General features: G+C 71.4%; 46 protein-coding genes and 2 pseudogenes (1 of these 48 cut by a window edge). 32 read left to right on the top strand and 16 right to left on the bottom strand.

What is annotated here, in order from left to right:
- Positions 1-471 carry the 3' portion of an LPXTG cell wall anchor domain-containing protein gene (locus ACFYW8_RS07305; RefSeq protein ID WP_389068845.1) on the top strand. The gene continues 249 nt to the left of window position 1, outside the view, so 471 of the gene's 720 nt are visible here — the last part of the coding sequence; its start codon lies off the left edge, out of view; the stop codon is at positions 469-471.
- 187 nt (positions 472-658) lie between these two features.
- Here the strand turns inward: ACFYW8_RS07305 and ACFYW8_RS07300 are convergent, their stop codons facing one another.
- Complete coding sequence (locus tag ACFYW8_RS07300; RefSeq protein ID WP_365880334.1) at positions 659-1,243, bottom strand: biotin transporter BioY; 585 nt, start codon at positions 1,241-1,243, stop codon at positions 659-661.
- A gap of 642 nt (positions 1,244-1,885) precedes the next feature.
- Here ACFYW8_RS07300 and ACFYW8_RS07295 point away from each other — a divergent pair.
- From ACFYW8_RS07295 to ACFYW8_RS07270, 6 genes and pseudogenes are all read left to right on the top strand, one after another.
- Positions 1,886-3,142, top strand: coding sequence for an ROK family protein (locus tag ACFYW8_RS07295; protein WP_389068720.1), 1,257 nt, complete (start codon positions 1,886-1,888; stop codon positions 3,140-3,142).
- Between the two features lie 510 nt (positions 3,143-3,652).
- Positions 3,653-4,762, top strand: coding sequence for an ABC transporter substrate-binding protein (locus ACFYW8_RS07290; RefSeq protein ID WP_389068717.1), 1,110 nt, complete (start codon positions 3,653-3,655; stop codon positions 4,760-4,762).
- Between the two features lie 5 nt (positions 4,763-4,767).
- Complete coding sequence (locus ACFYW8_RS07285; RefSeq protein WP_389068714.1) at positions 4,768-5,757, top strand: ABC transporter permease; 990 nt, start codon at positions 4,768-4,770, stop codon at positions 5,755-5,757.
- Positions 5,733-6,476, top strand: a pseudogene (locus ACFYW8_RS07280) (ABC transporter ATP-binding protein); the annotation flags it as partial. The gene ACFYW8_RS07285 and the pseudogene ACFYW8_RS07280, both read left to right, overlap by 25 nt.
- A gap of 257 nt (positions 6,477-6,733) precedes the next feature.
- Positions 6,734-8,122 carry an LLM class flavin-dependent oxidoreductase gene (locus tag ACFYW8_RS07275; RefSeq protein WP_389068712.1) on the top strand — a complete coding sequence of 463 codons (1,389 nt, stop codon included), beginning with the start codon at positions 6,734-6,736 and terminating at the stop codon, positions 8,120-8,122.
- Between the two features lie 110 nt (positions 8,123-8,232).
- Positions 8,233-9,126 carry a TauD/TfdA family dioxygenase gene (locus ACFYW8_RS07270; protein WP_365880324.1) on the top strand — a complete coding sequence of 298 codons (894 nt, stop codon included), beginning with the start codon at positions 8,233-8,235 and terminating at the stop codon, positions 9,124-9,126.
- Positions 9,127-9,310: 184 nt separating this feature from the next.
- Here the strand turns inward: ACFYW8_RS07270 and ACFYW8_RS07265 are convergent, their stop codons facing one another.
- Positions 9,311-9,937 carry a histidine phosphatase family protein gene (locus ACFYW8_RS07265; protein ID WP_389068708.1) on the bottom strand — a complete coding sequence of 209 codons (627 nt, stop codon included), beginning with the start codon at positions 9,935-9,937 and terminating at the stop codon, positions 9,311-9,313.
- Positions 9,938-10,193: 256 nt separating this feature from the next.
- Positions 10,194-10,862 (bottom strand): DsbA family protein, encoded by a 669-nt coding sequence (locus tag ACFYW8_RS07260; protein ID WP_365880320.1) that lies wholly within the window; start codon positions 10,860-10,862, stop codon positions 10,194-10,196.
- Positions 10,863-11,053: 191 nt separating this feature from the next.
- Between ACFYW8_RS07260 and pepN (ACFYW8_RS07255) the strand changes: the two genes are divergently transcribed.
- From pepN (ACFYW8_RS07255) to ACFYW8_RS07245, 3 genes are all read left to right on the top strand, one after another.
- Positions 11,054-13,657, top strand: coding sequence for an aminopeptidase N (gene pepN, locus ACFYW8_RS07255; protein WP_365880318.1), 2,604 nt, complete (start codon positions 11,054-11,056; stop codon positions 13,655-13,657).
- Positions 13,658-13,911: 254 nt separating this feature from the next.
- Complete coding sequence (locus tag ACFYW8_RS07250) at positions 13,912-14,967, top strand: hypothetical protein (RefSeq protein WP_389068706.1); 1,056 nt, start codon at positions 13,912-13,914, stop codon at positions 14,965-14,967.
- Between the two features lie 169 nt (positions 14,968-15,136).
- Positions 15,137-15,703, top strand: coding sequence for an isochorismatase family protein (locus ACFYW8_RS07245; protein WP_389068705.1), 567 nt, complete (start codon positions 15,137-15,139; stop codon positions 15,701-15,703).
- Between the two features lie 52 nt (positions 15,704-15,755).
- On the opposite strand, the gene ACFYW8_RS07240 is transcribed toward ACFYW8_RS07245, so the two are convergent.
- From ACFYW8_RS07240 to ACFYW8_RS07230, 3 genes and pseudogenes are all read right to left on the bottom strand, one after another.
- Positions 15,756-16,892, bottom strand: a complete 1,137-nt coding sequence (locus tag ACFYW8_RS07240) for a serine hydrolase domain-containing protein (protein ID WP_365880312.1) — start codon at positions 16,890-16,892, stop codon at positions 15,756-15,758.
- A gap of 90 nt (positions 16,893-16,982) precedes the next feature.
- Complete coding sequence (locus ACFYW8_RS07235) at positions 16,983-18,767, bottom strand: TIGR03767 family metallophosphoesterase (RefSeq protein WP_389068704.1); 1,785 nt, start codon at positions 18,765-18,767, stop codon at positions 16,983-16,985.
- A gap of 259 nt (positions 18,768-19,026) precedes the next feature.
- Positions 19,027-19,230: pseudogene (locus ACFYW8_RS07230) on the bottom strand (pyridoxamine 5'-phosphate oxidase family protein); the annotation flags it as partial.
- Positions 19,231-19,421: 191 nt separating this feature from the next.
- Between ACFYW8_RS07230 and ACFYW8_RS07225 the strand changes: the two are divergent.
- Positions 19,422-20,060 (top strand): CGNR zinc finger domain-containing protein, encoded by a 639-nt coding sequence (locus ACFYW8_RS07225; RefSeq protein ID WP_389068703.1) that lies wholly within the window; start codon positions 19,422-19,424, stop codon positions 20,058-20,060.
- A gap of 243 nt (positions 20,061-20,303) precedes the next feature.
- Positions 20,304-23,627, top strand: a complete 3,324-nt coding sequence (locus ACFYW8_RS07220) for a S8 family serine peptidase (RefSeq protein WP_389068702.1) — start codon at positions 20,304-20,306, stop codon at positions 23,625-23,627.
- A gap of 136 nt (positions 23,628-23,763) precedes the next feature.
- Here the strand turns inward: ACFYW8_RS07220 and ACFYW8_RS07215 are convergent, their stop codons facing one another.
- Both ACFYW8_RS07215 and ACFYW8_RS07210 read right to left on the bottom strand, forming a co-directional pair.
- Positions 23,764-24,591, bottom strand: a complete 828-nt coding sequence (locus tag ACFYW8_RS07215) for a hypothetical protein (protein ID WP_389068701.1) — start codon at positions 24,589-24,591, stop codon at positions 23,764-23,766.
- 1 nt (position 24,592) lies between these two features.
- Positions 24,593-25,120 (bottom strand): sigma-70 family RNA polymerase sigma factor, encoded by a 528-nt coding sequence (locus tag ACFYW8_RS07210; RefSeq protein ID WP_365880300.1) that lies wholly within the window; start codon positions 25,118-25,120, stop codon positions 24,593-24,595.
- 309 nt (positions 25,121-25,429) lie between these two features.
- Here ACFYW8_RS07210 and ACFYW8_RS07205 point away from each other — a divergent pair, with 309 nt between their 5' ends.
- A complete protein-coding gene (locus tag ACFYW8_RS07205) occupies positions 25,430-26,446 on the top strand; it encodes an aspartate-semialdehyde dehydrogenase (RefSeq protein WP_389068843.1) in 1,017 nt (338 codons plus the stop codon).
- Between the two features lie 196 nt (positions 26,447-26,642).
- Here the strand turns inward: ACFYW8_RS07205 and pepN (ACFYW8_RS07200) are convergent, their stop codons facing one another.
- On the bottom strand, positions 26,643-29,222 hold the full coding sequence (gene pepN / locus ACFYW8_RS07200; protein WP_389068700.1) for an aminopeptidase N: 2,580 nt from the start codon (positions 29,220-29,222) through the stop codon (positions 26,643-26,645).
- A 112-nt stretch (positions 29,223-29,334) separates the two neighbouring features.
- Between pepN (ACFYW8_RS07200) and ACFYW8_RS07195 the strand changes: the two genes are divergently transcribed.
- Positions 29,335-29,811, top strand: a complete 477-nt coding sequence (locus tag ACFYW8_RS07195) for a DUF1203 domain-containing protein (protein ID WP_365869975.1) — start codon at positions 29,335-29,337, stop codon at positions 29,809-29,811.
- Here the strand turns inward: ACFYW8_RS07195 and ACFYW8_RS07190 are convergent.
- Positions 29,808-30,794: an EamA family transporter gene (locus ACFYW8_RS07190; protein ID WP_389068699.1), complete on the bottom strand. Its 987-nt coding sequence runs from the start codon at positions 30,792-30,794 to the stop codon at positions 29,808-29,810. The genes ACFYW8_RS07195 and ACFYW8_RS07190 overlap by 4 nt on opposite strands.
- Before the next feature lie 179 nt (positions 30,795-30,973).
- On the opposite strand from ACFYW8_RS07190, the gene ACFYW8_RS07185 reads away from it, so the two are divergent.
- Positions 30,974-31,471 (top strand): MarR family winged helix-turn-helix transcriptional regulator, encoded by a 498-nt coding sequence (locus ACFYW8_RS07185; protein WP_389068698.1) that lies wholly within the window; start codon positions 30,974-30,976, stop codon positions 31,469-31,471.
- A 154-nt stretch (positions 31,472-31,625) separates the two neighbouring features.
- Here ACFYW8_RS07185 and ACFYW8_RS07180 read toward each other — a convergent pair whose 3' ends face one another.
- From ACFYW8_RS07180 to ACFYW8_RS07170, 3 genes are read right to left on the bottom strand one after another with little or no spacing between them, the layout of a single operon-like run.
- The gene (locus ACFYW8_RS07180; protein ID WP_355855854.1) at positions 31,626-31,865 is read right to left on the bottom strand and encodes a hypothetical protein; all 240 of its coding nucleotides are present in this window, start codon (positions 31,863-31,865) and stop codon (positions 31,626-31,628) included.
- Between the two features lie 57 nt (positions 31,866-31,922).
- The gene (gene malQ / locus ACFYW8_RS07175; protein ID WP_389068697.1) at positions 31,923-34,079 is read right to left on the bottom strand and encodes a 4-alpha-glucanotransferase; all 2,157 of its coding nucleotides are present in this window, start codon (positions 34,077-34,079) and stop codon (positions 31,923-31,925) included.
- Positions 34,079-34,348 carry a hypothetical protein gene (locus tag ACFYW8_RS07170; RefSeq protein ID WP_389068696.1) on the bottom strand — a complete coding sequence of 90 codons (270 nt, stop codon included), beginning with the start codon at positions 34,346-34,348 and terminating at the stop codon, positions 34,079-34,081. The genes malQ and ACFYW8_RS07170 overlap by 1 nt, the downstream gene beginning before the upstream one ends.
- 296 nt (positions 34,349-34,644) lie before the next feature.
- Here ACFYW8_RS07170 and ACFYW8_RS07165 point away from each other — a divergent pair, with 296 nt between their 5' ends.
- The 4 genes from ACFYW8_RS07165 to ACFYW8_RS07150 all read left to right on the top strand — a co-directional run bounded on the left by ACFYW8_RS07165 (position 34,645) and on the right by ACFYW8_RS07150 (position 40,670).
- A complete protein-coding gene (locus ACFYW8_RS07165) occupies positions 34,645-37,911 on the top strand; it encodes a beta-N-acetylglucosaminidase domain-containing protein (RefSeq protein ID WP_389068695.1) in 3,267 nt (1,088 codons plus the stop codon).
- A gap of 154 nt (positions 37,912-38,065) precedes the next feature.
- On the top strand, positions 38,066-38,599 hold the full coding sequence (locus ACFYW8_RS07160) for a PadR family transcriptional regulator (RefSeq protein WP_365869980.1): 534 nt from the start codon (positions 38,066-38,068) through the stop codon (positions 38,597-38,599).
- Positions 38,596-39,324, top strand: a complete 729-nt coding sequence (locus tag ACFYW8_RS07155) for an ABC transporter ATP-binding protein (RefSeq protein ID WP_389068694.1) — start codon at positions 38,596-38,598, stop codon at positions 39,322-39,324. The genes ACFYW8_RS07160 and ACFYW8_RS07155 overlap by 4 nt, the downstream gene beginning before the upstream one ends.
- Positions 39,321-40,670, top strand: a complete 1,350-nt coding sequence (locus ACFYW8_RS07150; protein WP_389068693.1) for an FtsX-like permease family protein — start codon at positions 39,321-39,323, stop codon at positions 40,668-40,670. Before ACFYW8_RS07155 ends, ACFYW8_RS07150 begins: the two co-directional genes overlap by 4 nt.
- Positions 40,671-40,789: 119 nt before the next feature.
- Here ACFYW8_RS07150 and ACFYW8_RS07145 read toward each other — a convergent pair whose 3' ends face one another.
- Complete coding sequence (locus tag ACFYW8_RS07145) at positions 40,790-41,326, bottom strand: HNH endonuclease (RefSeq protein WP_365869981.1); 537 nt, start codon at positions 41,324-41,326, stop codon at positions 40,790-40,792.
- 272 nt (positions 41,327-41,598) lie between these two features.
- Between ACFYW8_RS07145 and ACFYW8_RS07140 the strand changes: the two genes are divergently transcribed.
- Positions 41,599-42,708, top strand: coding sequence for a mechanosensitive ion channel family protein (locus tag ACFYW8_RS07140; protein WP_389068692.1), 1,110 nt, complete (start codon positions 41,599-41,601; stop codon positions 42,706-42,708).
- A gap of 292 nt (positions 42,709-43,000) precedes the next feature.
- Positions 43,001-43,621, top strand: coding sequence for a Uma2 family endonuclease (locus ACFYW8_RS07135; protein WP_389068691.1), 621 nt, complete (start codon positions 43,001-43,003; stop codon positions 43,619-43,621).
- A 60-nt stretch (positions 43,622-43,681) separates the two neighbouring features.
- Here the strand turns inward: ACFYW8_RS07135 and ACFYW8_RS07130 are convergent, their stop codons facing one another.
- Together ACFYW8_RS07130 and ACFYW8_RS07125 are read right to left on the bottom strand one after the other, a co-directional pair.
- Positions 43,682-44,185: a hypothetical protein gene (locus tag ACFYW8_RS07130; protein ID WP_389068690.1), complete on the bottom strand. Its 504-nt coding sequence runs from the start codon at positions 44,183-44,185 to the stop codon at positions 43,682-43,684.
- A 59-nt stretch (positions 44,186-44,244) separates the two neighbouring features.
- Positions 44,245-44,910: a hypothetical protein gene (locus ACFYW8_RS07125; protein ID WP_389068689.1), complete on the bottom strand. Its 666-nt coding sequence runs from the start codon at positions 44,908-44,910 to the stop codon at positions 44,245-44,247.
- A gap of 351 nt (positions 44,911-45,261) precedes the next feature.
- Between ACFYW8_RS07125 and ACFYW8_RS07120 the strand changes: the two genes are divergently transcribed.
- The 11 genes from ACFYW8_RS07120 to ACFYW8_RS07070 form a co-directional block, all read left to right on the top strand.
- Positions 45,262-46,098: a hypothetical protein gene (locus ACFYW8_RS07120; protein ID WP_365869986.1), complete on the top strand. Its 837-nt coding sequence runs from the start codon at positions 45,262-45,264 to the stop codon at positions 46,096-46,098.
- A 280-nt stretch (positions 46,099-46,378) separates the two neighbouring features.
- The gene (locus ACFYW8_RS07115; protein ID WP_365869987.1) at positions 46,379-47,590 is read left to right on the top strand and encodes an ROK family transcriptional regulator; all 1,212 of its coding nucleotides are present in this window, start codon (positions 46,379-46,381) and stop codon (positions 47,588-47,590) included.
- 59 nt (positions 47,591-47,649) lie between these two features.
- The gene (locus ACFYW8_RS07110) at positions 47,650-48,987 is read left to right on the top strand and encodes an ABC transporter substrate-binding protein (RefSeq protein WP_389068688.1); all 1,338 of its coding nucleotides are present in this window, start codon (positions 47,650-47,652) and stop codon (positions 48,985-48,987) included.
- Positions 48,988-48,997: 10 nt separating this feature from the next.
- Positions 48,998-49,939 (top strand): carbohydrate ABC transporter permease, encoded by a 942-nt coding sequence (locus tag ACFYW8_RS07105; protein WP_389068687.1) that lies wholly within the window; start codon positions 48,998-49,000, stop codon positions 49,937-49,939.
- Positions 49,940-49,942: 3 nt separating this feature from the next.
- Complete coding sequence (locus ACFYW8_RS07100) at positions 49,943-50,836, top strand: carbohydrate ABC transporter permease (protein ID WP_365869990.1); 894 nt, start codon at positions 49,943-49,945, stop codon at positions 50,834-50,836.
- Positions 50,837-50,838: 2 nt separating this feature from the next.
- Positions 50,839-52,104: a 6-phospho-beta-glucosidase gene (locus tag ACFYW8_RS07095; RefSeq protein WP_389068686.1), complete on the top strand. Its 1,266-nt coding sequence runs from the start codon at positions 50,839-50,841 to the stop codon at positions 52,102-52,104.
- Entirely contained in the window at positions 52,101-53,135 is a 1,035-nt protein-coding gene (locus ACFYW8_RS07090; protein ID WP_365869992.1) for a BadF/BadG/BcrA/BcrD ATPase family protein, read from the top strand. The genes ACFYW8_RS07095 and ACFYW8_RS07090 overlap by 4 nt, the downstream gene beginning before the upstream one ends.
- 314 nt (positions 53,136-53,449) lie before the next feature.
- On the top strand, positions 53,450-54,943 hold the full coding sequence (locus tag ACFYW8_RS07085; protein WP_389068685.1) for a hypothetical protein: 1,494 nt from the start codon (positions 53,450-53,452) through the stop codon (positions 54,941-54,943).
- Between the two features lie 14 nt (positions 54,944-54,957).
- Positions 54,958-55,974, top strand: coding sequence for a glutamate ABC transporter substrate-binding protein (locus ACFYW8_RS07080; RefSeq protein ID WP_389068684.1), 1,017 nt, complete (start codon positions 54,958-54,960; stop codon positions 55,972-55,974).
- A 78-nt stretch (positions 55,975-56,052) separates the two neighbouring features.
- Positions 56,053-57,387 carry a hypothetical protein gene (locus ACFYW8_RS07075; RefSeq protein ID WP_389068683.1) on the top strand — a complete coding sequence of 445 codons (1,335 nt, stop codon included), beginning with the start codon at positions 56,053-56,055 and terminating at the stop codon, positions 57,385-57,387.
- A gap of 85 nt (positions 57,388-57,472) precedes the next feature.
- A partial coding sequence (locus ACFYW8_RS07070; RefSeq protein WP_389068840.1) for a hypothetical protein occupies positions 57,473-57,671 on the top strand: 199 nt, incomplete at its 3' end.

Below are 57,671 nucleotides of genomic sequence, written 5' to 3'. Positions count from 1 at the left end.
AGCGGCGATATCAGGCTGTTGGTGGTCGGCTTCGACGGCCTGGAGGTCAAGAACGTCAAAGGCTGCACCGCCATGGCTGAAAAAGATCTCCCCAAGGGGTCGAACAGCGGCTTCGTCTGTTCCACCGGAAATCTCGCGGTGGGGAAGTCGAAATCGTACGCCGTCGACGCGACGTTCGATATGAGCAGGACCGGAAAGATCTGTCTCCCGGTCCAGACGGGCGACGGGAAGAAGACTTACTGGCAGCAGGGCCCGGTTCCGTTCGGTACGACGAACCCGTCGCCGAACGCCCCGGCGACCCCGCTGCTGCTGGGCACCGACAACAAACCGGTGGCACCGGGCGGCGACCGACTGCCGAAGACCGGGGCCGGAACCGACGTCCTGTCGCTCGGCATGGCGGGCGCGGCGCTGATGTCGGCCGGAGCGTCGGGGCTGTGGTGGGTCCGTCGCAGGCCCCGCCAGGAACACTGACCACCGGGCACGGCATCGGGCGTGAACGCGCGGAGGCTCGCCGGGTGCGGTCGGAAAACGACCCGGCGAGCCTCTTGCTCGGAACCACTGCGTCACGGGCGCGAGCGCCGTACGGCCGGTGGCCTTCTCACGTCACCGGCGTGGGCGTCGCGTGACGGCTGACGCCATCACGTCACCGACGCGGGTGTCACTTCTTGTCGATGAGCTTCCATGCCGTGGGCAGGACGCCCATCGCCAGGGCGGCCTTGAGGACATCACCGATCAGGAACGGGGTGAGACCCGCCGCGACGGCCGCGCTCGCCGACATGCCGGTGGCCAGAGCCAGGTAGGGAACGCCGATCGCGTAGACGATCGCCTCGCCGAGCAGCATCGTGCCCGCCATGCGCAGCACGGAGCGGTCGGCGCCGCGGCGGGCCAGCGCACCCACGACGGTGGACGCGAGCAGCATGCCGAGGATGTAGCCGAAGGACGGTGCCGCGGCGCCGGAGCCGCCTTCCGCGAACCACGGGACGCCGACCATGCCGACCAGCGCGTACACCGCGAGCGACAGGAAGCCGCGGCGCGCGCCGAGCGCCGTGCCGACGAGCAGCGCGGCGAAGGTCTGGCCGGTCACCGGTACCGGGGAACCCGGGACGGGCAGCGAGATCTGGGCGGCGATACCGGTGAGCGCGGCACCGCCGAGCACGAGGGCGACGTCGCGGACGCGGGAGGCCGGAAGGAGGTCGGCGAGGACCTCGCCGGGTCGGGAGGGCGTGGCGAAAGCGGTGCTCATGAGGACTCCGGCGAACGGGGATACCCCCTTGGCTCACGGAGAGCCCGGGGGGAGGACAGGTCAGGACACGGTGACGCTATCCCAGGGGCATACGGGCGATCACCGTCAGTGCTCGACAAAGCGCGGATCCGGCACTTGGTGGGCTCCTTACAAAGAGTGCCCGGTATACCTGTGCCAAGGTGATGCTGGTCACTGAGGTGAAGTCGTTTCCGCTACAGGACGGTCAGGGCTCTGGACTGTGGAGACTCACCAAAACGACTTTCGCGGCACCGGCGTCCGCCCCGCCCTCGCCGACCGGTCACCGAGGCTCTCGCGCCGCTGGGTCGGCCGGGCTCTCCCTCTCGGGCCGCAAGCGGGAACAGGCCCCGACTGTCCGCTCCTTGGGCGTACCTGGCAGGCCCCCGGGCCACCCCCTACCCTTCTCCCCATGGTTCCCCAGGCCCTGAACTTCGCGTCGCGTCGCTATGTCGACCTGCGACGCCAGGGCACTGCCACCTGTCGCCGCCCGTCCTGAGGCGGGGCGGAGCGGATCCGGCTCACCGGGACGAGACCACAGCGGACCACACCAGTCGCGCGTCGCACCCGTTGTGACGTGGCGTACGTGACGGCGCAGTGCCGGACCAGCTCCCGAGGAAGAACTCCATGGCCAGTACCGTGGCACCCCCTTCGACGTCCCCGCCCTCCCCCGTGCTCGACCGACGCAGGGCCAGCGCCAGCGTGATCCTGCGGTCCGTGCTGGAGCACGGGCCGGTCGCCCGCAGCACCATCTCCCGGCTGACCGGGCTCTCCCCGGCGTCGGTCACCGACTACTGCGCCCGTTTCACCGAACGGGGCCTGATCCGGGAGGCCGCCGCGCCCCACCGGTCGGGCGGCGTCGGGCGGCCGCATCTCCCTGTCGACCTGGACCGCTCCCGGTTCGTGGTCGGCGGGGTGCATGTGGCCGTGCCGTACACGACCGTCGCGCTGCTGGACCTGCGCGGGCGGGTCGTCGCCGAGAACCGTCTGCGGCACGACCGCACCGAGCCGGGCCTGGTTCTCGCGAACGCCTCGGACGGGATCGCCGCCCTCCTCGCGGCTGTCCCCGGCCGTACCGCCCTGGGCATCGGGGTGGCGGCCGGCGGCTGGGTCGACCCGGACTCCGGCACGATCGTGGAGCACGCGCTGCTGGGCTGGCGCGACGTGGCCGTCCGGGAGGCCGTCGGGGCGCGCACGGGGCTGCCGGTCCATGTGGACGGCCACGCGCGGGCGTTGGTCAACGGCGAGCGGCTGTTCGGGCGGGCCCGGGGCAGCCGGAGCCTGCTGCATCTCTTTGTCGGCAATGTGGTGGACGCCGCCTTCGCCACCCACGACCAGGTGCACTACGGGCCTCGCTCGCAGGCCGGCGCGATCGCCCATCTGCCCTTGACGGGTGGCTCGGAGCGGTGCGACTGCGGGCGGACGGGGTGCCTCCAGGCCGAGCTGAGCGAACGGACCCTGTGCCGGCGGGCCCGGGGGCTGGGTGTCATCGACGGCTCGAACCCGATGCACGTGGTCTCCGCGGCGGCCGCCGGCGACCTGCCGGCCGTACGGCTGCTGCTGGAGCGGTCCCGGATGGTCGGGCGGGCGGCGGGGCTGCTGCTCGACGTGCTCAACCCGGAGGCGGTCGTCGTGACCGAGATCGGTGCCATACACCGGGAGGACTGCCTCCGTGCGCTGCGCGAGGCGGTGGGCCCGGAACGCGCGTCCGCGGTCGTCCCGACCAGCTTCCCGGATTCGGTGCTGGCCGTGGCGGGCGGTTCGGTCGCGCTCGACGTCCTGTACCGCGATCCGCTGGGTTCGCGGGCTCCGTCGCCCGCTGAGAACCTCATGGCCGTCCGGACCGCTCCGGCTGCCCCGGGCTCCCCACCGGGAGCGAATTAATTCAGAGAGTCGGAATGTTGACAGGGCTCGTTCCCGGACAGGAGCATCGTGTCCATGAGCAGCGCGCGGGTGCAGGTTCCGCTCACCAAGTGCCGTGTGGTCGACCTGATGCGGGTCGCACGCACACGTTGTTGCTGACCCCTTGTCGCTGACACCTCGCTGACGCGCTGAAGCGCCGGGGTTCACTCGGCAGCCTTCTCCCTGAGGGCCACTCGGCAGCAGTCGCGCCGAGGACCGGTCGGCCCTCGGCGTCCCGAAGGCCGTCAGGCCGTCGTCCTTCCGAAGGCCGGCCGGCCGTCGTCGCGCCGTGGACCCGTCAGCCGTCGTCTCCGTGGGCCGGTCCGCCGTCGTAGCGCAGCGGACCGTTCGGCTGCCGTCACCCCTGGTCGGCTCGCCCCCATCGGCCCGCCATCGGCGTATGTCCTTCTCGACGCGCGTTCACTCCTCCGGCTTCGCCCTGCCCGGAACTCCGCGCGCCCTCCCGCCACTTGGAATCCCTGGAGCCCTTCCATGCCACCACTGTCCCCGCCCTCCCCCTTGTCCTCCTCGTCCGCCTCGTCCCCCTCCAGGTCCGGTGTCGACCGGCGCGTGTTCCTGTCCTCCCTGCTCGGTGTCGCCGCCGCGGCCGGGCTGAGCGGTTGCGCCGGTGCCAGTGCGGCCGACTCCCGGTCCCGGGGGGACATATCAGCGCCCCTGTCCGGCAAGGTTCCGCGGGGCACCAAGCTCTCCATCGCCTCGTACCAAGGCGTCCAGGAGCTCCAGTTCAAGCTGGCGGGGCTGGCCGATCTGCCGTTCACCGTCTCCGACTGGGTGAACATCGGCGCCGGTCCCGATGTCATCAACGCCTTCCGCGCCAAGTCCCTGGACGTGGGGAACAACGCGGGCATCCCGCCGATCCAGGCGCACTTCCAGGGCTTCGACGCGAAGATCGTCGCGATCAACATCACCCGCAAGCCCAACTACCTGTTCGCCACCAAGCCCGGCAGCGACATCAAGGATGTCCAGGACTTCAAGGGCAAAAAGCTGGCCTTCTCGCAGGGCCAGGCCCAGGGTGTCGTCCTGCTGCGCGCCCTGAAGCAGGCCGGCATCGCCTACGACGACGTGAACCTCGTACCGCTGACCAGCAACCAGTTCCTCACCGCGCTCCAGGCGGGCCAGGTGGACATCGCCCCGCTCGCCAACAACCAGGCGCCGGCCTACCTCAAGCAGTACGGGCCCAAGGGTGCCCACACCATCGACACCGACGTGGTGGACCTGCTCAACCTGCTCTGGGCGCCGACCTCGGTACTGGCCGACCGTGCGAAGGCGGCCGCGGTCGCCGCGTACATCCCGCGCTGGGCGAAGGGCCAGATCTGGGCGTACGAGCACCCCGACGCCTGGAACGAGGAGTTCTACGTCAAGACCCAGAACCTCACTCTCGCGCAGGCACAGTCGATCACCGCACTCGCCAACAAGCCGCTGTTCCCGCCGAGTTGGGACGAGGCGGTCAAGTGGGAGCAGGAGACCGCCGATCTGCTGGCGGCGGGCGGCTTCGTGAAGGGGTTCAAGGTCGAATCGCTCTTCGACCGGCGCTTCGAGGCCATCGCGGCCAAGTCCGTACCCGCGGAATACCAGAGGTGACGGCCATGACGACCAGGACCACGACCACGGCCAGGAGCGCGGCCCCCGCCACGCCGTCGACCGCGATCACAGAGGAACCCGCCACCACCTCCGCCTCCGTCGCCGACTCGATCTCCACCTCGCCCGCCGACGCCGGAAGGGGAACCGGAACCGACACCAGCAACGAGGCGGACGAAACCAAGGCCGCCAGTCGTAGCCGGCGGTCTCCTCGTACCCGGCGCCGCAGCCTCGCGCCCGGCAAACGGCTGCCCGCCTCCCGGCTGATCGGACCGGCGCTGTTCCTCGCCCTGTGGGCTGTCGCCTCGGCCGCCGGACGACTGGATCCCGGCGCGATTCCGGCGCCCTGGACGGTGCTCAGGACCACCGGCCATCTGTGGACCGACGGCACCCTGCCCACCGATGTGCTGACGTCCCTGGAGCGCGCGGGATACGGATTCGGGTTCGGCCTGACCGCCGGAGTCGTCCTCGCCCTCGCATCGGGGCTCAGCCGGGTCGGGGAGGCACTGATCGACGGGACCGTGCAGCTCAACCGGGCGATCCCGACCCTCGGTCTGATCCCGTTGTTCATCCTCTGGCTCGGCATCGGCGAGACCTTCAAGATCGCGATCATCGCCATCGTCGTCTACATCCCGATCTACCTGAACCTGCACTCCGCCCTGTCCGGCATCGACCACCGCTATGTGGAACTCGCCGAGGTCCAGGGGCTGTCGAGGCTCCGTTTCGTCCGGGAGATCGTGATCCCCGGCGCGCTGCCCGGCTTCTTCGTCGGACTGCGGCTCGGGGTTACCGCCTCCTGGCTCTCCCTGGTCGTCCTGGAGCAGATCAACGCCACCAGCGGCCTCGGCTACATGATGTTCCAGGCCCAGAACTACGGCCGGACCGACATCATCCTCGTCGGTCTGCTGATCTACGGCATCTTCGGGCTCGTCTCCGACAGCGCGGTTCGTCTCATCGAACGAAAGGTGCTGTCGTGGCGACGCACACTCAGCAACTGAACCGTCGGCAACCGACCCGCTCCCACACGGTCCAACTGCGCGGTCTCACCAGGTCGTTCGAGGGTCGCACGGTCCTCGACGGGATCGACCTCGACCTTCCGGCGGGCCAGTTCACCGCCCTGCTCGGACACAGCGGGTCCGGCAAGAGCACGCTGCTGCGCGCCATCGCCGGCCTGGATCACGGCGTCGCCGGGAGCGGGCGGCTCACCGCCCCCGACAGGGTGTCCGTCGTCTTCCAGGACTCCCGGCTGCTGCCCTGGCGCCGCGTGCTCGACAACGTCCTGCTCGGCACGGACGGCCGGGAGGCGGCGGAGAAGGGGCGCTCGGCCCTCTCGGAGGTAGGGCTCGCGGGACGCGAACGGGCCTGGCCCAACGAGCTGTCCGGCGGGGAGGCGCAACGCGCAGCCCTGGCCCGTTCGCTCGTACGGGAACCCGAACTGCTGCTGGCCGACGAACCGTTCGGGGCGCTGGACGCGCTCACCCGGATCCGGATGCATGTGCTGCTGCGCGAACTGTGGGAGCGCCACCGGCCGTCGGTTCTGCTCGTCACGCACGACGTGGACGAGGCGATCGTGCTGGCCGACCGGGTGCTCGTGCTCGAACACGGACGCATCGGCCTCGACCTGGCCATCGACCGCCCGCACCCCCGCTCGTACCGCGATCCGCTGCTCGGCGAGTACCGCGAACGCCTGCTGAACGCCCTCGGGGTGACCGAGGACGTGACAGGAGCACCGGAGGGGACGGAACGCGGAGGAAGGGCGCCACAGCCCGCCGCGGAACCGGACGGAACGACGGCGCTGCCCGCCGCGGAACCGGACGGAGCCGCATCACAGTCCGCCGCGGAACCGGACGGAGCCACGGCACAGCCCGCCGCAGGACCGGACCGGACGGCGGACGACGTCGCCGCAGGACCCGACGGCACAGCGGCGGGCGTCGCCGGGCACGACCTGTTCGCGCACCAGAAGGAGAAGCACCCGTGACCAGCCCGCGCCGACTCCATCTCAACGCCTTCCTGATGAACACCGGCCACCACGAGGCCTCCTGGCGGCTCCCGGAGAGCGACCCGTACGTCCATGTCGAGACGGCCCACTACGTACGTCTCGCCCGGATCGCCGAACGCGGCACCTTCGACTCGCTCTTCCTCGCCGACGGCCCGGTCCTGTTCAACAGCGTGGGCCAGCGGCCGTCCGGAGCCCTCGAACCCATCACCCTGCTCACCGCGCTGGCCACCGCCACCGAACACATCGGCCTGATCGCCACCGCCTCCACGTCCTACAACTCCCCCTACAACCTGGCCCGCAGATTCGCCTCCCTCGACCACATCAGCGGTGGCCGCGCGGGCTGGAACATCGTCACCACCGCGGGCGCCGAGGCCGCCCGCAACTTCGGTCTCGACGACGAGCCCGCGCACGCCACCCGCTACGAGCGCGCCGCCGAGTTCCTGGACGTGGCGCTCAAGCTCTGGGACAGCTGGGAGGACGACCTGGTCGTCGCCGACAAGGCGGCCGGCGTCTGGGGCGACCCCGGCAAGATCCATCCGGCGCGCCACAAGGGGACGTACTTCAGCGTGGAGGGCGCCCTCAACGTGCCCCGCACACCGCAGGGTTACCCGCTCCTCGTGCAGGCGGGCTCGTCGGAGGACGGCAAAGGGTTCGCGGCCCGGTACGCGGAAGCGGTGTTCACCGCCCAGCAGACCCTGGCGGACGCCCAGGAGTTCTACGCCGACCTCAAGTCCCGTACCGCACGGGCCGGCCGGAATCCGGACCACATCAAGGTCCTGCCCGGGATCGTCCCGGTCATCGGCTCGACCGAGGCCGAGGCGCGCGCCCAGGAAAGCGTCCTCGAGGACCACATCGTGTACGAGCACGGACTGAACCGCCTGGAGCATCTGCTCCACCTGGAGCCGGGCACCCTCGGCCTCGACGCACAGCTGCCCGCCGACCTGCCGCCGGAGGACGCGATCGAGGGGGCCAAGAGCCGCTACACCCTCGTCGTGGAGCTCGCCCGGCGCGAGCGGCTGACCGTGCGCGAGCTGATCGGCCGACTCGGCGGCGGGCGGGGCCATCTGACCTTCGCCGGCACGCCCGAGCAGGTCGCCGACGCGATCGAGGAATGGTTCCGGGGCGGCGCCGCCGACGGCTTCAACATCATGCCCGCCGTGCTGCCCTCCGGCCTCGACCTCTTCGTGGACCACGTGGTGCCGATCCTGCGCGACCGGGGTCTGCTGCGCCGGGAGTACGGGCCCCGGCAGACCCTGCGGGAGCGCTACGGCCTCCCGCGCCCGGCCAACCAGTACGCGATCCCGCCCACGGCCACCGCGCCCAGCCCCACCCCCACAACCGCACCCGCACCCGCACCCGCCTGAACCGCGCACGCCACCCTCTCCCCCTCCCTCTCTTCCTCTCTTCCTCTCTTCCTCTTCCTGCTCCTGCTCCTGCTCCCGTCCGATCCGCCGTTCCGAAAGGACCCGCACCCATGGCAGACCTCGAGATCCAGAAGGTCACCGCGCACATCGGCGCTCGTGTCTCCGGCGTCGACATCTCCAAGCCCTTGGACGACGTCACCGCCGCCGCCCTGCGCACCGCCCTCAACCAGCACAAGGCGCTGGTCTTCGACGACGTCGACCTGGACGACGAGGGCCAGCAGGCCTTCGCGCGCCACTTCGGCGACCTGACCACCGCGCACCCCACCGTGCCCGCCGTGGACGGCGCCCCGAACGTGCTGCCCGTCGACAGCGAGCGGGGCCGCGCCAACCACTGGCACACCGACGTGACCTTCGTGCTCAACCCTCCGCAGGCCAGCACCCTGCGCAGCATCACCGTCCCGGCGTACGGCGGCGAGACGCTCATCGCCAACTCCGCCGCCGCCTACCGCGATCTGCCCGAGCCGCTCCGCGCGCTCGCCGACACGCTGTGGGCCGAGCACACCAACGACTACGACTACGCGGTGCCGGACGAGAGCATCGACGAGGAACAGGCCGCGCAGCGGGCCCAGTTCACGTCCATCAAGTTCCGCACCGTCCACCCGGTCGTCCGGGTCCACCCGTTGACCGGTGAACGCGGGCTGTTCATCGGCGGGTTCGCCCAGCGGATAGCCGGGCTGTCGGTGGGCGAGTCCCGGAAGATCCTCGACCTGCTCCAGTCGTACGTCACCCGGCCCGAGAACATCCTGCGCTGGCGCTGGTCCCCGAACCAACTGGTCCTGTTCGACAACCGGATCACCCAGCACTACGCGATCGACAACTACGACGGTCAGCCGCGCCGGCTGCACCGTGTGACGGTCGCCGGTGACGTGCCGGTCGGCATCGAGGGCAAGGAGAGCTACTCGATCGCGGGCGACGCCTCGCACTACACATCGGTGGCCGCATGACGCTGATCCCGGCGGCGGCCGGCCATGCCCGGCGGCAGGCGCGCGCCCGCGCCTGACCGGTGTGCCGCCTCACCGAAGGGGCCCTCGCGTGACGCCGTTCGTCATGCGAGGGCCCCTTCGCATGACGAACGGCAGACGAAGAAGGAGAGGGCCCCACGCGGACGTGCCGCACGCGGGTCTCCCGTCACGAAGTGCACGGCACATTGAGCGAGAGCAGGGCGGCCGACCCGTCCTCCACCCGGAGTCCGGTGACCGCCGCGCTGCCGAGGCTCGGCAGGACCCGGCGGTACTCGCCCAGCGGGATGGACAGGGCGGTGCACAGCACCAGGCGCAGCAGGGTGTTGTGGGCGACGACCAGCACGCGCTCGCCGGGGTGGGCCGCGGCGATGTGGCGCAGGGCGCGCGTGCCACGGGCGGCCGCGGTGCGCGGATCCTCCGCCTCGGGGAAGGGGTAGGACACCGGATCGGCCTGGAACGCCTTGGCCCGGACCGGGTTCTCGAGCTCGAACTCGGCGAGGGTGCGGCCCTCCATCACCCCGAAGTCGCATTCGCGCAGGGCCGGTTCGCGCTTCATGGGGAGCCCGAGCGCGTGGCAGGCGGGCTCGGCGGTGGCGACGGCGCGGGACATGGTCGAGGTCCAGATCGCGTCGACCGGGTGCGCGGCCACCCAGCGGCCGAGGGCCTCTGCCTGGGCTCGGCCCTCGTCGGTGAGGGGGACGTCACTCACTCCCGCGTAGCGGTTCTCCGCGTGCCAGACGGTCTGCCCGTGCCGGGCCAGGAAGAGAGTCGTACTGCGGCTCGTGGTACTCATGAGGCCGCAGTATCCAGGTCGAGGCGGGCCCGTGTGTGCCGCGAGGGACCGGGAGCCGGCCGCGTCGCTCCGGTTCGCCACGAACCGGGCGTACTGGTCGGCGAACCGTGATTCCGCCCCGCCGCCGGCCCCGCGAGCGCATACGCTCGCGGGGCCGGCGTTCGGGTGCGACCGGCGCGAAGACGAAGACTTCCCCGAGCCCAGGACCACGTGACCCGAGCCCACGCGGTCCGAGAGCACTGCGGGCCGGGGTCCCCTACAGGTTGCTGAAGTCCGGTCCCGCCGTACGCGTGCGCTTGATCTCGTAGAAGCCCGGCACCGAGGCGACCATGAGCGTGCCGTCCCAGAGCTTGGCGGCCTCCTCGCCCTTGGGGGCCGGGGTGACGACCGGGCCGAAGAAGGCGAGCTGCTCGCCGTCGGAGCCGGGGACGGCGATGACCGGGGTGCCGACGTCCTGGCCGACCTTGTCGATGCCCTCCTTGTGGGAGGCGCGCAGCTCGGCGTCGAACTCGAAGTTCTCCTGGTCGGCGTAGTCGATCAGGTCGGCGGGAAGCCCGGCCTCCTCGAGGGCGCCGGCTATCGCCTCCTTGGTCGGGCCCATGCCGTCGTTGTGGAAGCGGGTGCCGAGCGCGGTGTACAGCGGGCCGAGGACATCGTCGCCGTGCTTCTGCCAGGCGGCGGTTACCACCCGGACGGACTGCCACGCGGTGGTCGAGAGCATCTCTCGGTAGTGGTCGGGAAGCTCGTCCAGCTTGGGCTCGTTCAGTACGGCCAGGCTCATGATGTGCCAGCGGACCTCGATGTCGCGGACCTTCTCCACTTCCAGCACCCACCGCGAGGTCATCCAGGCCCAGGGGCACAGCGGATCGAACCAGAAGTCGACGGGGGTCTTGCCGGAACTGGTCTGAGCGGTCTGCTCGGGCATGGCTCTCCTCGGAACGTGGTGTTTCCCCTGGCAACGCCGGCACGCGCCCGCGTCATTCCCGCGTGTCCGGCGATTCCGACGGGTCCGAGGGTTTCCCCTGTGTCTGTGCCGTCGCGGCGCCCGCCGTAAGGAGCACATGGCAGGATCGGCCCTGTTCGCACATGTCTATGACGCCATGAGGGAGTGCAGCCGTGCCCGGTGAGAACCTGTCCCGCGACGAGGCCCAGGAGCGGGCGGCACTGCTGTCCGTCGACAGCTACGACGTCTTCCTCGACCTGCGTTCGGCCGTCGGGGAGCCGGAGCCCGGCGCGGCGGCCGGCGAGCCCCGCACCTTCCGCTCGGTCACCACGCTCCGCTTCCGGTGCGCCGAGCCGGGCGCGACGAGCTTCGCGGACCTGATCGCGCCGCGTGTGACGGCCGTCTCGCTCAACGGCAGGGACCTCGACCCGGTAGAGGTCTTCGACGGCTCCCGGATCCGGCTGGAGGACCTCGCGGCCGAGAACGAACTCGTCGTGGACGCCCAGTGCGCCTACTCCCGCACCGGTGAGGGCATGCACCGCTTCGTCGACCCCGAGGACGGCGAGGTCTACCTGTACACGCAGTACGAGCCCGCCGACGCCCGGCGCGTCTTCACGAACTTCGAGCAGCCCGACCTCAAGGCGCCGTTCCGCTTCGAGGTGCGGGCCCCCGAGGGCTGGACCGCCTGGAGCAACGGCCTCGGCGAACTGACCGACGACGTCTGGAAGTTCGCCGAGACGAAGCCGATCTCGACGTACATCACGGCGGTCGTGGCGGGCCCGTACCACTACGTGACCGACTCCTACACCCGCACCTTCGACGACGGTACGAAGCTGGAGATCCCCCTCGGCGCGATGTGCCGCAAGGGCCTGGCCCCCCACTTCGACGCCGACGACGTGTTCCTGGTGACCAAGCAGGGGCTGGACTTCTTCCACGACCACTTCGACTACCCGTACCCCTTCGGGAAGTACGACCAGGCGTTCGTGCCCGAGTACAACCTCGGCGCGATGGAGAACCCGGGTCTCGTCACCTTCCGCGAGGAGTACATCTTCCGCGGCAAGGTGACGCGGACGTCGTACGAGGCGCGGGCGAACGTCATCCTGCACGAGATGGCGCACATGTGGTTCGGCGACCTGGTCACCATGGTGTGGTGGGACGACCTGTGGCTCAAGGAGTCCTTCGCCGACTTCATGGGCACGTTCGCGAACGTGGGCGCGACCCGTTTCACCGATGCCTGGATCACCTTCGCCAACCGCCGCAAGGCCTGGGCCTACCGCGCGGACCAGCTGCCGTCCACGCACCCGATCACGGCCGACATCCGCGACCTGCAGGACGCCAAACTGAACTTCGACGGCATCACCTACGCCAAGGGCGCCTCGGTCCTGAAGCAGTTGGTGGCGTACGTCGGGCAGGACGCCTTCCTGGAGGGCGCGCGCCGCTACTTCAAGCGGAACGCGTACGGCAACACGCGCCTGGACGACCTCCTTTCGGTGCTGGCGGAGACCAGCGGTCGGGACATGGCCGCCTGGTCCCGGTCCTGGCTGGAGACCGCGGGCGTCAACTCCCTCACCCCGCAGGTGATCCTGAGCGCCGAAGGACGCGTCACCGAGCTGGGAATCGTCCAGGAGGCCGCCGAGTCCCATCCCGAACTGCGCCCGCACCGCGTGGCCGTGGGCCTGTACCGGCGGTCGCCGGGCGAGGGCGGGGACGGCTCGCTCGTCCGCTACGCGCGCGCCGAGGTGGATGTCGACGGGCCGCGCACGGTCGTCACCGACCTGGCCGGCTCCGAGGCCCCCGATCTCGTCCTCGTGAACGACGACGACCTCACGTACTGCAAGATCCGCTTCGACGAGGGCTCGCTGGCCACCCTGCGGGAGGCGCTCGGCGACATGACCGACCCGCTCGCCCGGGCCCTGTGCTGGTCCGCGCTGTGGAATCTCACCCGCGACGCGCTCCTGCCCGCCCGGGAGTTCATCGGCCTGGTGCTGCGCTTCGCGGGCCGCGAGTCCGACATCGGTGTGCTCCAGATGCTGCACGCCTGGGCGAACTCCGCTCTCGTCAACTACGTGGCGCCCGACTGGCGGGCGGTGGGCGGGCAGTTGCTCGCCGAGGGTGCGCTGAAGGAGCTGCGGCTCGCCGAACCGGGCGGCCAGCACCAGCTCGCCTGGGCCCGCTTCTTCGCCGACGTGGCGTCGAGCGAGGCCGATCTCCAGCTGCTCCAGGGCCTGTTGGAGGGAACGGCCGAGATCGACGGCCTTGAGGTCGACCAGGAGCTGCGCTGGGTGTTCCTGGAGCCGCTGGCCGCGCGGGGCGCCGCCGACGAGTCCGTCCTCGCCGCCGAACTCGCCCGCGACGACACTGCGTCCGGCAAACGGCACCAGGTCCGCTGTCTCGCCGCCCGCCCCTCGGCTGCGGTCAAGGCCCAGGCCTGGGCGGCCGTCGTGGAGTCCGACGCGCTGTCCAACGCGCTCGTCGAGGCGACCATCTCCGGCTTCGCCCAGCCATCTCGGCGGGACCTGCTCGCGCCGTACACCGCCAAGTACTTCGCCGTGATCGGCCGGGTCTGGGACGAGCGGTCCATCCAGATCGGCATGGACGTGGTCAGCGGCCTGTTCCCCTCGCTCCAGGACTCCGCGGAAACCCTGGAAGCGACGGACGCCTGGCTGGCAGCGCACGAGGACGCGCCGCCCGCGCTGCGCCGGCTGGTGCTGGAGTCGCGGGACGATCTGGCGCGGGCGCTGCGCGGGCAGGCCCGCGACATCGCCGCGGCGGGCTGACACCCGCCCCACGCGAACCGCATCGGAGAGGGTACCGGCGCCGCCCGTGCCCGGTGCCCTCTCCGGTGAACTGATCACATGCCCGCACCGGTTACGAAATGCAGGTATTCAGAGCCGTAACCCCTATTAGCCACCATCCCGACCAGCGCCTTTCGGCGTTCGAACTCCCGTACCTCAGGACGCTCTTGTCCCGATTTGCCGACGGGCGGGTAACAGCGGTTAGAGGGCGGCCGCCGGGCGGGAATCCCCGGTTCATGAACCCCAGCACCCCGCTCTCCCCCCACCCCTTCCGCCACTCATCCCCCGTGCGGCACCGGGTCCTGACCACCGCCCAGCTGCGCGGCCGCGGTGTGACCACCGCGGACACCAACGAGCGGTGCCGGCCCGGCGGGCCCTGGCAGCGGATCCTTCCCGGCGTCTTCCTCCTGCGTCCCGGCCCGCCCACCCCCGAGGAACGCCTGCACGCGACGCTGCTCTACGCCGCCCGCACCCCCGCCGCCCGCACGGCGACCGGCATCCCCGCCCAGCCGGTCTCCGACGAACCGCGCACCGCCCGGCCCCCCGCGGACGCGCTGATCACCGGCCTGGCGGCGCTGGCCCTGCACGGTTTCACCTCCGCACCGGCGCTGGACGCCCTCGACACGATCGACGTGCTGGTCCCCCGGCTGCGCCGGCTGCGCTCGACCGGCTGCGTGCGCATCGTGCGCACGACGGCGCTGCCGGCCCCCGCGTTCGTGGCGGGCGTCCCGGTCGCCGCCGTGCCGCGCGCGCTGGCCGACGCGGTCGCTGAGCTGACCGACGCGGAGACCGTGCGCGGGCTGCTCACTGAGGCCGTGCGCCGCGGTCACTGTGAACCGCGCCCGGTCGTGGAGGAATTGACCGCGGCCCGGCTGCTCGACCGCCCGCACGTGGTGGACGCCGTGGACTCGCTGGTGGCGGAGAGCAGGGCGATCGCGGAGAACCGCCTGTACCGGATGGTCTTCGAACACGGGCTGCCGGACCCGGTCTGGAACGTCGACCTGCGGCTGCCCGGCGGCCCGCACCTCGGCGGTCTGGACGCGTACTGGCCCGAGCAGGCGGTGGCGGTCGAACTGGACACCAGCGCCCGGCTGCAGGACGCGGCCGCCGCGCGGTCCGGGTACGCCCGCAAGCGCGAGTACCTGGAGCGGCTGGGCATCACCGTCGTCCACATCACCCCGCGGGGGCTCAGGGACGCGATGGAACAGCAGGCCACGGTCGTGCGCACCGCGCTGATGGCCGCGAACGACCGCGATCCCGCCGCGTATGTCGTGGTGCTGCCCCGGTGGTGACGGACCGGGCGGTGCCCGGAGGGGAGGGGAGGGGCCCACGAGGTGTTCTCGCGGGCCCCTCCCCGCGTTCCGGTGGCGTTGTCAGTGCCCCGATCTAGTGTGGACGAGCAGAGAATCCATGACCGGCCGCGGCTGCCGTGAAGAGCAAGACGAGCGACAGGAGACCTTGATGACTTCCCTGCCCGATCGCCCGAACACCGCGCTGCTGGTGATCGACATGCAGCACGGCGCGGTGGACGGCGCCCACGACCTCGCCCGTGTGATCGCGAACATCGACACGCTCGTCTCCAAGGCCCGCGCAGAGGCGGTGCCGGTGATCTGGGTGCAGCACTCCGACGACCACATGAAGCGGGGCAGCGACTCCTGGCAGTACGTGCCGGAGCTGGTCCGCCAGGACGCGGAGCCCCTGGTCCACAAGAACTACGGCGACTCCTTCGAGGCCACCGACCTGGAGGACCTGCTCGCCGAGCGCGCCGTGGGCCATGTCGTGGTCACCGGCGCCCAGACCGACGTCTGTATCCGCTCCACCCTCCACGGCGCCATAGCCCGCGGGTACGACGTCACCCTGGTCGGGGACGCCCACACCACGGAGGACCTCACCGCGTACGGCGCCCCCGCCCCGGCGGCGGTCGTCGCCCACACCAACCTGTACTGGAAGTGGCAGACCGCGCCCGGCCGGCGCGGGGACACCGTCGAGACGGCGAAGGTGAGCTTCGCGGCGAGCGCCGCGGACTGAGGGCCGGCACACCCTCGCCGTGCCCGGCTGGGCACGGCGAGGGCGGGGTGGGCTACTTCCCGCAGAACTCCGCCTCGATCACCGCCTCGCTGTCCCCCGTCCAGTCGGCGTTGAAGTTGAGGGCGAGGGAGTGACGACCGTCCGCCGTGGTGACGGCCACGGAGGACGAGCCGTGGATGCCTCCGTCGTGGCCCCAGACGCGGACGCCGCAGCTCAGCCTCTGCTCCAGGAGGCCGAGGCCGTAGCGCACGGTCGGGACGCCGTCGATCCCGACCGTCGTGCGCATCTCCTTGAGCTGCTCGCGCGGCAGGAGCCTGCCCCGCAGGAGGGCCGTGTAGAAGCGGTTCAGGTCCGCGCTGTCGGAGATCATCTCCCCGGCCGAGGAGGCCATGGAGGGGTTCAGGGTGGTGACGTCGTACGTCGGTCCGGTAGCCGTCGCGGCCAGCTTGGAGTACGCCCTGCTGCTGGGCCGCGGAACGGTCACCCTGGTACCGGGGACCGAAGTCGCATGCAGGCCGAGGGGTTTGATGATCCGGTCGCGGATCTGGGCTGCGTAGGAGTGCCCGGTGACCTTCTCGATCACCATGCCGGCCAGGACGTAGTTCGTGTTCGAGTAGTTCCAGGACGTACCCGGCGCGAAGTCGGGCCGGTGGGACAGGGCGACGGCGACGATCTGCTCGGGGGTGACCGTGTCGTAGCGGTGCCGGAGGAATCCGTCCTTGAGGATGTGTGTGCCGATGAAGTCCTCGTCGGTCGTGTAGTTGAAGATCCCGCTGGTGTGGTTGAGGAGTTGGCGGACGGTGATTTTTGTTCCGTCATAGCCGTTGCCCCGCACCACGCCGGGCAGCCAGGTGTCCACCGTGTCGTCCAGTGACAGCCGTCCCTCCGCCTCCAGTTGGAGCAGGACGGTGGAGATGAAGGTCTTGGTGATGCTGCCGACGCGGTAGCGGTCGGCCGTGGAGCGCGGTGCGCCGGTCCGCAGGTCGCCCACGCCCGCCGTGGCGGACCATGCGCCGTGCCGGTCCACGGCCGTCGCCGTCGCTCCCGGCACACCGTCCCGCACGGCCGCCTCCATGGCCTGCCTGGTCGGCGTGTGGCCGCCTCTCGCGGGCGCCGCCGTCGCGGGCCCCGCCAGTGTCACCGCGACCGCCACGGCGGTAGCCCCCACCAGTCCCGTACGTACCCTCATGTCTTCCCCGTCTCACCGTCGGACTTGGTCGACGGGACAGACACGAAGGCACATCGACGGGTTGCCCGGACGGCGCGGGTTGAGCCGTATTCAGCCCTTCTTGAGGATCAGCTCGGTGTTGCGGTCGCGCGAGGTGCCCGCCAGGTCGGTGCGGGAGTCGGGCGCGTTGAAGGAGAGCTCTCGGTACAGCGCCGCGAGACCCGTCTGGGTGAGGTCGGAGATGTCCGTGGCGTGCGGGGCGGCGGACTCGATGAGGGTGGTGAACAGCGAGAGCGTGCCGTCCTTGTTGTCCACCAGCTCGATGACACGGGCGAGCTGGGGGTAGTCGACGTGGGAGGCGGTGGAGATCTCCCAGAAGGAGAGGTTGCCGGGGCCGGCGTGCGGAGTGATCTCGTTCTCGTGGGTGTGACCGTTCACCCAGGCCAGGGTGTTGCTGAAGCGGGCGAGGAGGGCGACGACCTCGTCCCCGCCGTGCCGCTTCTCGGCCGCGTGGGCCGGGTCGGCCTGCGTGTTGCGCATCGTCTTGCTGGTGTGGTGGCTGAAGACGACGACGTACGAGTCCTTGTTCTCGCCCAGCGTCCTCTCCAGCCAGCGCAGCTGCGCCGTGCCGATCGAGCCCTCGAAGTGGCCGCCGGGGTCGGTGGTGTCCAGGCTGACGCCGATGACGTCCTCGGCGATGCGGAACGTGTAGTACGCGGTGCCCGCGGCGACGTTCGCGGAGGAGTAGCCGTGGCCGATCGGGCCCGGTCCGGTGTTGGCCGGGTCGAGGTGCGCCTTGAGGTACTCGGCGGGCGTGAACGGAGCGCGCCTCTCGTCGGGCGTGACCGAGCGCATCTGCCGGGTGTGCGATTTGAGCAGGTTGTGGAACTCGGCGCCCTTCGGACTGCGGGCGTACTTGATCGAGGCGAGGAGCGCGTTGCTCTCCGCCGCGCCCAGTGACATCAGCTTCTTGCCGCCGACGGCGAACTCGGTGAGGTACGAGTCTCCGCGCGATCCGTAGACGCCGAGCGGAAGGGCGTCGTGGTTGCCGACGGTGGAGTACCAGGGCAGGCTCAGGCCGGGGCTGCGCAGCTCGCGGATCGCGGCCTCCAGGAAGCCCTTGATGTGCGGGAAGCCGACCTGCTTGTCGGCGTCGCGCAGGGTGGCGTCGGGCTGCCAGTAGGTCTTCAGGCCGCTGGCCTGGACGCCTTCGTAGTGCCGCGGGTCACCGCTGTTCGGGCTGATCCGGCCACCGCTCATGACCTTCAGGAACCAGTCCAGCTCCGTCTTGGAGTTGTTGTCGGTGTTGTCCCCGGTCGTCATGACGAAGTGCAGCGGAGAACCGGTGACGGGGGCTCCGTGAAGGGAGTTGACGCGCTCGACGAGCGAGACCGCGCCCGCGACGGTCAGCGCCTCCTGCGGGCGCCAGGCGTTCCTCTTGCCGGAGCGCAGATACTCCACACGCATCGGGTGCTGGACATCGGTCAGATGCAGGTCGGTGAGCTGCACGAACGCGGCGAGCGCGGTGCGCCGGTCCTCACGGCCCGCCTTGCCGGCGGCCAGTTCGTCGCGCACGACGCGCTTCCAGCCGGGGCCGTTCCCGAGCCTGCGGTACCCGGGGACGTTGAAGTGCGGAGTGGCGACGCTGCTCAGCGTCGTACCCCGGGTGTACGGGGCGAGCCCGGCCGGTGTCTTGCGAGCGGCCGCGGCCGACTGCTCCGTGGTGTGGGCGACGGAGTCGGCCACGGGTGCCTGGCCCGGCGTCGCGGCGTGTGCCGGGACCTCCGGGCGCAGGGCGAGACCGATCCCCGCGGAGAGGGACACCGCGCCGGCGGCGGCCAGCAGGGCTCGGCGGTCGAGGGCGGGTACGGTGGCGACAGAGCGTATGCGCGGCATGGCGCGGTCTCCCCGAGTGCGAATGCGTCGGCAGTGGCCGCGGAGCGCTCGACTCGCGAACTCCCCGCTCATACTGGATCGTTGGCACTGGGGATGACCTGCGCGTTAACTGGGTGGCAACGGGCGGCACCGATCACCGTACGTCGATCTTGGCGCCCCCCGGACGTCAATGGAGTCCTGTCCGAACGGCCGGTGGCCGGTCACTCCGTGTTCATCTTTCGGGGTAGGGGAGGTGATTCCGGGGCTCTCGCCCGCCCGTTCACGGATTTGCCGGTGAGTACGCGGGCGCGGACCAGCGCAGGGGGCTGGCGCCGGGTGTCTCGACGGCTTCGGTGAGGGTGAACCGGACGGTCCGTTCGCCGTCCGGGGCGAACTCCGTGCGGGCCGTGCCGGTCAGCTGGAGCACCGCTCCCGATGTCCAGTCCAGGAGGAGCAGACCGGCGCGCGGGTCACCCACGAGGTCAAGGCGAGCGAGCGGTCGAGGTCCGTGACGTTCAGGCCGATGCGGCCGGTGCGCAGCGTCATGACAGTCCCTTTCCGCCGTCGGCCGCCCCCAAGGAGAGTTAACCCTTGTCATTGACATTAAAGGTTAGAATCGAGGGCGCCAACCGGTGACCTACTCTTGAGCGGTTAGCAGTGAAGGGAGACCCACCCATGTCCACCAGCCCCGACCCCCGCCCCCTCACCGGCGAGCCGGTCTCGCTCGACCTGCTCAACACGCGCTGGATCCACGAGGGCGTGGTGCGGGACCTGCTGACCGGCACCCAGGGCCTCGCGGTCTGGCTGGCGGGCAACGGGCTCGACCTCCCGGCCGACGACACAGTCCTGCGCCACACGCTCGAAGCCCGCGACGCCCTGCGCGCCGTGATCGACACACCCCACGGACCGGGCGACGACCCCAGACGGAACGGGACCGCGGAGGGTGACAGGCCCGGCGGGACCTCCGATGGTGACGGACCGACGGACGTCGGCCCCCGGATCGCGGCGGAGGCCGCCGCCCGTGTCGACGCCGTGCTCGCGCACGGTCGCGTCCGCCTGACGCTGACCACTCAAGGGCCGGGCGGGACGCCCGAGTTCGACGATCCCTCCTGGGCGCCGGCCTGGCTCGCCGCACGCGACTACCTGGAACTGCTGGACACCGCCCCGGACCGCATCCGCCGCTGCGCCCACGACGCGTGCATCCTGCACTTCTTCGACACCTCGCGGAACGGCACCCGCCGCTGGTGTTCCATGGCGGCCTGCGGTAACCGTGCGAAGGCATCCCGCCACTACGCGCGCACAAAAGAGAGCTGAATCGACAAAGCGAGACATCCTAGCCGTCCGGGATATCACCTCATAGCGGGTCATCATCGTCATGGCGTATGGCGGAAGTACGCCATGGCTCTATCCCGCCTCGGTCAACTCTCCCCAAACAACTGCCCCTTGGGTAAAGCTGAGCGGTCATCCGGGTTCACATACCGGACCGACGCGACCGGTCCACAACGACCGTCGGAACCGGCCGTTCCACGCTCGTTCCTTTACCGACAAGGGATGCAGATGACCTCCGACCCTCAGCGCGCCCCGATAACGGGCGCGAGACGCGTGGCCCGCCTGGCCGTGGCCGCGGGCCTGGTGACCGCGCTCTCCGCGGCCGGGCCGATACCCATGGCCTTCTCCTCGGACACGGGCGCGCCCACGGCCGACCCGGGCACCAAGTCCGCCGCCGCCAAGCTCGGTTCGACCGACGCCGACCTCCTCGCCGAGGCCAAGGCCAAGGGCGACAAGAACGTCACCATGATGATCGCGACGGCTCCGGGCCAGACCGAGCAGGTCGCCAAGGAGCTGGGCGCGGTCAAGGGCGGCTCGGTGGGCCGCAGTTACGACAAGCTCGGCTACGTCCGGGCCACCGTCCCGACGAGCAGGGCGGACTCGGCCATCGCCGCCGCCGCGAAGCTTCCCTCGGTGCACGGGATCGACCTGCGCCAGGAGATCGCGCTGGACGACCCCACCCCGAGCGCCGACACCGCCAGACACGGCAACAACGCCTCCACGGCCGCCACTTACCCGGGCCCCGGCAAGAACACCCCCGCCGAGAACCCGTACAACCCGTCCTTCGAGACGGGTGCCGTCGACTTCGTCAAGGATCACCCGAAGGCGGACGGCCGGGGCGTCACCATCGGCATCCTGGACTCCGGCGTCGACCTGGGCCACCCGGCGCTGCAGAAGACCACCACCGGCGAGCGCAAGATCGTCGACTGGGTCACCTCGACCGACCCGATCCTCGACAGCGACGCGACCTGGCGCCCGATGATCACCCCCGTGGCCGGGCCCACCTTCACGTACAGCGGCAGGACGTGGACGGCGCCCGCGGGTTCGTACGAGATCAGCACGTTCCGGGAGTCGGCGACGGCGGGCGGCGACGCCGCGGGCGACGCGAACCGCGACGGTGACACCACCGACGCGTGGGGCGTGCTCTACGACCCGGCGGCCGGCACGGTCACCGTCGACCTGAACAACAACAGCGACTTCACCGACGACAAGCCGATGAAGCCGTACAAGGACGGCTTCCAGATCGGCTACTTCGGCACCGACAACCCGGCGACGGACGTCGTCGAGCGGCAGCCGTTCGTCGTCGAGATCCGCAAGGACGTGCCGATGGACCCGTACGGCGGGTCCTGGATCGGCAAGAAGGCCGACTTCGTCAACATCGGCGTCATCGAGGCCGAGCACGGCACCCACGTCGCGGGCATCACCGCCGCGAACGGCCTGTTCGGCGGCAAGATGAGCGGCGCGGCCCCGGGCGCGAAGATCGTCTCCTCGCGCGCCTGCACCTGGACCGGCGGCTGCACCAACGTCGCGCTGACCGAGGGCATGATCGACCTCGTCGCCAACCGCGGTGTGGACATCGTCAACATGTCCATCGGCGGTCTGCCCGCGCTCAACGACGGCAACAACGCGCGCTCCGAGCTCTACACGCGCCTCATCGACACCTACGGCGTCCAGCTGGTGATCTCCGCGGGCAACTCGGGACCCGGCGCGAACACCATCGGTGACCCCGGCCTGGCCGACAAGGTCATCTCGGTCGGCGCGACCATCTCCAAGGAGACCTGGGCCGCCAACTACGGCTCGCAGGTGGAGAAGAAGTACCAGATGCTGCCCTTCTCCTCGCGCGGCCCGCGTGAGGACGGCGGCTTCACGCCGACGCTGAGCGCGCCCGGCGCCTCCATCAACTCCACCCAGACCTGGATGCCCGGCTCCCCGGTCGCCGAGGCGGGTTACACCCTTCCGGCCGGCTACTCGATGCTCCAGGGCACCTCGATGGCGTCCCCGCAGGCCGCGGGCGCCTCGGCGCTGCTGCTGAGCGCGGCGAAGCAGAAGGGCATCGCCCTCAGCCCGGCCGGCCTGCGCACCGCGCTGACGTCGACCGCCGACCACATCAAGGGCGTTCAGGCGTACGAGGAGGGTGCGGGCCTCATCAACATCGGTGACGCCTGGGACGCCATCAAGGACGGCGCCACCGCGCACGACGCCGCGACTTCCAACTACGCCGTGAAGGCGCCGGTCGACACCGCGATCGACTACGCGCTGAAGACACCGGGCTTCGGCACCGGCCTGTACGACCGTGAGGGCGGCCTCAAGGCGGGCGAGCGCAAGACGTACGACATCACCGTCACTCGTACCTCGGGCGAGGACCGGCCGATCCGGCACGAGCTGTACTTCGAGAACAACGCCTCCGGCACCTTCCGGATCGTCGGCTCGGACGAGGTGAGGCTCCCGCTGAACCAGCCGGTGACCGTCAAGGTCCAGGCCGCGCCGAAGTCGGCCGGCCTGAAGAGCGCGATCCTCGAAGTGGACGACCCGCGGACCGAGGGCGTCGACAAGCAGATCCTGTCGACCGTCGTGGTCTCGGCTCCGCTCAAGTACACCTACGCCGCGTCGAGTTCGGTGCAGCGCAACAGCACCGCGTCGTACTTCGTCACGGTCCCCGAGGGCGCCAAGTCCCTGGAGGTCGCGATCGGCGGGCTGAAGGACAAGAGCCAGACCCGGTTCATCGCGATCCACCCGTACGGCGTTCCGGTCGACAACACCGGCACCCCGTACTGCTACAACAACTACCTCGACGGCAACGGCTGCAAGCCCGACGTGCGTTCGTACGCGGACCCGCAGCCCGGCGTCTGGGAGATCGAGGTCGAGGCGCGCCGTACCTCACCGCTGCTCGACAACCCGTACAAGCTCGATGTCGCCGTGCTCGGCGCGGCCTTCGACCCGGCCGTCGTGACCGTCCCCGAGGCCAAGGTCGGCACCCCGGCCACCGCCTCCTGGAAGGTGACGAACAACTTCGCCGCGCTCGACGGCAGGCTGAAGGGCGGCCCGCTCGGTTCCTCGAAGAACGCGCGGCCGACCATCACCGAGGGCGCGACGCAGACCACGACCGTCGAGGTACCCGCGGGCGCCGCGTCGCTCGACGTGGCCATCGGCAACGTCTCGGACAACGCCGCCGACCTCGACCTGACGGTGAAGAACGCCGCCGGTGCCGTCGTCGGGCAGTCCGCGGACGGCGACTCGGAGGAGGCCGTCTCCATCGCCTCCCCCGCCGCCGGGACGTACACCATCGAGGTCGCGGGCTACTCGGTCCCGTCGGGCTCGACGGCGTACGACTACCAGGACGTGTTCTTCTCGTCCGCGCTCGGCACGGTCACGGTCGACGACTCCACCCCGGTGAAGCTCGCGACCGGTGCCTCGGCCACGGTGTCCGGTTCGGTCACCGCCGCCGCCGCGGCGCCCGAGGGACGCGAGTTCTTCGGTCAGGTCCAGCTGGTGAACGCGCGCGGCACGGTCGCGGGCCTCGGCAGCGTGAAGATCGAGAAGGTCACGCCGTAACGGTGTGACCCCCGCGGCCGCGCGAGCGGCCCGGGCAGGGGCCGACCGCGCGAGTGGCCCCGGGCAGGGGCGGGCGTCCGGAAACGGACGCCCGCCCTTTCGCGTGCCGCACCACCCACGGGTCACCGCCCGCCCCTCACCGCCCGCACTCCATGCCCTGGGACTCGGGCAGCGCCCTGACGATCCAGGACCGGTCGCGGGCGATGTCTTTCTCCCCCGTGGTCCAGATGTCGGGCGTGACGGCGTGCTGCCGGATGCCGACCAGTACCTCGTCCCCCAGGTGCGGCCGCGGACCGGCGTTCCTGTCCATCAGGAAGGTGACCGTCTTCTCGCCCTTGGCCGGCTTGTAGTAGTGGTACACGTCAAGGGTGATCCGGTCCTGTCCGGTGCCGGGGACCGGGAGCACCTCGGTGACCTCGCCCTCCGCGATGAGCCGGGAACAGGCGATGTAGCCGGGGCCGCTGAAGGAGCCGGCGCTGGGGCGGTCCGCCGCCTTGGAGTCGGACGAGCTCGTGACGTCCGCTCCGCCCCCGTCGTGCGCGACCAGCCAGCCCATCCCGACGACCAGCGTGGCCACCGCGGCGGCCGCCAGGGTGCCGACGGCGAGGCCACCGGGATGCCGGGAGCGCTTCTTCGGGACGCCCCCCGGACGCCCGCCCCCGGGGGCCCGTGCCCCCTGGGCCTGCTGGTCTTTCCCGGACTTCTTGAATCTCTGGAGCCTCTTGGACTTCTGGGGCTTCCGGGGCTTCCGGGGCTTCCGGGACGACGCGTGGGCCGACTCGGACTGCCTCCCGGAGTCCGCCAGCGCGTCGCCGATGATGACCAGCTGTTCCCGGAGCACGTCCACGTCCGCGGCGGCCGACCGGTACTCGGCCATGAACACGACGTCGTCGCGAGCGCCTTCGGGCGGTGCGGCGTCCGTGATCGCGGCCAACAGCGCGTCCACACCTTCGTACTCGGCCACGTCACACCACCTCGTCCTCGTGCAGGCGGGCGCGCAGCGCGCGGACCGCCGTGTGCAGCCTGCTCTTGACCGTGCCCTCGGGTATGCCGAGCTCGCCGGCGATGTCGCGCACGGGCAGGTCGGCGTAGAAACGCAGGACGAGGACCTGGCGCTGGGCGTCGGGCAGTTCGTCCAGGCCCTGGGCGACGGCCAGCGAGAGCACACTGGACTCCTCGTCGGAGGGCTGCTCCAGCTGCCTCAGCGAGGCGAGGCGTTCACCCAGCCGCTCCTGCCTGCGCTTGGCCCGGTGCCAGTCCATCGCGAGGTTCGACGCGACGACCGCCGCCCAGGCCGACACATCGCGCGGCGCCTCGTCCCCCTTGGCGGCACGCTCCAGCAACCGCAGCCGGACCTGCTGTACCCCGTCCGGCAGGTCCGCCTGCGGTACGCCCCCGAGCGCGAGCACCGCCCGTACCCGGCGTTCCTGCGCCGCGTCCAGCGGATCGTCCGCCCCCGGCACCCGACGTGGCTTTCTGCGCAGCACAGCCACTCCTCCCCCCTCCCGCCTCTCCCCCTACGACGCCGGTGCGGGCCAAAACGTTCGGCCGGGTTCGAGTCGTACGTCACACCGGGCCCGAATCCATCACGGCACCCACGCCGTACGGCTTGCGGTCCCGCTCTGCCGCGGGGCGATTTCTTCGTACCCGGACGCCGGGCCGCCGCAGGATCGGGCACCTCGGCGCACGTCCCGGCGTCCCACGTCTTGAGCGGCTCGGCGAAAGGATTGGACACGCGGACCGGGGTCAGACGCATGATGGAAGCGCTGGAGCACGTAGAACGCAACGTCAAGGGAGTCGCCGTGAGGGTCGGAATCGTCGGAGCCACCGGTATGGTCGGCACAGCCATGCGCAAGATCCTCGTCGAGCGGGACTTCCCGGCCGAGGAACTGCGTCTGTTCGCCTCGGCCCGTTCGGCCGGGTCGGTCGTCGACGGGGTCACGGTGGAGGACGCTTCCACGGCGGACTACTCGGGCCTGGACATCGTGCTGTTCTCGGCGGGCGGCGCCACCTCCAAGGCGCTGGCCGAGAAGGTCGCCTCGCAGGGCGCGGTCGTGATCGACAACTCCTCCGCCTGGCGCAAGGACCCCGAGGTCCCCCTCGTCGTCTCCGAGGTGAACCCGCACGCGATCACCGACCGCCCCAAGGGCATCATCGCCAACCCGAACTGCACGACGATGGCCGCGATGCCGGTCCTCAAGCCGCTGCACGAGGAGGCCGGCCTGGAAGCGCTGGTCGTCGCCACCTACCAGGCCGTGTCCGGTTCGGGCGTCGCCGGTGTGGCGGAACTGCACGGCCAGGCCCTGAAGGTCGTCGGCGACGCCGACCGGTTGACCCACGACGGCGAGGCGGTCGACTTCCCCGAGCCGCAGGTCTACAAGCGCCCCATCGCCTTCAACGTGCTCCCCCTCGCCGGCTCGATCGTCGACGACGGTCTGAACGAGACCGACGAGGAGCAGAAGCTCCGGAACGAGTCCCGCAAGATCCTGGAGATCCCCGCCCTCAAGGTCTCCGGCACCTGCGTCCGTGTCCCGGTCTTCTCCGGCCACTCCCTCCAGGTGAACGCCCGCTTCGCGCGCCCGCTCTCCGCCGAGCGCGCCACCGAGCTGCTCGCGGGCGCCCCGGGTGTCGTCCTCTCCGACATCCCGACCCCCCTCCAGGCCGCCGGCAAGGACGCGTCGTACGTCGGGCGCATCCGGCCGGACGAGACCGTCGAGCACGGCCTCGCGCTGTTCGTCTCCAGCGACAACCTCCGCAAGGGCGCCGCGCTGAACGCGGTCCAGATCGCGGAGCTGGTGGCGGCCGAGCTCAAGGGCTGACGCCCGGATCCACCGCGCGTCCGAGGGGGCGGGGCACCGGCCGGTGCCCCGCCCCCTCGGTTTCCGCGGGTGCGGCTGTGACAGCGGGCGGGACATCGAACCGGTGTCCCGCCCGCTGTCCCGGGCACCGGCACGCGTTGTCCCGGGCACCGGCACGAACGCCGGCGCCCGGATGGCCCTCACCCGGGTGAGGGGATTACGCGGTGGCCGCCCCCGCGTCCGCCGCCTGGGCCTTCAGGGCTCGCTCGACGCCCGAACGGGACTCCGAGACGAGGCGTCGCAGGGCGGCGTTGGGCTCGGCCGAGAGCAGCCAGGCGTCCGTCTTGGCGAGGGTGTCCTCGGCGACCTGGATGCCCGGGTAGAGACCGGTCGCGATCTGCTGCGCGATCTCGTGCGAACGGACGTCCCAGATCTCCTTGACCACGGTGAAGTACTCGTCCGTGTAAGGGGCGAGCAGCTCACGCTGGTCGGTCTGGACGAAGCCCGCGATGACCGCCTCCTGCACGGCGTTCGGGAGCTTGTCGGACTCGACGACCGAGGCCCACGCCTCCGCCTTCGCCTCCTCGGTGGGACGGGCCGCCCGCGCGGTGGCCGCGTGCCGCTCGCCGGCGGCCGTCTTGTCACGCTCGTACTCGGCGGCGATCTCCGCGTCGTCGAAGCGTCCGACGGCCGCGAGCCGCTGCACGAGGGCCCAGCGCAGCTCGGTGTCGACGGCGAGGCCCTCGATGGTCTCGCGGCCTTCGAGCAGTGCCTCCAGGAGGTCGAGCTGCTCCGGAGTGCGCGCGGTCGCCGCGAAGGCGCGCGCCCAGGCGAGCTGGTGGTCCCCGCCGGCCTCGGCCGCGTGCAGGTGGGCGAGCGTCGCGTCCGTCCAGCGGGTCAGCAGCGCCTCGCGGGCGGTCGGGTCGGCGTAGAGCTCGATCGCGAGCTTCACCTGCCGCTGCAGCGACTGCACGACACCGATGTCGGACTCCTTGCCGATGCCGGACAGCACCAGCGCCAGGTAGTCGCGGGTGGCGAGCTCGGCGTCGCGGGTCATGTCCCAGGCCGAGGCCCAGCACAGGGCGCGCGGCAGGGAGGACTCGAAGTCGCCGAGGTGCTCGGTGACGAAGGCGAGCGAGTCCTCGTCGAGGCGGACCTTGGCGTACGACAGGTCGTCGTCGTTGAGCAGGATCACGTCGGGGCGGCGCCTGCCGGCGAGCTGCGGTACGGCGGTCAGCTCGCCGTCCACGTCCAGCTCGATGCGCTCGTCGCGCACCAGCTTGCCGCTGTCGGCGTCGAGGTCGTAGAGGCCGACCGCGATGCGGTGCGGGCGCAGCGTGGGCTCGCCCTGGGCGCCGGCGGGCAGGGCCGGGGCCTCCTGGCGGATGGCGAAGGAGGTGACGACACCGTCGGCGTCGGTCTCGATCTCCGGGCGCAGGATGTTGATCCCGGCCGTCTGGAGCCACTTCTGCGACCAGGTCCCGAGGTCGCGTCCGGAGGTCTCCTCCAGGGCGCCGAGGAGGTCGGACAGGCGGGTGTTGCCGTACGCGTGGGCCTTGAAGTAGGCCTGGACGCCGCTGAAGAACTCGTCCATGCCGACGTAGGCGACGAGCTGCTTGAGGACGGAGGCGCCCTTGGCGTACGTGATGCCGTCGAAGTTGACGAGCACGTCGTCGAGGTCGCGGATCTCGGCCATGATCGGGTGCGTGGAGGGCAGCTGGTCCTGCCGGTACGCCCACGTCTTCATGGAGTTGGCGAACGTGGTCCAGGAGTGCGGCCACCGGCTGTCGGGGTGGTAGGCCTGGCAGGCGATGGAGGTGTAGGTGGCGAACGACTCGTTCAGCCAGAGGTCGTTCCACCACTCCATCGTCACGAGGTCGCCGAACCACATGTGGGCCAGCTCGTGCAGGATCGTCTCGGCGCGCAGCTCGTAGGCCGCGTCGGTGACCTTGGAGCGGAAGACGTACTGGTCGCGGATCGTGACCGCGCCCGCGTTCTCCATCGCGCCCGCGTTGAACTCGGGCACGAAGAGCTGGTCGTACTTCTTGAACGGGTACGCGTAGTCGAACTTCTCCTGGAACCAGTCGAAGCCCTGCCGGGTGACCTCGAAGATCGCGTCCGAGTCGAGGAACTCGGCGAGCGAGGGACGACAGTAGATGCCGAGCGGCACGGTCTGTCCGTCCTTCTCGTACACGCTGTGCACGGAGTGGTACGGGCCGACGATCAGCGCGGTGATGTACGTGGAGATCCGCGGCGTCGGCTCGAAGGCCCAGACGTCGTCCTTGGGCTCCGGAGCCGGCGAGTTGGAGATGACCGTCCAGCCGGAGGGCGCCTTCACGGTGAACTGGAAGGTGGCCTTCAGGTCGGGCTGCTCGAAGGACGCGAAGACACGGCGTGCGTCCGGAACCTCGAACTGGGTGTAGAGGTACGCCTGCTGGTCGACGGGGTCGACGAACCGGTGCAGGCCCTCGCCGGTGTTGGTGTAGGCGCAGTCGGCCACGACGCGGAGGACGTTGCGCCCCTCCAGGAGCCCCGGGAGCGCGATCCGCGAGTCCTTGAAGACCTCGGCCGCATCGAGCGGGTCGCCGTTGAGGGTGACTTCGTGGACCGTCGGGGCCACCAGGTCGATGAACGACTCCGCGCCGGTCTCGGCGGAGTCGAAGCGCACCGTGGTCACGGACCGGTAGGTGCCGCCCTCCTGCGCGCCGGAGAGGTCGAGATCGACCTCGTACGAGTCAACGGTGAGCAGCTTCGCGCGCTGCTGCGCCTCTTCGCGGGTCAGGTTTGTGCCAGGCACGCGGTCATCTCCTCGTTATGTGTGGGTTGCGCCATCCTTCCACGGGAGCCGCACACAGCGCGATGTCCGTTTCCCGCCGGTGGCGGGCGGGCGCGGGCGGGAGCCTGGACGCATGACGAAGTACATCGCACACCCCATCGGCCCGGCCGCCTTGAAGGAACTCCGCGACACCGACGACGCGGGCCGCCCGCTCGCCCCGCCGGCCGACGAGGAGGGCGGTGCCATGCTGCGCTGCTGTCTGCGCCGCAGCGAGCCCGGTGAGCGCGTCGCCCTGGTCTCCTACGCCCCGCTGCGCCGCTGGGCCGCGGAAACGGGCGCCGAGCCGGGCGCGTACGACGAACAGGGCCCGGTCTTCATCCACGCGGAGGCCTGCGCGGGCCCGGCCACGGACGCCCTCCCGTTCACGAACGCCCGTCGCACGGTCCGTCGCTACTCGGCCGCGGGCCACATCCTGGGCGGACGACTGGTCGAGACACCGACCACGTTCGACGAGGCCTTCACAGCGGCGTTCGCCGACCCGAAGGTGGCCCTGCTCCACGTACGGGCGGTGGAGTACGGCTGCTTCCTGTACGAGGTGCGGCGGGGCTAGTTCTCGCAGGGGGCCGGGGCCCGACCGGGCTCGTTCCCGTACGCGGTACGCCGGGGCCGGGGATCCCGCCCGGGCCGGGACGCGCCGGTCAGGTCTCGGACGACGGGGGTGGAGGCGGTGGCGGTCGTACGGACCCTGAGCTGGCCGAACACCGTCGCCCCGAACGCCAGCGTCATGCCCGCCGACTGCACCGGTGTCAGCGCCTGCCCCAGCGCAGCCCAGCCGATGGCCGCCGCGGTCAACGGCGAGAGCGGGCCGAGGAACGTCACCTGTGTGGCGGTGAGCCGTCCGATGCCCCGGAACCACAGCCAGTAGGCGAGCGCGGTGTTCGCCAGCGCGAGGTACAGGTAGCCGCCGATCGCCCGGCCGTCCAGCACGGGCGGCGCTCCCTCGACGACAAGGGCGACGGGCGCGATCAGCAGTCCTCCGGCGGTCAGTTGCCAGGCCGTCAGGGCCAGCGGACCGACTCCGTCAGGCCGCCCCCACCGTTTGGTGAGCACCGTGCCGGTGGACATCGACGCGGTGGAGGCGAGCGCCGCGAGGACACCCAGGAGGTCGAGGGCGCCCGCCGCTTTCAGGACGACGAGGCTGACGCCGAGGGCCGCGGTGATACCGGTGAGGAGCGTGCGGAGGGTCGGCCGGTCGCCGAGCAGCGCCGCCGCGAGGCCCGCCACGAACAGGGGCCCGGTCGAGCCGACCACGGCCGCCATTCCGCCGGGCAGCCGGTACGCGGAGAGAAACAGCAGCGGGAAGAACGCGCCTATGTTCAGCGCGCCCAGCACGGCCGCCTTCCCCCACCACACGCCGCGCGGCAGCACGCGCGCGAGAGCGAGGAGCAGCAGCCCGGCGGGCAGGGCGCGCAGCCCGGCCGTGAACAGGGGCCGGTCGGGCGGGAGGAACTCGGTGGTCACGGCATAGGTGCTGCCCCAGGAGACGGGGGCGAGCGCGGTGAGGGCTATGAGGGCGGGTCGTTTCACGTCCACGGGACACCCGGTTTCGAGTAGACCGAACGGAACTAGGTCGGCAATAAGTAGCTTAGTCGCAAGCTACTTATATGCAAGTCGCTTGCGCGTCGCTTTCCGGCGACCCGCTCCCCAGCGACCCACTTGCCTCCGAGCCGCTTTCTTGCGACCGGCCCGCGGGGCGGCGGATACTCGCTCCCATGAGCACCCCCAAGGACCCCGTCGACCTGATCGTCGAACAGTGGGCCGTCGTCCGGCCGGACCTCGACACCACGGCGATGGAGGTCTTCGGGCGGGTCTTCCGGCTCGCCCGCGCCATGGGCGACCGGATGGAGCAGGCGTACGCGCGGTACGGGATCTCGCGCGGGGAATTCGACGTCCTGGCGACACTGCGCCGCTCCGACGCCCCCCACACGCTCCCGCCACGCCGGCTCTCGGCCACGCTCATGCTGACCACGGGCGGGATGACCGGGCGCCTGGACAAGCTGGAGCGCGCCGGACTGCTCCGCCGCTCCCCCGATCCGCACGACCGGCGCGGTCTCCAGGTCACCCTGACGGACGAGGGACTGAGGCTGATCGACGAGGCCGTCGGAGCCGGGCTCGCCGTCCAGACAGCCGCGCTCTCGGCCCTCGACAGCGGCCAGGCCGCCCAACTGGCCGACCTGTTGCGCCCCTTGCTGTCCGCCACCGCCTCCTAGGCGGACGGCGCCACGCCCCTGGAACCTGTCCGCAATCCGTGGGGCCAGGGCCAGGACGGCCGGCCCGGGACGGCGGCGAAAACGCGGCGAGGGAGTCCGCGCACGCGATCGTGCGGGGACTCCCTCGGCGGAGAGTTGGTGCGACGGGCGGGGCTCAGCCCTGCTTCGGCTGCTTGTGGGACTTGTCCAGGACCATCACGAGGCCGGCGATACCCAGGAACAGCGCGATCGGCAGCACGACGTAGAGACCGAGCGTTTCGATCACGCTCAGGCCGGAGCCGGGGTCGTCGCCGTCGTCGCGGGTCAGCGCGAGCGCGGGGGACGACATGAGCAGCATCATCAGCGTCGTACCGGCGGCCAGGGCACCGGCGCGCAGAGCGTTCTTCTTGTCCACGGTGCAAACGTAGCGAACACCCGTCGGGGCCGCGCGCCCGGGGGTGCCGTACGGAGGTCACGGGACACGGCGCGGGGGGCCCGGGGGACTCCCGGGCGGACCGGAGCGGCCGCTCTCGGCACGCACCACGTCGATCAGGGCGTGCAGCCGCGGTGACGCGGCCAGCTCCTCCAGGGTCACCGGGCGGCCCTCGGCGTCGGCGATGGGCAGGCGCCAGTTGGGGTACTCGTCCGAGGTGCCGGGGAGGTTCTGCGGCCGGCGGTCACCGACCCCGTCCGGGAGCCAGACGCCGATCAGGTGGGCCGGGGTGCGCAGCAGGAAGCGGTGCACGGCCTGGATCTCGGCCTCCTCGGCCGAGGCGGGTTCCCCGCCGTTCGCGCCGCGCAGCAGCCCGAGCCGGGAGAGCAGCGCCAGCCACTCCCGGGTGTCCGCGGCGGCGGCCGCCCGTTCCTCGTCGAGGGATCCGGTCAACAGGCCGAGCCGGTCGCGGAGTTCGACGTGTTCGCCGGTGAGCCGGGCCGCGGTGGGCGGCAGGTCGTGGGTGGTGGCGGTGGCCAGGCAGTCGGCACGCCAGCTCTCGGGCGGCAGGGGCATGCCGTCGCCGTCCCAGTCGCGTTCGAACCACATCACCGAGGTGCCCAGGACTCCCCGCTCCTGGAGCGTCTCGCGCACCCCGGGTTCGACCGTCCCGAGGTCCTCCCCGATCACCAGCGCCCCGGCCCGCGAGGCCTCCAGCACCAGGATCGCGAGCATCGCCTCGGCGTCGTAGCGGACGTACGAGCCCTCGGTGGGCGGCTGCCCCTGGGGGATCCACCAGAGCCGGAACAGGCCCATGACGTGGTCGATGCGCAGGGCGCCCGCATGACGCAGGAGGGCGCGCAGCAGGCGCCGGTAGGGGGCGTATCCGGAAGCGGCGAGCCGGTCGGGCCGCCAGGGCGGCAGACCCCAGTCCTGGCCGCGCGCGTTGAAGGCGTCCGGGGGCGCGCCGACGGACATGCCGGGCGCGAAGTACTCCTGCTGGGCCCAGGCGTCGGCCCCGTCGGGGTGGACGCCGACGGCGAGGTCGTGCACGAGCCCGACGGTCATGCCCGCGTCGCGCGCGGAGCGCTGGGCGCGCGCGAGCTGGGCGTCGGTGAGCCAGGCGAGCCGGCTGTGGAAGTCGACGCGGTCCATCAGTTCGCCCCGGGCGCGGGCGGTTCCGGACGAGCGGGGGTCGCGCAGGGCCGCGGGCCAGTTCCGCCAGTCGGAGCCGTACACCTCGGCGAGCGCGCACCAGGTGGCGTGGTCCTCCAGCGCCTGGCCCTCCTCGGCGAGGAAGTCGGCGTAGGCGGCCTGCCGGCCGGGCCCGAGGGGCACCGCGCGGACGGATTCGAGCGCCTCGCGCTTGAGCTCCCACACGGCGTCGCGGTCGATCAGAGCGCCCTTGCGCAGAACGGATTCACGCAACTGTTCGGCTCGCTCCAGCACCATACGCAGCCGGTCGCGGTCCTCGGCGTACGGGTACTCGGGGATGTCCTCGACGCGCAGGTGCACCGGGTCGGGGAAGCGGCGGGAGGACGGCCGGTACGGGGAGGGGTCGGTGGGTTCGCCGGGCACGGCCGCGTGCAACGGGTTGACCTGGACGAATCCGGCGCCCAGCGCCCGCCCCGCCCAGGCGGTCAGCTCGGCGAGGTCGCCGAGGTCGCCCATGCCCCAGGAACGGCGGGAGAGCAGGGAGTAGAGCTGGACGAGCAGGCCGTACGTGCGTCCGGGCGGCGCGGGCAGCCGGGTGGGGGCGACGACGAGGTGGGCGTCGGCGGTGCGGCCGTCGGGCGCGGTGGCGTGCAGCGTGTGGACGCCGGGCGGGAGGTGGTCGGGTGAGGTTCGGGTCTCACCCTGTTCGGTGGTGATCCGCAGCCGGGTGGCGTCGGGCAGGCCGGTCAGTTCGGCGGGGGCGAGGCCGCCCCAGCACACGAGGGTCGGCGGCAGCAGCCGCTCGGCCGTCTCGGTCTCGTGGCGCGCGAGGGCGGCGCGTACGGCGTCCGGGGTGCTCGCGTCGACGCCGAGCGCCGCCAGGATCGCGACGAGCGCCGCGTCCGGTGCCACTACCGTGCGGTCCGGGGAGGGGCTGTGGACGGGGGCGACACCGTGCAGTTCGGCGAGCCGGGACAGGGGCGTCCGCGGTGCCGGCTCCGGTGCCGTCCGCGGCGGGTCGGCGGGCCCACTGGGTGCCATCAGACCCCCGACGCGGCGCCGGTCGAGGTGGGCTCGCTCGTCAGGTGCGCGGCGTCCGCGAGCGGCGGCTCACTGGTCAGGGGTTCGGCGTCGGGCAGCGGAGGCTCGCTGGTGAGCGGCACCTCGGCGGCGGCACCTTCCGAGCCGAGCGCAGACACGTGGGCGCCCTCGGGCTCGGCGGACGCCCGGCCCGCGCGGGGGCCGGGGACCGACGGCTCCGCTGCGCGTCCGGACAGGGCCGAGAGGAGAAGGTGTGCCGATGCGGCCACGGGGGCCTCCTTGTCGAGGTCGGGTACGGCGGCCGAGGGCATTCCGGCGGATCGTGCCGGAAACGGATGCCCTGGCGGTCACCGCAGCCCTACCCCGTGGGCGCGACGGCAGACGCACACGGACGAACAACGTGCTTCTGGTCACATTCTGTCGCCGTCCCGCACCTCCGGGCCGCCCCTCCAGGCTGGGGTAATCCCGGCACATCGGCCACTCTCGTTGACACCTTCACCACCCGGATGGTGGGCTCGACGCCACCCGGACGCCGCAGTCGGGGTGGCGGCTACGAGGGGGAACCGTGCGACTCGGGCGTGGAAAAGGAGCGACCGCACTCGCGTTCGCCGTGGTCGCGAGCGCGTTCGCCACGGCTCCCGCGGCCGTCGCGGCACCGCACGGCCCGGCGGCCTCCGCGGACGACGTGACGCCCGCCACGAGCGCGGTGCCCGCCGTCTGGCCCCGCCCACAGTCGCTGCGCGCGAACGGCACCCCGGTCGCGGTCACGGACGAGGTCGTCCTGGTCACCGGTACGGCGGACCCGGCGGTGTCCGGCTCGCCCGGTACGTTCGGCAGCGCACGCTCCGGCTCTCCGGCCGGCTGGTACTCCCCCGGCGCACCCATCACCCCGTACGCCCCCGGCGTGAGCGTCGACGCGAACACCTCGGACAGCGAGCTCGACCCGTACGCGCTCGAAGCGTTGCGCGCGCTGCTGCGGCAAGCCGGCGCCCGCGTGATCACGACGGCGCGGGACGGTGACGCGCTCCCGGCGCACGCCCTGGTGGTGCGGGTGGGCACGGACCCGGCGAACAGCGCTCGGCAGGGGGCGAGTTCCTTCGTCGGCGTGCCCGCCGCGTCGGGCTCCCTGGAGCGGGCGCTCACCTCGCTCGGCGCCGCGCCCCGCGCCGATCTCCCCTCCGGGGGCTACCGGCTGGCCGTCGGCCGCACCGACGGCCGCGACACCGTCGCCCTCGCGGGAGTCGGCGAGGACGGGCTGTACCACGCGGTGCAGACACTGCGTCAGCTTCTCGGCGCCGACGGCCGCATCGCCGGTGCCGTCGTCCGGGACTGGCCCGGCACCGCCGTGCGCGGCATCACCGAGGGCTTCTACGGCAGCCCCTGGAACACCGAACAGCGGCTCGCGCAGCTCGACTTCATGGGCCGGACCAAACAGAACCGCTATGTCTACGCGCCCGGCGACGACCTCTTCCGGCAGGCACGCTGGCGTGAGCCCTACCCGGCCGGGGAGCGTGCCCGCTTCCGGGACCTGGCGGAGCGGGCGCGCCGCAATCACGTCACGCTGACCTGGACGGTGACCCCCGGGCAGGCGATGTGCTTCTCCTCGGACGCCGACGTGAAGGCGCTGACACGCAAGCTGGACGCCATGTGGGCGCTCGGGTTCCGGGCCTTCCAGCTGCAGTTCCAGGACGTCAGCTACACCGAGTGGCACTGCGGCGCGGACGCGGACGCGTTCGGCTCCGGCTCCCGGGCGGCGGCGAAGGCGCAGGCACGGGTGGCGAACGCCGTGGCCCGGCATCTCGCCGCCCGGCACCCGGAGGTGGCCGCGCTCTCCCTGATGCCGACGGAGTACTACGAGGACGGTTCGACCGACTACCGGCGGCAGTTGGCGAGCGCCCTGGACGAGCGCGTCGAGGTCGCGTGGACGGGCGTCGGTGTCGTGCCGAAGACGATCACGGGTGGCGAACTGGCGCGCACCCGCGAGGTGTTCGGCAGCCACCCGCTCGTCACGATGGACAACTACCCGGTCAACGACTACGCGCAGGACCGGGTGTTCCTCGGCCCCTACCAGGGGCGTGAGCCGGCGGTGGCCACCGGCTCAGCCGCTCTGCTGGCGAACGCGATGCCGCAGGCCGAAGCCTCCCGCATCCCGCTGTTCACGGCGGCCGACTACGCCTGGAACCCGCGGGACTACCGGCCCCAGGAGTCCTGGGGGGCCGCGATCGAGGACCTCGCGGGCGGCGACGCCAGGAGCGCGGACGCGCTGCGCGCACTGGCCGGGAACGACGCGTCCTCCGTCCTGGGCGGCGAGGAGTCGGCGTATCTGCGCCCGCTCATCGAGGCGTTCTGGCAGGCGCGGACGACCACGGACCGGGCCGCGAACGAGAGCGCGGCCCAGCGGCTGCGCGCCGCGTTCACCGAGATGCGCGAGACGCCGAAGCGGTTGGCGGGGCGCCCGATCGCCACCGAAGTGGAGCCCTGGATAACGCAGTTGGCACGCTACGGCGAGGCCGGCGAGACGGCCGTGGCACTGCTGAGCGCCCAGTCGAACGGTGACGCGACGGCGGCGTGGACGGCCTACCGCACGCTGAACCGGCTGCGCACCGAGCTCGCGGCGAGCGGGGTGACGGTCGGCAAGGGAGTCCTCGACCCGTTCCTGACCCGGGCCCGCACGGCGTACGAGAAGTGGGCCGGGCTCGACAACGAGTCCTCGACGGGCCACGGCGCCCCGAAGGACCCCGGAGCGACGGGGGACGGCGGCGCGGGCACCGGCGACGGCGCGACACCGGGCGGCGACGCGGGCGCGTCCGGCGGCCCCGCGGACAACGGCGGGACCGCGCAGGGCGACCCGCCGCAGGACGGCGGCACGGGCGACGGCGGCGCGCAGGACGGCCGCGTCGTCCTCCTCCCGCGCCCCCGTACCCTCAGCGAGGTGAGCGTGCTCACCGACCCGGGCACGACGGGTTTCGTCGAGGCGCATGTCCCGGGCGAGGGCTGGCGGTACCTCGGCGCGCTCACGGCCGGGGGCGCGACGGAGGTCGGCGCGGCGGGCGTGCGCGCGGACGCGCTCCGGGTCACCGGACCGGAGCGTTCCCAGGTCCGCCATCTCGTACCGTGGTTCGCCGACTCCCCCGCCGCGGCACTGGAGTTGGCCCGCTCCACGACGGACGTGGAGATCGGCGGCACACAGCGGGTCACGGCCCGGCTGACGTCACTGCGCCCGACCGACGTCAGCGGTGAACTGACCGCGACGGCCCCGAAGGGCATCCAGGCCAAGGTCTCGCGGCCCGCGCCGACCCTTCCGCGCGGCGCCGTCGTCGACAGCCTCGTCGAGGTCACGGTCCCGCCGGGGACGCCGTCGGGCACGTACGACGTCACGGTCGCCTTCGGCGCGCAGACCCGCACCCTGACCGTCCGCGCCTTCCCGCGTACGGCGGGCCCCGATCTGGCCCGCACCGGCACGGCCTCCTCGTCCGGCGACGAGACCCCCGACTTCCCGGCGTCGGCGGCCAACGACGGTGATCCGGCGACCCGTTGGTCCTCCCCTGTCGACGACGGCGCCTGGTGGCAGGTTCAGTTCGCCCAGCCGGTGCGCCTCGGCCGGCTCGTGCTGAGCTGGCAGGACGCGCACCCGTCCGCGTACCGGGTGCAGGTCTCCGCCGACGGACGCGTCTGGCGCACCGCGACCACCGTGAACGACGGCCGCGGCGGCCACGAGTCCCTCCGCTTCGACGAACGGGACGTCCGTTACGTGCGCGTCCAGGGAGTCCGGCGGGCGACGCCGTACGGGTACTCGCTGTGGTCGGCGGAGGCGTACGCGGTCGCGGACTGACGGCCGGTGGCGGACCGACGGCCGGCCAGGACCGCGCAGCGGGGCGCCCGGCCGTACCGCGCAGCGGGCGGGCAACTTCCGGTCATCGGTCATCTTCAGCCATCCCGCGCCCAACTATTCACTCAGTACATATCTTGAGTACATACTGATCTCCATGAGCACCCGTCACATCCTGTTGGGGCTGCTCGCCGGAGGCCCCAGCCATGGGTACGACCTCAAGCGACGGCACGACGAACGCTTCCCGCAGGCCCGCCCGCTGGCCTACGGGCAGGTCTACACCACCTTGCAGCGGCTGGTCCGCGACGGTCTCGCCGCGGTCGACGGAACCGACTCGGACGGCGGTCCGGAGCGGACGCTGTACCGCTCGACCGGCGACGGATCGAGTGAACTGACCCGGTGGGCGGGCGAGATCGCACCGCCCGCGCCCTTCGTGACGAACGAGATCTTCGCCAAGGTCGTCGTCTCGATCCTCGCCTCGGCGGACCCGGCCGGCTATCTGCTGGCGCAGCGCGCCGCGCACATGGCACGGATGCGTGAGCTCACGGCGCTGAAGACGGCGCCCGGCGCCGATCTGGCGACCGTCCTCTCGGCCGACTACGCCCTCAGCCACCTCGACGCCGACCTCCGCTGGATGACCACCACGGCGGACCGGCTCACCACCCTGACCGCGGAGGTCGACACAGCATGAGCACCCCCCTTCTGACCGCCAGGGACCTGTTCAAGGCGCACGGTCCCACCCCGGCGCTGCGCGGCGCCTCGCTGGAGCTGGCCGCGGGCGAGATCCTCGCCGTCACCGGGGCCAGCGGCAGCGGCAAGTCCACGCTCCTCCACTGCCTGGCGGGCATCGTCACGCCCGACAGCGGCACGGTGGAGTACGCGGGCGAGCGTCTCGACCTGCTTCCCGAGAAGCGGCTCAGCGAGCTGCGCCGCACGGACTTCGGGGTGGTGTTCCAGTTCGGGCAGCTCATCCCCGAACTGACCGCCGCCGACAACGTGGCACTGCCGCTGCTGCTCGCGGGCGCCTCCCGCGCGGCGGCGCGGGACCGGGCCCGCGCGTGGCTGGAACGGTTCGGCGTAAGGGGGCAGGAGACGCTGCGGCCCGGTGAGATGAGCGGCGGCCAGGCCCAGCGGGTGGCACTGGCGCGGGCCCTGGTGACGGCCCCGAAGGCCGTCTTCGCGGACGAGCCGACCGGCTCACTTGACTCCCTCGCCGGGGAGCAGGTGATGACCGCCCTGATCCACACCGCCCGGGAGACCGGCGCGGCGGTCGTGCTGATCACCCACGACGCCCGGGTGGCGGCCTACGCGGACCGGGAGGTGTCGCTGCGGGACGGCGTGGTGACCGGCTCCGGCACCCTGCCGACGGCCTCGGCAGCCGCGCCGTCCTCGGGCTCCACGGAGGTGTCCCGATGAGGACCGACCTCCGGCTCGCGCTACTCCTGACCAGCGGTTCCGACCGGCGGGAGTGGTGGCGGGTCACGCTCACGGCCGTGGGCGCGGCCCTCGCCACGGCGCTCTGCCTGGCCACCGTCGCCGTCGCCTCGCTCCAGGGGCGGTACCACCTGCGCCTCGCCTCCGGCCTGCTCGACCAGCCGGGCGAGCGGGCGGGCGTGGTCCTCACCCTGCTGCTCCTGCTGGTGCCGGTGCTCGGCTTCCTCGGGCAGTGCGCCCGCATCGGCGCCGTGCACCGCGACCGGCGGCTGGCGGGGCTGCGCCTCGCGGGGGCCTCACCCGCGCAGGTGCGGCGGATCGCCGCGCTGGAGGCGGGCCTCGCCTGTCTCATCGGCTCGGCCGTCGCCACCCTCGTCTGCACGGGGGTCCTGCTGCGCCGGTGGCAGAACCCGCCCGCCGCCGTCTGGGCCGGCTGCGCGGGGGTCGCGCTCGCCGTGCCCGTGGTGGGCGTGCTGGTGAGCACCTTCGCCCTGCGCCGGGTGGTGGCCTCGCCCCTGGGCCGGGTGCGCCGGGTGCGCCGGGTGCGCCCGAGCGGCGGGCGGGGTCCCGGCCTCGCCGTCCTCGCGGCGGCTCTCGTGATGCTTCTCACCGGGTTCGCCATCGCTCCGCGCCGCTTCGGCGGGTTCGACACGGCCCCGGTGCCCGTCTTCACCGTGGTGATTCTCACCGGCCTCGGAGCCATCTGGGCGGTCGGCGCGAGTGCCCGGCTGACCGGCCGTCTGCTCGCCGGACGGACCCAAAACCCGGCGACCCTGATCGCGGCCGAGCGGCTGCGGGACGATCCGTGGGCGGGCGCCCGCACGCATGCGGCGGTGCTGCTGGTGACCGTCGTGGGGACGGGCTTCGTCGGCGTACGCCAGGTGCTGCTCGACGACCTCACCGGGCGCGACCGCGCCTCGTTCCCCTCGGACCTGTCCTTCTACACCACCGGCGTCGACCTCATGGGCGCCGCGATCCTGGTCGCCCTCGCGATCACCCTTTCCGGGCTGGCCGTGGGGACCGCCGAGTCACTGGCCACCCGGCGCCGCGGCCTCGCCGCGCAGGCCGCCGCCGGAGTGCCGCGCGCCGTGCTCGGCCGGGCCCTGCTCCTGGAGACGGCACTGCCGCTCGCCCCCGCGGTCGCGCTGGCCGGTGCCGGGGGCCTCGGGATCGGCGTCTGGTACGGACAGCTCGCGGGCGGCGGAACGGTCCCGGTGCTGCCGGTGCTCGTCCCGGTGGCCGTCTACGCGGCCTGTCTGCTGGCCGCGGCCACCTCGCTGCCCCTGCTGCGCCGCTCGGTGCTCCCGGCGGAGCTGCGCCACCTCTGACCGCGCCCGCTCCTGCCCCTGGGCAGGCCCGGCTCCCCGGGAGGCACGGGGGTGTCCTCCCGGGGAGCCGGAACAGGCGGCGGCCAAGGGTGCCGCCGCCAACGCAAAGACCCGGATCGTCAGGCTGAAATGCCGTCGATCCGGGCCATGGCGTCGTCCGCGCCGTACGGTTGCAGGTAGGGCATCCAGCGTGGGTCCCTGTGCCCCGTTCCGATGATGCGCCAGGCGAGCCCGGACGGCGGGGCGGGTTTGTGACGCAGGCGCCAGCCGATCTCGACCAGGTGGCGGTCGGCCTTGGTGTGGTTGCAGCGGCGGCAGGACGCCACCACGTTGTCCCAGGCGTGCTGACCCCCGCGTGAGCGCGGGATGACGTGGTCGACGCTGGTTGCGACGCCACCGCAGTACATGCACCGGCCGCCGTCGCGGGCGAACAGAGCTCGCCTGGTCAGCGGGACGGGCCCTCGGTAGGGAACCCGTACGAACCTCTTCAGCCGGACCACGCTGGGTGCGGGGACAGTAACGGTCGCGCTGTGCATGAAGGCGCCGGATTCCTCGAGAGAGACGGCTTTGTTCTCAAGGACGAGGACGAGCGCGCGGCGGAGCGGTACGACGCCGAGCGGCTCGTACGACGCGTTGAGGACCAGGACGTGCGGCACGGATGCCTCCTTGTACGCCGGCGGCGCGTGGCTCGCGCCGGGACGATCTGCAGCCAGTCTCCCCTCATGCCTGGTGGAAGCGCCACCATGTCCCGGTAACGGGCTGGGAGTGTTTTCGACCACACCTTCTTCATCCCCAGGTGAGCACGGTCTCTCCCCTGAGCATGGCAACGATCCACACACGATGGCCCGTTAGTGTGGTGGTTCTGCCCGACGGCGCCCCGATTGTGTCCCCGGCCGCGGGCAGACCGCTACGCCTGGAGGTACCTGCTGTGTCCCTGCCCGTCCTATTGGCCCTGGCCGCCGGTTCGACTCCGTCTCCGTCTCCCGCGACGTCGACCGGTCCGGTGACCCCCACGCTTCAGGACGCCCAGGAAAGTGCGACCCACGCCGCGAGCTGGGTCGAGGAGAACTGGTCGACCTGGCTGGCCATAGGTCTGCGCGTGCTGCTGATCCTGGTGGTCGCCGCCGTACTGAGAGTGTTCGTGCGGCGGGCGATCACCAAGCTCATCGATCGTATGACCCGCACCGTCCAGGCCGTCGACGGGACGGCGCTCGGCGGTCTGCTGGTGAACGTGGAGCGCCGCCGGCAGCGCTCCCAGGCCATAGGGTCGGTGCTGCGTTCGGTCGCGTCCTTCCTGATCATGGGCACGGCCGCGCTGATGATCCTCGGCACGTTCGAGATCAACCTGGCCCCGCTGCTCGCCTCGGCGGGCGTGGCCGGTGTCGCGATCGGTTTCGGCGCCCGCAACCTGGTCACCGACTTCCTCTCCGGCGTCTTCATGATCCTTGAGGACCAGTACGGCGTCGGCGACGTGATCGACGCGGGCGTGGCCTCGGGTGAGGTCATAGAGGTCGGACTGCGCGTGACCAAGCTGCGCGGCGACAACGGCGAGATCTGGTACGTCCGCAACGGCGAGGTCAAGCGGATCGGCAACCTCTCCCAGGGCTGGGCCACGGCCGGTGTGGACGTCACGGTCCGCGCCTCGGAGGACCTGGACCACGTCCGGGCCGTCATCGACGAGGTCGCCGAGACGCTCAGCAAGGAAGAGCCCTGGAACGAGCGCCTGTGGGGCCCGATCGAGATCCTGGGCCTGGACAGCGTCCTCCTCGACTCCATGGTGGTCCGCGTCTCGGCCAAGACCATGCCCGGCAAGGCCCGGTCCGTGGAGCGCGAGCTCCGCTGGCGCGTCAAGCGCGCCTTCGACGCGGCCGACATCCGTATCGTGGGCGGTCCCACGGTGCCCCCGGAGGAGGAGCCCCTCGACCCGACGTCCGCGGTGGCGGCCCCGTCGGCCCTGGGCAACCCGGCGTCCCCGCAGTCGGAGGCGACGGCCCCGATCCCGGCTCCGGCCTCGGCCCCGTCGGGCGCGCCGAAGTAGGCCGGCTGCAGTCAAGAGGCCGGGATGGCTCCGGCTGTACGTGAGAAGGGGCGGGCGCCCGGGTGTTCGGGGCGCCCGCCCCTTCGTCCTTGCGAGCGGGCCGCAGCCCTCGGCGGAAGGCATCGCCGGTGACGACGTAGGGGAGACACAAGCCCGAGGAACGGTTTCAGCACTCTCGTTCGAGTGAACGGTCGGGGCATCCGGCGCCGCGGGGGCGCTGGGTGCCCGATCGTTCTGCCGGGGCACCCGACGCGGGCTTAGCCTGGCACCAGCGTGACAAGGAGACCGAGCGATGAGCGCGGAACCGATCATGGAGCCGGTGATGACGCACGTGGACCCCATCGACCTGTTGATCGCGATCGAAGAGGCATCGCCCATGCCGATTCGACCCGAGTACGTCGAGGGGATGGCCATCGTGCCGCCGCAGCCGAACGACAACCACAACGACGGTGCATTCGAGTTGAGTTTCCAGTTCCGCGCGGCCGGCTTCCGTCTTGTGGGCATGGGCAACGGATACCGTGCCGCCCACAAGGACGGCACGACCATGGCCCTGATCATTCCGGACTTCTACATCCGCCGGCGCAGGCCGACCGACCTCGACGAGTCCTACCGCAGAGCCCACAAGGGCTGGTACCCCATCGACGTGATCGCCCTCGTGGGCGAAGTCACTTCCACCAACCACGAAACGGAAACCGGCCCCAAACTCCGCACGTACGCCGCCGCCGGCGTCCCCGTCTACGTTCTGGTCGACCGCCACACCGGGACAGCTCACTGCTACGCGGACCCCGTTCTCCCCGGCGACGACCCCACCGAGGCCTACTACGCCACCGACACCAAGGTCGGCCTCGGCGACCCGCTTCCCCTCCCGGCGCCCTACCCGGCCCTCGACACGGCCCCGTTCCTCACCGACTGAGCGACTCGCAAGTCAGCTTGCGGGCCTCCTGCCCAGGGCTCCTTGCCAGGGTTCGACGGATCAGCCACGAGCACTCCCGGACACCAGCCCGGTGGCCCCGGCTATCTGGCACACCGCGGTGAACGAGGCCCCCTTGCCGAGTCCGGCCACCCCCAGGAGCCCCTCACCGTCCCGGACATCGAGGACGACATCTCCCGAGAGCGCGTCGAAGGACATAACCCCCCGGACGGACTGGTCGCCCCACCCCGGACGCCACCGGAAGCGGATCTCCTCGCGGAAGTTCCCGACGACGAGGAACGCCCGCTCCGAAGCCACCAGTTCCTCGCGGACCCGCTCCTGCCACCCGTCCGAGAACGACACCGGGCGCAGTACGTGCGTCTGCCGTTCGTCCAACGCCCCGACGGAGAGGGCGATTCCGGCCGCACGGGCCCGGCGTCGCAGCGACCGCACCGCGAAGGCCGCCAGCCCGAGCGACAGGATCCCCCACACCAGAGGCTTGAAGAGCACGGTCTCGCCCACGGTTTCCCATGTGAAACCGTCGTTCACGAAGTCGATAAACGTCATGATAAAGGCCAGCTTCATCCACTTGGCCGCTGCCGCGCGCCAGCACGCCATGAGCAACTTCATGAGTGACTCTCAGGGCAGACCATGTCGTAGGCCTCACGGAACCACTTGCCCTTGTCCGGCACGATTCCGCACTTCATCGAGGCCCCGCTGTTCCCGTACCACGCGGTGAGGGTGCCGTAGACCGGTGTGACGGTGGCGCCGTGGGTGCCCGAGCAGTCGAGGGCGAAGCTCGCGTCGACGACTCCGACTGCCGCGGCCTCGACAAATCGCCCGGGATGCCCGAGGTAGTCGACACGGCCGAGCTCATCCTTCTCCAGCCGGGCGGACGTCGATGTCCCTGGCCTCTCGAAGGTCGGCGAGTCGTACCCGAGCCGCTTCTCCAGCGAGACGAAGATGCGCCGCGTCGGCACACCTGTACCGCCCGCCTCGATGCGGGACGTCACGGTCCGCACGTGGTGGGGCGAGATCTCGGACCACCCGCGCTTCTGACCCTCCTCCACCGTCACCAACTGCGAAACGGCGATCAGCTTCTCGCCCACCGTCACCTTGCCCCACCGTATGGAGGCCTTGGAGCAGTTCGGCGAGGCACTCGACGCCGCGGGCGTCACCCGCGGATGTCGCGCGGGAGCCGAACGATTTGCGCCATCGCCGCCCCCGCACGACACGACGAAGGCCGCGACCAGACAGGTCACCAGAGCCCACGCCGAACGGTTCGCTTTCATGCGGCGGATCATAGGAAGGAGATCCTGTGACGGTGACCCCGGAGCACTTGAGCCACCGTCACCCGAGCGGCCGGGCGCCCGTTTCCAAGGGGTTGTATCGCTGCAAAACCCTGCACATCACCCCAGCGCACACCGGTCGATCGTGACGAAGCCGTGATGGCCACCGACCACCCCGCCGCTGACGTGACGGCAACACCACCCCGCCCACCACACGCGCACCCGGGGACGCGATCCCCTTCACACGACCCCCGCATTTCAGCCACATTGTTCAACCGTCTACTGTCGCCCCAACAGCAGGCCCTTGTTCTGGAGCTCAACGCCCGGGGGCCCGCTTCGAATGTGGGGAAGTCCATGCGCAAGTACGCCACAGGCGCCGTCGTTTCCGGCGCCCTGGCCCTGTCCGCCCTGGCCGCGCCGTCCGCGTCGGCCGCCACGCCCGACCTCACCTTCTCCAACGTGGTGGTCAACAACGGCAAGGCGATCGTCGCCGGCACCGCCGCCACGGTGAACGTCCCGGTCAAGTACACCCTGGTCCGCCCGGCCGGCCTCGTCATCGACGGCCTGACGAACGAGGCGGGCATCGCCCTGTACCGCGGAACCTCGCTCTCGAAGCTCCAGAACGAGATGGAGCCGGACGCGCCCTCGAAGTGCACCACGACGGCCACGACCGCCACGACGGTCACCGCGTCCTGCACCGAGGTCATCGCCATCACGCCCCAGGACTACTTCTTCGACGCGGCGGACGCCGGTACCTGGAAGGTGGCCGCCTTCTACGGCCGCTCCACCTCGACCACCGAGGACTCCGGCAACCACATCGGCTTCAGCTTCGACTACGACATGTGGGGCCTCCCCGGCACCGCCCAGGTCAAGCGCGCCGCCAGGCTCACCACCGACGCCACCCCCGAGCCGGTGAAGAAGAACAGCACCCTCACCGTCAAGGGCGCGCTGACCCGCGCCGACTGGGCGACCATGAAGTACGCCGGCTACACGGGCCAGCCGGTCGCCCTCCAGTTCAAGGCCAAGGGCGCGACCGCCTACAAGACCGTCAAGACGGTGACGTCCGGCACCGCGGGCGCCCTGACCACCACGGTCAAGGCCTCGGCCGACGGCACGTACCGCTACACGTTCGCGGGCACCGCCACCACGGGCACCGCCGCGGCCACGGGCGACTACGTCGACGTGAAGTAACCGAGTCCACCTCCCCGGGCCGACCCCTCCCCAGGTCGGCCCCGAGCCGCCCCCGCAGCAGACGAGTTCGTCGGCGTCGGGGGCGGCTGCGCGTTTCCCCGCCCCGCCCCCAGGTAACGACTCCGTTGCCCGGGAGGCGGTTTCTCTTGACGCCTCCGACCGGTCCGGCCTACCTTCCTCGCATCAGCAATAGGAAACTTTCCTAACAATGATCTTGCGGTGGACTTCCGAAGGCACCTCGGGGAAGCTGGTCGGCCAAGAAGGGCAGGTGGCGACAGACATGACAGGAACCGCCGGTACGCCGGGCACCCCCCGCGTCCTGCGCGCGATGAACGACCGCGCCGCCCTCGATCTGCTGCTCGCGCACGGACCGCTCTCGCGGACCCGGATCGGGAAGCTCACCGGGCTGTCCAAGCCCACCGCCTCGCAGCTCCTCGCCCGCCTGGAGGCCGCCGGGCTCGTCCTGGCCACCGGCACCAGCGAGGGACGGCCGGGCCCCAGCGCCCAGTTGTACGAGGTCAATCCGGGCTCCGCCCACGCGGCCGGCCTGGACGTCACCCCGGAGCGCGTCCTCGCCGCCGTCGCCGACATCACCGGCCGGACGGTCGGCGAGTACGAGCTGCCCACCCCGGGCCGCCACCGGTCCCAGCCCGTCGTACGCCAGGTCACCGACGCCCTCGACGGCGCGGTGAAGGCGGCCGGGCTCGCCCGGGACGACGTCCGCCGCCTCGTCATCGGCACCCCCGGCGCCTTCGACCCCAACACCGGCCGGCTGCGCTACGCCTCGCACCTGCCCGGCTGGCACTCCCCCACCCTCCTCGACGAGCTCGCGGCCGCGCTGCCGATGCCCGTCGAGTACGAGAACGACGTCAACCTCGTCGCCATCGCCGAGCAGCGGCTCGGTGCCGCCCGGGGGCACGAGGACTTCGTCCTTCTGTGGAACGAGGGCGGCCTCGGCGCCGCGCTCGTCCTCGGCGGACGCCTGCACCGCGGCTGGACCGGCGGCGCCGGCGAGGTCGGCTTCCTGCCGGTGCCCGGCGCGCCCCTGGTGCGCCAGGTGACCCGGGCCAACAGCGGCGGCTACCAGGAGCTGGCCGGCTCGCAGGCCATCCCCAAGCTGGCGCGCGAGCTCGGCATCAAGGACCTGCCCACGGGTCCCTACGCCGAGGTCGCGGCCACCGTCGTCGAACGGGCCGCCGCCGTCGGCGAGGGCCCCTACCGGCAGCTCCTGGAGACGTACGCGACCGGGCTCGCCACCGGTCTGGCCTCCCTCGTCTCCGTGCTCGACCCCGAACTCGTCGTCCTCAGCGGATCGTCGCTCACCGCGGGCGGGGAACCGCTGCGCGCCCTGGTCCAGGCCGAGCTGGAGGAGCTGGCCGCGTCCCGGCCACGCCTCGTCGTCGGCGATGTGCACGAACACCCCGTACTGCGCGGCGCGTTGGAAAGTGCCCTGGCAGCCACCCGCGACGAGGTCTTCGACACCTCCCGCTGAACCCGTCCCGAGCCCGCAACTCCGTCGTCCCGCCCCGTCCCTCGCAGGGAGATCTCGCCATGCCCGGAATATCCCGAAAGGCGGCTGTCGCGCTCGCCGCGTCCGCCTCGATAGCCCTCCTCGCCACCGCCTGTACCGGCCAGTCCGACGCGGGCGGAAGCGACGACGCGTCCAAGGAGCAGACGATCAACTTCTGGCACGCCTGGAGCTCGGACAACGAGGTCAAGGCCGTGCAGTCGCTGGTCGCGGGCTTCGAGAAGGCGCACCCCGACATCCACGTGAACGTCGTCGGCACCATGACCGACGACAAGATCAACCAGGCACTGCGCGCGGGCGGCGACAGGGCCCCCGACGTCGTCTCCTCCTTCACCACCAACAATGTGGGCAAGTTCTGCTCGTCCGGCGCCTTCGTCGATCTGAACCCCTTCTTCAAGAAGGCGCACATCGACCCGGAGACGACGTTCCCGAAGGCGATGAACGAGTACACCCAGTTCGACGGCAACCGCTGCACGGTGCCGCTGCTCGGTGACGCGTACGGGCTCTACTACAACAAGGACGCGTTCAAGAAGGCCGGGATCAGCAGCCCTCCGAAGACGTGGTCGGAGTTCGAGGCGGACGCCAAGAAGCTCACGATCTCCAAGGGCGACTCGTACTCCCAGCTCGGCTTCATGCCGGACTACCACGGCTGGGAGTCCACCACCGAGCACTACTTCGGGCAGTTCTCTCCGACGTACTTCGACAGCGACGGCAAGTCGAACATCGCCAAGGACCCCGCTTTCACCGCCGGGTTCACCCTGCAGAAGAAGCTCGTCGACGAACTCGGCGGCTTCAAGAAGCTGGAGACCTACCGTTCCAGGCTCGGTGACGAGTGGGGCCGCAAGCACCCCTTCCACACCGGTCAGGTGGCCATGCAGCTGGACGGCGAGTGGCGGCTCGGGATGGCCGAGGAGGCCAAGCCGGGCTTCGAGATCGGCGTCGCCCCGCTGCCCGTCCCCGACGACCGGGCGGACCAGTACGGCAAGGGCTACATCACCGGCACCATCGCGGGCATCGCGGCCACCAGCAAGAAGCGGAACGCGGCCTGGGAGCTGGTCAAATACATGACCACGGACACGGACGCCGTGGTCGGCTTCGCCAACGACATCCACAACGTGCCCTCGACGCTCGCGGCCCTCAAGTCGCCGAAGCTGAAGTACGACCCGCGCTTCAAGACGTTCCTGGACATCGCCTCGAACCCGAACTCGACGACGACCCCCGCGTCCGTCAACGGCGGCAGCTACCTCGTGACGATCCAGCAGTTCGGATACGACTACGAGAGCGGCAAGACCACGGATCTGAAGGCGGGCCTGGAATCCACCGCCCGGCAGATCGACACGGACATCGCGCAGGCGAAGTAGTCACGCGCCGATGAGTACCGTCACGCTGGCTTCGAAGCGCCGTCGTTCGGCGCTGCAGACCCTCGCCTTCATGTCGCCCTGGCTGATCGGTTTCGCGGTCTTCTTCGCCTACCCGCTGATCTCGACCGTCTATTTCTCCTTCATGCACTACGACGGCTTCAAACCGCCGACGTGGAGCGGAACGAAGAACTGGACGTACGTCTTCGAGAACTACCCGCTGTTCTGGCCCGCGTTGCGCAACACCCTGTGGCTGGTCCTCGTCATGGTGACCCTGCGGGTGCTGTTCGGACTCGGCGTCGGACTGCTGATCACGAAGATCAAGACGGGCACGGGTGTCTTCCGCACCCTCTTCTACCTGCCCTACCTCGCCCCGCCGGTCGCGGCCACCATGGCCTTCGCCTTCCTCCTCAACCCCGGTACGGGGCCCGTCAACTCACTCCTGGAGAAGGCCGGCGTCCCGGCTCCCGGCTGGTTCAACGACCCCGCCTGGTCCAAGCCGGCCCTGACCCTGCTGGCCCTGTGGGGCATCGGCGACCTGATGGTCATCTTCATGGCCGCGCTGCTCGACGTACCGACGGAGCAGTACGAGGCCGCCGAACTGGACGGGGCCTCGGCGTGGCAGCGCTTCCGCTACGTGACGCTGCCGAACATCTCGCCGATCGTGATGTTCGCCGTGGTCACCGGCGTGATCCAGACCATGCAGTACTACACGCAGCCGCTGATCGCGGGGAAGGTCGCCTCGGGCGTCATCCAGGGCGCCGGTACGCAGTTCGAGCCCGGCTATCCCGACAAGTCGACGCTCACCCTGCCCCAGCTCGTCTACAACCTCGGCTTCCAGCGCTTCGACTACGGCTCCGCCTGTGTGGTCGCGCTCGTGCTGTTCGCCCTGTCCATGGTGTTCACCGCGTTCCTGATGCGGCGCCGGGGCGGTCTCATCCAGGCAGGTGACTGACCGATGACTCAAGTACTCGACAAGCCGGTGGAGTTGGCCGCACGGGTCTCCCCCGCCGAGCGCACCGCCCGCCGCAGGGCCCTCCTGGAGTGGGTCGCGATCCACTCCCTCGGCGTCGCGGCCGCCCTCTTCTTCGTGCTGCCCTTCGTGTTCGTGTTCCTGACCTCGCTGATGAGCGACAGCCAGGCGCTCAGCCGCGACCTGATCCCGCACACCTGGGAATGGGGCAACTACAAGAAGGTCTTCGACACCCCGGGCTTCCTCACCTGGTGGAAGAACACCCTGCTGTACGCGGGCTTCGGCACCGTACTGACCGTCGTCTCGTCGATCCCGGTCGCCTACGCGCTCGCCAAGTTCCGCTTCCGCGGCCGGAACCTGTCGCTGATGCTGGTCATCTCGATGATGATGCTGCCGCCGCAGGTCGTGATCATCCCGATGTACCTGTTCTGGGCCAAGCAGTTGGACCTGTCCGGCACGCTGTGGCCGCTGATCATCCCGATGGCGTTCGGGGACGCGTTCTCCATCTTCCTGCTGCGCCAGTTCCTGATGACCATCCCGAACGAGTACCTGGACGCGGCCAAGGTGGACGGGTGCGGGGACCTGCGGACGCTGCTGAAGGTCGTCCTGCCGATGGCGAAGCCGGGCATCGCGGCCGTCGCGCTCTTCCAGTTCTTCTACGCCTGGAACGACTACTTCGGCCCGCAGATCTACGCCTCCGAGAACCAGAACGCCTGGACCCTGTCGTACGGCCTGGAATCGTTCAAGGGCGCGCACCACACCGACTGGAATCTCACCATGGCCGCGACCGTCCTGGTCATGGCCCCCGTGATCCTCGTGTTCTTCTTCGCGCAGAAGGCGTTCGTCGAGGGTGTCACGCTCACCGGAGTGAAGGGCTAACCATGAAGCTCACCGTGGTCGGCGGAGGGTCGACCTACACCCCCGAACTCATCGACGGTTTCGCGCGGCTCAGGGACACCCTGCCCGTCGAGGAGCTGGTCCTCGTCGACCCGGCCGCCGAACGCCTGGAACTGGTGGGGGGCCTGGCGCGCCGGATCTTCGCCAAGCAGGGCCACCCGGGCCGGATCGTCACCACGTCCGACCTGGACGCGGGCGTGGAGGGCGCCGACGCGGTGCTCCTCCAGCTGCGCGTCGGCGGTCAGGCGGCCCGTGAACAGGACGAGACCTGGCCGCTGGAGTGCGGCTGCGTCGGACAGGAGACGACGGGCGCGGGCGGCCTGGCCAAGGCGCTGCGCACGGTTCCGGTGGTGCTGGACATCGCCGAGCGGGTCCGCCGCACCAACCCGGACGCGTGGATCATCGACTTCACCAACCCGGTGGGCATCGTGACGCGCGCCCTCCTCCAGGCCGGCCACAGGACGGTCGGGCTGTGCAACGTGGCGATCGGCTTCCAGCGGAAGTTCGCCGGACTGCTCGGGGTCTCCCCCGCCGAGGTGCATCTCGACCATGTGGGCCTCAACCACCTCACCTGGGAGACAGGTGTACGCCTGGGCGGTCCCGAGGGCGAGAACGTCCTGCCCAGGCTGCTCGCCGAGCACGGCGCCGCCGTCGCCGAGGACCTGCGCCTGCCGCGTTCCCTGGTCGAGACCCTCGGCGTGGTCCCCTCGTACTACCTGCGCTACTTCTACGCGCACGACGAGGTCGTCCGGGAGCTGCGCACCAAGCCCTCCCGGGCCGCCGAAGTCGCGCAGATGGAGCGGCAGTTGCTGACGATGTACGGCGACCCCGCGCTCGACGAGAAGCCTGGGCTGCTCGCCAGCCGGGGCGGCGCCTACTACTCCGAGGCGGCCGTCGACCTCGCCGCCGCGCTGCTCGGCGGGGGCGGCAGCCCCTACCAGGTGGTGAACACGTACAACCGGGGAACGCTGCCGTTCCTGCCGGACGACGCGGTGATCGAGGTGCAGGCCGCGGTCGGCTCCAAGGGGCCCGTGCCACTGCCGGTGCCGGCCGTGGACCCGCTGTACGCGGGGCTCATGGCGAACGTGACCGCGTACGAGGACCTCGCGCTGGAGGCCGCGCTGCGCGGCGGGCGCGACCGGGTCTTCCGGGCGCTGCTCGCGCACCCCCTCATCGGCCAGTACGCCTACGCCGACACCCTGACCGACCAGCTGATCGCGCACAACCGGGAGCACCTCGCGTGGGCATGACGTCAACGGAATCCGGCGCCGGGACGGCCGCCGGATCCGGCCCCGCCGACGCCGGATCCGGCCCCGCGGGCCTCGTACTGGCCATCGACGCGGGGAACAGCAAGACCGACGTCGCCGTGGTGGCCGCGGACGGCCGGGTGACCGGCTCCGCGCGAGGCGGCGGGTTCCGGCCCCCGGCGGTCGGCGTCGAGACGGCGGTGGACACGGTCGCCGACGCCGTGCGCAGGGCCTTCGCCGAGGCGGGCGTCACCTCCGTCGGCCATGTCTCCGCCTGCCTCGCCAACGCCGATCTGCCCGTGGAGGAAGAGCAGTTGGCGGCCGCGCTGCGCGCACGGGCGTGGGGCGCGGGGGTGGAGGTGCGCAACGACACCTTCGCGATCCTGCGGGCCGGGATCGCGGAACCGCGCGGTGTCGCGGTGGTCTGCGGGGCCGGCATCAACTGCGTCGGCATGCGGCCCGACGGCCGCACCGCCCGCTTCCCCGCCATCGGCCGTATCTCCGGTGACTGGGGCGGTGGCTGGGGCCTGGCGGAGGAGGCCCTGTGGCACGCGGCGCGCGCCGAGGACGGCCGGGGCGGACCGACCGCCCTGGCCCGCACGCTGCCCGCGCACTTCGGCCTGGACTCCATGTACGCGCTCATCGAGGCGCTCCACCTGGAGCACATCGGCAACGCGCGGCGCCACGAGCTGACCCCGGTCCTGTTCGCCACCGCGGTGGACGGCGATCCGGTGGCCCGCGGACTCGTCGACCGGCTCGCGGACGAGGTGGTCGCGATGGCCACGGTGGCCCTGACCCGCCTCGGCCTCCTCGCCGAGGAGACGCCGGTCCTCCTCGGCGGCAGCATCCTCGCCGCCCGCCATCCCCAGCTCGACGACCGCATCCACGAACTCCTGGCCGCCCGCGCGCCCAAGGCGGTCCCCCGGGTGGTCACGGCCCCGCCGGTCCTGGGAGCGGCGCTCCTGGGCCTGGACCACGTACGGGCCCAGGACGCGGTCCACGCGCGCGTGCGGGCGTTCTACGAACGGGGCTGAGGAGGCCCCGCGGGGAACGGGGCCGAGGAGGCGCCCGGGGCGGGTGGTTCCGGCGCCGGCGCACGGCGGCTCACGGACCATCCATGACCTGGCGTGACGGGGCGGGAACCAAACAGAACCGGAACACGTGTTCATGAGAAGGGGGGTGGCGCGGGGAATCGTGCTGCGCCGTGATCCGAACAAGATCCAGGCAAGGCCTGTGCGGATGCCGGTCCCGGCGGCGATACTTGCCGCCGTGCACGTACGCCGGTGGGCCGCGCTTCCCGCGGCCGCGGCGAGCGTGACCGACCGGATGACCATGGGGGAGGTCGACAGTGACACACCCGCCGCAGGGCGGCGCGGCGCCACCGGGGCGCGGCGCGCCGACGGTGCCGTCCGTGCCGGCGCAGTCCGGGCCTCCCGTGCAGCCGGACGGATTCCCCGTGCCCCGGGCCGGGTTCGGCGCCCCGCCGAGCGTCACCCCGGCGCCCGGCGCCCCGCCGCGGCGTACGGCGTGGGCGGAGGGTCTGGACCGGCTGCGCGCCGCGGCGACGACGGAGCCCGGTCGGCTGCGGATCATCGGCGCCGTCCTCGCCCTGCTGGTCGTCGCGTTCGGAGCTGTCACCGCCTGGCAGATGACGCAGCGTTCGGCCGCCGCGGACAACGTGCTGCACAGCAGCCAGCCGCTGAGCGCGAGCGCGGCGGACATCTACCGCTCCCTGGCCGACGCCAACACCACGGCCTCCAGCGGCTTCCTCGCGGGCGGCCAGGAGACGAAGGCCACCCGCGACCGCTACGAACAGGACATCAGGACGGCGGCCGCGAAGCTCATCACCGCGGCCAACAGCGCTGATCCGGGCTCCCCTTCGGCCAGGACCATCTCCCAGCTGAACGAACTGCTGCCCGAGTACAAGGGTTTGATCGAGCGGGCCCGCGCCAACAACCGGCAGGGCTACCCACTGGGCGGCGCGTATCTGCGGTACGCGAACGACAAGATGCAGCACGAGATGCTCCCGAAGGCGCAACAGCTCTACAACCGGGAGAACCAGCGGCTGAGCGCCGACTACGCCGACGCGAAGCCCTACCCGTGGGCCGCGATCGCCCTCGGTCTCGTCGCGCTCGGCGCCCTCGTCTGGGCCCAGCGGCGCAACTACCGCCGTACCAACCGGGTTTTGAACCAGGGCATGGCCGCCGCCACTGCGGCGTCCCTGGTCGTGCTGCTGTGGCTCACCGTCGGGCACACGGTCGCCCGGTCCGGGCTGAACGAGTCCTATGATCACGGGGTCCGTTCCCTGAACGTGCTGCACAGGGCCCAGATCGCGTCCCTGAAGGCCCGCGGCAACGAGAACCTCACCCTGGTCAGCCGGGGCGCCGAGACCAAGACCCTGGCCGACGGCAAGACGACCGTGGACCTGTACGACTACAGCTTCGACCAGGACATGAAGACGCTCACCCAGGGCCTCTCGGCGGCGGCGGCCCTCGCGGACGACCAGGCGGGCGAGAAGCCCGTACAGGCCGCGACCGCCAACATGAAGGTCTGGGTGCAACGTCACAAGGAAGCCCGTACGGCCGACGACGACGGCAAGTACCAGCTCGCGCTGGACCGGGTCATCGGCTCCGCCGACAAGAAGCCCACGGGCGACTGCTTCGACGGCGTCGACAAGAACCTGAAGCTCGCGCTGACGCACGAGGAGAGCGAGTTCCGGCGGGCGGCCGGCAACGGCCTGGGCGCCATGACCGGGCTCCCGGTCGGCGCCGCGGTCCTCGCCGTGCTGGCCGCGGCGGGCGCGGTGTTCGGCATCGGGCGCAGGCTTTCGGAGTACCGGTGAGAGGGGGAGCGGCGATGACCGTACGACGTCTGAGGGCGAGCCTGAAGGGCTGGGGCGGCGTGGGCGCGATGGCCGTCGCCTGTGTGACGGCCCTGGTCCTCGCACTGCTGCTGCCGAACTCCGCGCGCGGTGACGGCGGGACGGGCCTCGGCGGGCAGGGCCTGGCCCGGGGCACCCAGGCCAGGGCCGCCCAGTGCACCGAGCCGCAGAACCTGAGCCTCTCCCCTTCGGGCGCGGACGGGACGACGATCGACGCCATCAAGAACCGCAAGGACCGGCGGCTGATCGTCGGCGTCGACCAGAACAGCTACCACTGGGGCTACCGCGACCCGAACAACCCGAAGGCCGGGAGCGACCTGGAGGGCTTCGACATCGACGTCGTCCACGCTATCGCGAAGGACATCCTGGGCGACGAGAACGCCGTCCAGTTCCGGGCCATACCGACCAGCCAGCGCATCCCCGCGATCCAGCGCGGCAAGGTCGACATGGTGGTGCGCACCATGACGATCACCTGCGAACGTCTCCAGCAAGTCGCGTTCTCGGCGCCCTACTTCAAGACCGGCCAGCAGGTGCTGGCCCCGACGAAGTCCGACATCACGGGGTACGACAAGACCCTCGCCAAGAAGAGGATCTGCTCGGCGAAGACCTCCACCGCGTACGACCGGCTCACGGCTGACCGGAAAACGGGCAAGCTGGTCTCCTCCGCCGACATCGCCCCACCCGTGCCCAACCAGCTGGACTGTCTGGTGCGCCTCCAGCTCGGCGAGGCCGACGCGGTGGTGACCGACGGCGCGCTGGCCGCGAGCCAGGCCGCCCAGGACCCCACGGTCGAGCTGAAGGGCGGCACGTTCACCACCGAGTACTACGGCGTGGCGATGAAACTGGGCTCCGACGATCTGGTACGCCGGGTCAACCGGATCCTCGCGGACTACCGCAGGAACGGCTGGCAGCAGTCGTACGACAAGTGGCTCGCTCCGACCCTCGGGGCGAACTCCCCCGCGGAGAACCCGCCCGTCGCCCAGTACAAGTGACCGACCTGATACCACTGGAGAGTTGACCGGGCGCACACACCGAGCGCGCGGGGAACGCAGGAGAACGAGAGGTGATCGATGGGCGTCACGGGACCCCCCGGGCCGGTGATGGACCGGGACGAGGCGGACCGTGCGCTGGCGCGCCTCGGCGCGGAGCACGAGGCCATCGAGACCTCGCTCCTCGCCCTGCAGGACCACGCGGGCCGCAGACTCCTGGAAGGTGCCGAACTCACCGGCACGACCAAGGAGCGCTGGGCGTCCGCGGAGGCGTCGATCACCTTGCTGTGGGCGTACTTCGACGCGTACGCGGACGCGCTGCGCTCCGCGCGCGAGATCCGTTCCCGCAGACGCTGGTCCAGCCGTGAGGACCTGGTCGAACTGACCGAGCTGCTGCGCGGTTCGGGCATCACGGTCGCCGGTTCCACCACGGCCACCGCGAACGCGCCGACCCTGGCCGGCACCGGCAAGCTCAGCGAGCGGTTCTCGCTGGCCGCGCTGGTGGACCGGATGAACGAGCTGTACGCGACCTCGCTCGACATGGTCGTCACCGCGGACGCCGTGTGGTCCGCGCTGCCCGCCCGGATAGATTTACTGGCCGCTGAGCTCCAGCGCACCCGCGCGCTCGCGCACTCCGTGGGCGTGCGCCCCGGCGAGCACCCCTCGGGCGACGACCTGGAGCGGATCACCCGGACGCTGACCACCCTGCGCGATCGGGTCGTCTCCGACCCGCTGGCCTTCTGGGTTCCCGCGCAGGGGAGTTCGGCCCCGGGCGGCGGCCGCCCCGACACCACGGCGTACGACCGTGAGGCGCGCGCCCTGGAGGAGGTGCGCCGGGAGATCGAGGCGGTGCTCACCGTGCGGCAGGACGCGGAGGCGCGGCTGGTGAAGGTGCGGGACGTGCTCAGCCGCGCGGACCGTACGCTCGCCGAGGCGCGCAGTGCCCGCGGTGAGGTGCTCGCGAAGATCGCCGCGTCCGAGGTGCCGGCCGTCAGCGGACCGCCGACGGCGCTGCAGGAGCAGCTGGCGACGGCCGCGGAGTACCGCAGGCACGCGCAGTGGCACCGCCTGTCGCCCCTTCTGGAGGCACTGGAGGAGAAGGCGGAGGACGAACTCCTGCGCGCCCGCGAGTCGTTGACCGCGGTCACCCAGCCACTGGCGGTCCGAGCGGAGCTGCGCGGCCGGCTGGACGCGTACAAGGCGAAGGTCGCTCGGCACGGCTTCGCCGAGGACCCGTTCCTGGTCGAGCGCTACGACGCGGCCCGGCGCATGCTGTGGAGCGCTCCCTGTGATCTGCGGGTGGCGGAGGAGGCGGTGCTGCGCTACCAGCGGGCGGCCGCCGAGCTGCTGAGCCCGCAGGTGCCCGAGCAGGGCGGGCCTCATGACCGTGCGGACCGGAGGGGGCCCGACGCGTGAGCGTTGAAGGGGATACGGCGTGGGTGAGCAGCCGGTGAGTGAACAGAAGTGCGCGCGGCCCGGATGCGAGGGCTCGTACGAGGACATGGGCGGCGGCGAGCTGTACTGCGACACGTGCGGGCTCGCCCCGGCCGGATCCGCGCCGGGCTCCACCCGGTCCGGAAGCGTGCCCGCGCCGGGTGCGGGCGAGCAGCCGGTGAGTGAACAGAAGTGCGCGCGGCCCGGATGCGAGGGCTCGTACGAGGACATGGGCGGCGGCGAGCTGTACTGCGACACGTGCGGGC

This window comes from Streptomyces sp. NPDC002742, assembly GCF_042888885.1.
In the GTDB taxonomy this organism is placed as follows: domain Bacteria; phylum Actinomycetota; class Actinomycetes; order Streptomycetales; family Streptomycetaceae; genus Streptomyces.
The sequence above is the reverse complement of the archived record's forward strand: the minus strand, read 5'-3'. Positions and strand labels throughout refer to the sequence as shown.

Coding starts and splice junctions, on each gene's coding strand:
- ACFYW8_RS07300 (WP_365880334.1), bottom strand. CDS start 1,243: ATGAGCACCGCTTTCGCCACGCCCTCCCGACCCGGCGAGGTCCTCGCC.
- ACFYW8_RS07295 (WP_389068720.1), top strand. CDS start 1,886: ATGGCCAGTACCGTGGCACCCCCTTCGACGTCCCCGCCCTCCCCCGTG.
- ACFYW8_RS07290 (WP_389068717.1), top strand. CDS start 3,653: ATGCCACCACTGTCCCCGCCCTCCCCCTTGTCCTCCTCGTCCGCCTCG.
- ACFYW8_RS07285 (WP_389068714.1), top strand. CDS start 4,768: ATGACGACCAGGACCACGACCACGGCCAGGAGCGCGGCCCCCGCCACG.
- ACFYW8_RS07270 (WP_365880324.1), top strand. CDS start 8,233: ATGGCAGACCTCGAGATCCAGAAGGTCACCGCGCACATCGGCGCTCGT.
- ACFYW8_RS07265 (WP_389068708.1), bottom strand. CDS start 9,937: ATGAGTACCACGAGCCGCAGTACGACTCTCTTCCTGGCCCGGCACGGG.
- ACFYW8_RS07260 (WP_365880320.1), bottom strand. CDS start 10,862: ATGCCCGAGCAGACCGCTCAGACCAGTTCCGGCAAGACCCCCGTCGAC.
- ACFYW8_RS07250 (WP_389068706.1), top strand. CDS start 13,912: ATGAACCCCAGCACCCCGCTCTCCCCCCACCCCTTCCGCCACTCATCC.
- ACFYW8_RS07245 (WP_389068705.1), top strand. CDS start 15,137: ATGACTTCCCTGCCCGATCGCCCGAACACCGCGCTGCTGGTGATCGAC.
- ACFYW8_RS07240 (WP_365880312.1), bottom strand. CDS start 16,892: ATGAGGGTACGTACGGGACTGGTGGGGGCTACCGCCGTGGCGGTCGCG.
- ACFYW8_RS07235 (WP_389068704.1), bottom strand. CDS start 18,767: ATGCCGCGCATACGCTCTGTCGCCACCGTACCCGCCCTCGACCGCCGA.
- ACFYW8_RS07225 (WP_389068703.1), top strand. CDS start 19,422: ATGTCCACCAGCCCCGACCCCCGCCCCCTCACCGGCGAGCCGGTCTCG.
- ACFYW8_RS07220 (WP_389068702.1), top strand. CDS start 20,304: ATGACCTCCGACCCTCAGCGCGCCCCGATAACGGGCGCGAGACGCGTG.
- ACFYW8_RS07195 (WP_365869975.1), top strand. CDS start 29,335: ATGACGAAGTACATCGCACACCCCATCGGCCCGGCCGCCTTGAAGGAA.
- ACFYW8_RS07185 (WP_389068698.1), top strand. CDS start 30,974: ATGAGCACCCCCAAGGACCCCGTCGACCTGATCGTCGAACAGTGGGCC.
- malQ (WP_389068697.1), bottom strand. CDS start 34,079: ATGGCACCCAGTGGGCCCGCCGACCCGCCGCGGACGGCACCGGAGCCG.
- ACFYW8_RS07160 (WP_365869980.1), top strand. CDS start 38,066: ATGAGCACCCGTCACATCCTGTTGGGGCTGCTCGCCGGAGGCCCCAGC.
- ACFYW8_RS07155 (WP_389068694.1), top strand. CDS start 38,596: ATGAGCACCCCCCTTCTGACCGCCAGGGACCTGTTCAAGGCGCACGGT.
- ACFYW8_RS07150 (WP_389068693.1), top strand. CDS start 39,321: ATGAGGACCGACCTCCGGCTCGCGCTACTCCTGACCAGCGGTTCCGAC.
- ACFYW8_RS07135 (WP_389068691.1), top strand. CDS start 43,001: ATGAGCGCGGAACCGATCATGGAGCCGGTGATGACGCACGTGGACCCC.
- ACFYW8_RS07130 (WP_389068690.1), bottom strand. CDS start 44,185: ATGACGTTTATCGACTTCGTGAACGACGGTTTCACATGGGAAACCGTG.
- ACFYW8_RS07125 (WP_389068689.1), bottom strand. CDS start 44,910: ATGAAAGCGAACCGTTCGGCGTGGGCTCTGGTGACCTGTCTGGTCGCG.
- ACFYW8_RS07120 (WP_365869986.1), top strand. CDS start 45,262: ATGCGCAAGTACGCCACAGGCGCCGTCGTTTCCGGCGCCCTGGCCCTG.
- ACFYW8_RS07115 (WP_365869987.1), top strand. CDS start 46,379: ATGACAGGAACCGCCGGTACGCCGGGCACCCCCCGCGTCCTGCGCGCG.
- ACFYW8_RS07110 (WP_389068688.1), top strand. CDS start 47,650: ATGCCCGGAATATCCCGAAAGGCGGCTGTCGCGCTCGCCGCGTCCGCC.
- ACFYW8_RS07105 (WP_389068687.1), top strand. CDS start 48,998: ATGAGTACCGTCACGCTGGCTTCGAAGCGCCGTCGTTCGGCGCTGCAG.
- ACFYW8_RS07100 (WP_365869990.1), top strand. CDS start 49,943: ATGACTCAAGTACTCGACAAGCCGGTGGAGTTGGCCGCACGGGTCTCC.
- ACFYW8_RS07095 (WP_389068686.1), top strand. CDS start 50,839: ATGAAGCTCACCGTGGTCGGCGGAGGGTCGACCTACACCCCCGAACTC.
- ACFYW8_RS07090 (WP_365869992.1), top strand. CDS start 52,101: ATGACGTCAACGGAATCCGGCGCCGGGACGGCCGCCGGATCCGGCCCC.
- ACFYW8_RS07080 (WP_389068684.1), top strand. CDS start 54,958: ATGACCGTACGACGTCTGAGGGCGAGCCTGAAGGGCTGGGGCGGCGTG.
- ACFYW8_RS07075 (WP_389068683.1), top strand. CDS start 56,053: ATGGGCGTCACGGGACCCCCCGGGCCGGTGATGGACCGGGACGAGGCG.